This window comes from Kineococcus xinjiangensis (assembly GCF_002934625.1).
Lineage (GTDB): Bacteria > Actinomycetota > Actinomycetes > Actinomycetales > Kineococcaceae > Kineococcus_A > Kineococcus_A xinjiangensis.
Window position 1 is genome coordinate 114,073 of record NZ_PTJD01000009.1, and the last position, 56,642, is coordinate 170,714.

56 protein-coding genes and 1 tRNA gene (2 of these 57 only partly in view) are annotated in these 56,642 nt (G+C 74.6%); 31 read left to right on the forward strand and 26 right to left on the reverse strand.

The features are described from left to right. Together CLV92_RS13425 and CLV92_RS13430 are read right to left on the reverse strand one after the other, a co-directional pair. Positions 1 to 199, reverse strand: partial view of a zinc-dependent alcohol dehydrogenase gene (locus CLV92_RS13425; protein ID WP_104433387.1) — the 5' portion only. Its footprint begins 977 nt before the window's first position; the window shows 199 of its 1,176 coding nt (coding positions 1-199); its start codon is at positions 197 to 199; the stop codon falls past the left edge of the window. 119 nt (positions 200 to 318) lie between these two features. Beyond that, positions 319 to 1,197, reverse strand: coding sequence for a manganese catalase (locus CLV92_RS13430; RefSeq protein WP_104433389.1), 879 nt, complete (start codon positions 1,195 to 1,197; stop codon positions 319 to 321). 232 nt (positions 1,198 to 1,429) lie between these two features. Here CLV92_RS13430 and CLV92_RS13435 point away from each other — a divergent pair, with 232 nt between their 5' ends. The 3 genes from CLV92_RS13435 (at position 1,430) to CLV92_RS13445 (ending at position 4,419) form a co-directional block, all read left to right on the forward strand. Further along, on the forward strand, positions 1,430 to 2,494 hold the full coding sequence (locus CLV92_RS13435) for an agmatine deiminase family protein (protein WP_104433391.1): 1,065 nt from the start codon (positions 1,430 to 1,432) through the stop codon (positions 2,492 to 2,494). A gap of 75 nt (positions 2,495 to 2,569) precedes the next feature. Further along, entirely contained in the window at positions 2,570 to 3,148 is a 579-nt protein-coding gene (locus CLV92_RS13440) for an ArsR/SmtB family transcription factor (RefSeq protein WP_211291116.1), read from the forward strand. After that, entirely contained in the window at positions 3,145 to 4,419 is a 1,275-nt protein-coding gene (locus CLV92_RS13445) for an MFS transporter (RefSeq protein WP_245886790.1), read from the forward strand. The genes CLV92_RS13440 and CLV92_RS13445 overlap by 4 nt, the downstream gene beginning before the upstream one ends. 67 nt (positions 4,420 to 4,486) lie before the next feature. Here CLV92_RS13445 and CLV92_RS13450 read toward each other — a convergent pair whose 3' ends face one another. Further along, positions 4,487 to 5,938, reverse strand: a complete 1,452-nt coding sequence (locus tag CLV92_RS13450) for a CCA tRNA nucleotidyltransferase (protein WP_425433579.1) — start codon at positions 5,936 to 5,938, stop codon at positions 4,487 to 4,489. A 158-nt stretch (positions 5,939 to 6,096) separates the two neighbouring features. On the opposite strand from CLV92_RS13450, the gene CLV92_RS13455 reads away from it, so the two are divergent. The 3 genes from CLV92_RS13455 to CLV92_RS13465 all read left to right on the forward strand — a co-directional run bounded on the left by CLV92_RS13455 (position 6,097) and on the right by CLV92_RS13465 (position 9,575). Continuing rightward, positions 6,097 to 6,573 (forward strand): NUDIX hydrolase, encoded by a 477-nt coding sequence (locus CLV92_RS13455; RefSeq protein ID WP_104433393.1) that lies wholly within the window; start codon positions 6,097 to 6,099, stop codon positions 6,571 to 6,573. A gap of 25 nt (positions 6,574 to 6,598) precedes the next feature. Then, entirely contained in the window at positions 6,599 to 8,884 is a 2,286-nt protein-coding gene (locus CLV92_RS13460; RefSeq protein ID WP_104433395.1) for a DUF6049 family protein, read from the forward strand. 157 nt (positions 8,885 to 9,041) lie between these two features. Beyond that, positions 9,042 to 9,575 (forward strand): GAF domain-containing protein, encoded by a 534-nt coding sequence (locus tag CLV92_RS13465; RefSeq protein ID WP_104433397.1) that lies wholly within the window; start codon positions 9,042 to 9,044, stop codon positions 9,573 to 9,575. A 64-nt stretch (positions 9,576 to 9,639) separates the two neighbouring features. Here CLV92_RS13465 and murJ read toward each other — a convergent pair whose 3' ends face one another. Beyond that, positions 9,640 to 11,385, reverse strand: a complete 1,746-nt coding sequence (gene murJ, locus CLV92_RS13470; protein WP_211291117.1) for a murein biosynthesis integral membrane protein MurJ — start codon at positions 11,383 to 11,385, stop codon at positions 9,640 to 9,642. A gap of 229 nt (positions 11,386 to 11,614) precedes the next feature. On the opposite strand from murJ, the gene CLV92_RS13475 reads away from it, so the two are divergent. From CLV92_RS13475 to trxA, 5 genes are all read left to right on the forward strand, one after another. Then, the gene (locus CLV92_RS13475; protein WP_104433401.1) at positions 11,615 to 13,207 is read left to right on the forward strand and encodes a protein kinase family protein; all 1,593 of its coding nucleotides are present in this window, start codon (positions 11,615 to 11,617) and stop codon (positions 13,205 to 13,207) included. A 4-nt stretch (positions 13,208 to 13,211) separates the two neighbouring features. After that, positions 13,212 to 13,832, forward strand: coding sequence for an RNA polymerase sigma factor SigM (gene sigM / locus CLV92_RS13480; RefSeq protein WP_281256934.1), 621 nt, complete (start codon positions 13,212 to 13,214; stop codon positions 13,830 to 13,832). 139 nt (positions 13,833 to 13,971) lie between these two features. Further along, on the forward strand, positions 13,972 to 14,931 hold the full coding sequence (locus tag CLV92_RS13485; protein ID WP_104433403.1) for a hypothetical protein: 960 nt from the start codon (positions 13,972 to 13,974) through the stop codon (positions 14,929 to 14,931). A gap of 136 nt (positions 14,932 to 15,067) precedes the next feature. After that, positions 15,068 to 16,096 carry a thioredoxin-disulfide reductase gene (trxB, locus tag CLV92_RS13490; RefSeq protein WP_104433405.1) on the forward strand — a complete coding sequence of 343 codons (1,029 nt, stop codon included), beginning with the start codon at positions 15,068 to 15,070 and terminating at the stop codon, positions 16,094 to 16,096. Positions 16,097 to 16,167: 71 nt separating this feature from the next. Further along, positions 16,168 to 16,494, forward strand: coding sequence for a thioredoxin (gene trxA / locus CLV92_RS13495; RefSeq protein ID WP_104433407.1), 327 nt, complete (start codon positions 16,168 to 16,170; stop codon positions 16,492 to 16,494). Between the two features lie 134 nt (positions 16,495 to 16,628). Here trxA and CLV92_RS13500 read toward each other — a convergent pair whose 3' ends face one another. Further along, on the reverse strand, positions 16,629 to 17,300 hold the full coding sequence (locus CLV92_RS13500) for a GNAT family N-acetyltransferase (RefSeq protein WP_104433409.1): 672 nt from the start codon (positions 17,298 to 17,300) through the stop codon (positions 16,629 to 16,631). Between the two features lie 219 nt (positions 17,301 to 17,519). Between CLV92_RS13500 and CLV92_RS13505 the strand changes: the two genes are divergently transcribed. Both CLV92_RS13505 and CLV92_RS13510 read left to right on the forward strand, forming a co-directional pair. Beyond that, entirely contained in the window at positions 17,520 to 18,926 is a 1,407-nt protein-coding gene (locus CLV92_RS13505) for an aminotransferase-like domain-containing protein (protein WP_104433411.1), read from the forward strand. Beyond that, entirely contained in the window at positions 18,923 to 19,915 is a 993-nt protein-coding gene (locus tag CLV92_RS13510) for a D-alanine--D-alanine ligase family protein (RefSeq protein WP_104433413.1), read from the forward strand. Before CLV92_RS13505 ends, CLV92_RS13510 begins: the two co-directional genes overlap by 4 nt. 242 nt (positions 19,916 to 20,157) lie before the next feature. Here the strand turns inward: CLV92_RS13510 and CLV92_RS13515 are convergent, their stop codons facing one another. From CLV92_RS13515 to rpmH, 8 genes are all read right to left on the reverse strand, one after another. Continuing rightward, complete coding sequence (locus CLV92_RS13515) at positions 20,158 to 21,552, reverse strand: ParB/RepB/Spo0J family partition protein (protein WP_245886792.1); 1,395 nt, start codon at positions 21,550 to 21,552, stop codon at positions 20,158 to 20,160. Continuing rightward, the gene (locus CLV92_RS13520; RefSeq protein WP_342762340.1) at positions 21,549 to 22,760 is read right to left on the reverse strand and encodes a ParA family protein; all 1,212 of its coding nucleotides are present in this window, start codon (positions 22,758 to 22,760) and stop codon (positions 21,549 to 21,551) included. The genes CLV92_RS13515 and CLV92_RS13520 overlap by 4 nt, the downstream gene beginning before the upstream one ends. A gap of 763 nt (positions 22,761 to 23,523) precedes the next feature. Next, positions 23,524 to 24,252: a 16S rRNA (guanine(527)-N(7))-methyltransferase RsmG gene (rsmG, locus tag CLV92_RS13525; RefSeq protein ID WP_245886794.1), complete on the reverse strand. Its 729-nt coding sequence runs from the start codon at positions 24,250 to 24,252 to the stop codon at positions 23,524 to 23,526. Positions 24,253 to 24,410: 158 nt separating this feature from the next. Next, positions 24,411 to 24,995 (reverse strand): Jag family protein, encoded by a 585-nt coding sequence (locus CLV92_RS13530; protein ID WP_104433417.1) that lies wholly within the window; start codon positions 24,993 to 24,995, stop codon positions 24,411 to 24,413. 116 nt (positions 24,996 to 25,111) lie between these two features. Beyond that, positions 25,112 to 26,125, reverse strand: coding sequence for a membrane protein insertase YidC (gene yidC / locus CLV92_RS13535; protein ID WP_104433418.1), 1,014 nt, complete (start codon positions 26,123 to 26,125; stop codon positions 25,112 to 25,114). A gap of 117 nt (positions 26,126 to 26,242) precedes the next feature. After that, entirely contained in the window at positions 26,243 to 26,518 is a 276-nt protein-coding gene (gene yidD / locus CLV92_RS13540) for a membrane protein insertion efficiency factor YidD (RefSeq protein WP_245886796.1), read from the reverse strand. 3 nt (positions 26,519 to 26,521) lie between these two features. Beyond that, the gene (gene rnpA, locus CLV92_RS13545; protein ID WP_104433420.1) at positions 26,522 to 26,875 is read right to left on the reverse strand and encodes a ribonuclease P protein component; all 354 of its coding nucleotides are present in this window, start codon (positions 26,873 to 26,875) and stop codon (positions 26,522 to 26,524) included. A gap of 25 nt (positions 26,876 to 26,900) precedes the next feature. After that, positions 26,901 to 27,038, reverse strand: a complete 138-nt coding sequence (gene rpmH / locus CLV92_RS13550) for a 50S ribosomal protein L34 (RefSeq protein WP_104433422.1) — start codon at positions 27,036 to 27,038, stop codon at positions 26,901 to 26,903. Positions 27,039 to 27,463: 425 nt separating this feature from the next. On the opposite strand from rpmH, the gene dnaA reads away from it, so the two are divergent. The 5 genes from dnaA (at position 27,464) to CLV92_RS13575 (ending at position 33,648) form a co-directional block, all read left to right on the forward strand. Next, positions 27,464 to 29,020 carry a chromosomal replication initiator protein DnaA gene (dnaA, locus tag CLV92_RS13555; RefSeq protein WP_104433424.1) on the forward strand — a complete coding sequence of 519 codons (1,557 nt, stop codon included), beginning with the start codon at positions 27,464 to 27,466 and terminating at the stop codon, positions 29,018 to 29,020. 669 nt (positions 29,021 to 29,689) lie between these two features. Further along, positions 29,690 to 30,817, forward strand: coding sequence for a DNA polymerase III subunit beta (gene dnaN, locus CLV92_RS13560; RefSeq protein WP_104433426.1), 1,128 nt, complete (start codon positions 29,690 to 29,692; stop codon positions 30,815 to 30,817). A 72-nt stretch (positions 30,818 to 30,889) separates the two neighbouring features. Then, a complete protein-coding gene (gene gnd / locus CLV92_RS13565; protein ID WP_104433428.1) occupies positions 30,890 to 31,801 on the forward strand; it encodes a phosphogluconate dehydrogenase (NAD(+)-dependent, decarboxylating) in 912 nt (303 codons plus the stop codon). A 16-nt stretch (positions 31,802 to 31,817) separates the two neighbouring features. Then, entirely contained in the window at positions 31,818 to 33,008 is a 1,191-nt protein-coding gene (gene recF / locus CLV92_RS13570) for a DNA replication/repair protein RecF (protein ID WP_104433430.1), read from the forward strand. After that, on the forward strand, positions 32,998 to 33,648 hold the full coding sequence (locus tag CLV92_RS13575) for a DciA family protein (RefSeq protein WP_211291118.1): 651 nt from the start codon (positions 32,998 to 33,000) through the stop codon (positions 33,646 to 33,648). Before recF ends, CLV92_RS13575 begins: the two co-directional genes overlap by 11 nt. Positions 33,649 to 33,720: 72 nt before the next feature. On the opposite strand, the gene CLV92_RS13580 is transcribed toward CLV92_RS13575, so the two are convergent. Then, positions 33,721 to 34,248: a hypothetical protein gene (locus CLV92_RS13580; RefSeq protein WP_104433432.1), complete on the reverse strand. Its 528-nt coding sequence runs from the start codon at positions 34,246 to 34,248 to the stop codon at positions 33,721 to 33,723. Positions 34,249 to 34,995: 747 nt separating this feature from the next. Between CLV92_RS13580 and gyrB the strand changes: the two genes are divergently transcribed. The 5 genes from gyrB to CLV92_RS13605 all read left to right on the forward strand — a co-directional run bounded on the left by gyrB (position 34,996) and on the right by CLV92_RS13605 (position 42,255). Beyond that, complete coding sequence (gene gyrB, locus CLV92_RS13585; RefSeq protein WP_104433573.1) at positions 34,996 to 37,005, forward strand: DNA topoisomerase (ATP-hydrolyzing) subunit B; 2,010 nt, start codon at positions 34,996 to 34,998, stop codon at positions 37,003 to 37,005. Positions 37,006 to 37,060: 55 nt separating this feature from the next. Then, entirely contained in the window at positions 37,061 to 39,775 is a 2,715-nt protein-coding gene (gene gyrA, locus CLV92_RS13590; RefSeq protein ID WP_104433434.1) for a DNA gyrase subunit A, read from the forward strand. Continuing rightward, positions 39,772 to 40,257 (forward strand): DUF3566 domain-containing protein, encoded by a 486-nt coding sequence (locus tag CLV92_RS13595; protein WP_104433436.1) that lies wholly within the window; start codon positions 39,772 to 39,774, stop codon positions 40,255 to 40,257. The genes gyrA and CLV92_RS13595 overlap by 4 nt, the downstream gene beginning before the upstream one ends. An 84-nt stretch (positions 40,258 to 40,341) precedes the next feature. Then, positions 40,342 to 40,415: transfer RNA gene (locus tag CLV92_RS13600), tRNA-Ile, on the forward strand. 244 nt (positions 40,416 to 40,659) lie between these two features. Beyond that, positions 40,660 to 42,255 (forward strand): methyl-accepting chemotaxis protein, encoded by a 1,596-nt coding sequence (locus CLV92_RS13605; RefSeq protein WP_146099531.1) that lies wholly within the window; start codon positions 40,660 to 40,662, stop codon positions 42,253 to 42,255. 249 nt (positions 42,256 to 42,504) lie between these two features. Here the strand turns inward: CLV92_RS13605 and CLV92_RS13610 are convergent, their stop codons facing one another. Further along, on the reverse strand, positions 42,505 to 42,684 hold the full coding sequence (locus tag CLV92_RS13610; RefSeq protein ID WP_104433440.1) for a hypothetical protein: 180 nt from the start codon (positions 42,682 to 42,684) through the stop codon (positions 42,505 to 42,507). Positions 42,685 to 42,843: 159 nt separating this feature from the next. Between CLV92_RS13610 and CLV92_RS13615 the strand changes: the two genes are divergently transcribed. After that, positions 42,844 to 44,403 (forward strand): putative bifunctional diguanylate cyclase/phosphodiesterase, encoded by a 1,560-nt coding sequence (locus CLV92_RS13615; RefSeq protein WP_104433442.1) that lies wholly within the window; start codon positions 42,844 to 42,846, stop codon positions 44,401 to 44,403. A gap of 17 nt (positions 44,404 to 44,420) precedes the next feature. Here the strand turns inward: CLV92_RS13615 and CLV92_RS21970 are convergent, their stop codons facing one another. After that, positions 44,421 to 45,731, reverse strand: coding sequence for a methyl-accepting chemotaxis protein (locus CLV92_RS21970; RefSeq protein WP_281256935.1), 1,311 nt, complete (start codon positions 45,729 to 45,731; stop codon positions 44,421 to 44,423). 368 nt (positions 45,732 to 46,099) lie between these two features. Here CLV92_RS21970 and CLV92_RS13625 point away from each other — a divergent pair, with 368 nt between their 5' ends. Next, positions 46,100 to 47,239 carry a GGDEF domain-containing protein gene (locus CLV92_RS13625; protein ID WP_146099532.1) on the forward strand — a complete coding sequence of 380 codons (1,140 nt, stop codon included), beginning with the start codon at positions 46,100 to 46,102 and terminating at the stop codon, positions 47,237 to 47,239. Between the two features lie 94 nt (positions 47,240 to 47,333). On the opposite strand, the gene CLV92_RS13630 is transcribed toward CLV92_RS13625, so the two are convergent. From CLV92_RS13630 to rpmB, 6 genes are all read right to left on the reverse strand, one after another. After that, positions 47,334 to 47,666, reverse strand: a complete 333-nt coding sequence (locus CLV92_RS13630) for a hypothetical protein (RefSeq protein ID WP_104433448.1) — start codon at positions 47,664 to 47,666, stop codon at positions 47,334 to 47,336. Beyond that, entirely contained in the window at positions 47,663 to 47,785 is a 123-nt protein-coding gene (gene ykgO, locus CLV92_RS13635; protein ID WP_104433450.1) for a type B 50S ribosomal protein L36, read from the reverse strand. The genes CLV92_RS13630 and ykgO overlap by 4 nt, the downstream gene beginning before the upstream one ends. Before the next feature lie 67 nt (positions 47,786 to 47,852). Then, positions 47,853 to 48,140: an HU family DNA-binding protein gene (locus CLV92_RS13640; protein WP_104433452.1), complete on the reverse strand. Its 288-nt coding sequence runs from the start codon at positions 48,138 to 48,140 to the stop codon at positions 47,853 to 47,855. 54 nt (positions 48,141 to 48,194) lie between these two features. Further along, positions 48,195 to 48,500 carry a 30S ribosomal protein S14 gene (gene rpsN / locus CLV92_RS13645; protein WP_104433454.1) on the reverse strand — a complete coding sequence of 102 codons (306 nt, stop codon included), beginning with the start codon at positions 48,498 to 48,500 and terminating at the stop codon, positions 48,195 to 48,197. Positions 48,501 to 48,502: 2 nt separating this feature from the next. Continuing rightward, complete coding sequence (rpmG, locus tag CLV92_RS13650; protein ID WP_104433456.1) at positions 48,503 to 48,670, reverse strand: 50S ribosomal protein L33; 168 nt, start codon at positions 48,668 to 48,670, stop codon at positions 48,503 to 48,505. Further along, positions 48,670 to 48,906 carry a 50S ribosomal protein L28 gene (rpmB, locus tag CLV92_RS13655; protein ID WP_104433458.1) on the reverse strand — a complete coding sequence of 79 codons (237 nt, stop codon included), beginning with the start codon at positions 48,904 to 48,906 and terminating at the stop codon, positions 48,670 to 48,672. Before rpmB ends, rpmG begins: the two co-directional genes overlap by 1 nt. A 73-nt stretch (positions 48,907 to 48,979) precedes the next feature. On the opposite strand from rpmB, the gene CLV92_RS13660 reads away from it, so the two are divergent. Together CLV92_RS13660 and CLV92_RS13665 are read left to right on the forward strand one after the other, a co-directional pair. Further along, positions 48,980 to 49,246 carry a type B 50S ribosomal protein L31 gene (locus CLV92_RS13660; RefSeq protein ID WP_104433460.1) on the forward strand — a complete coding sequence of 89 codons (267 nt, stop codon included), beginning with the start codon at positions 48,980 to 48,982 and terminating at the stop codon, positions 49,244 to 49,246. Further along, positions 49,243 to 50,376, forward strand: a complete 1,134-nt coding sequence (locus CLV92_RS13665) for a GTP-binding protein (protein WP_104433462.1) — start codon at positions 49,243 to 49,245, stop codon at positions 50,374 to 50,376. The genes CLV92_RS13660 and CLV92_RS13665 overlap by 4 nt, the downstream gene beginning before the upstream one ends. Positions 50,377 to 50,415: 39 nt before the next feature. Here the strand turns inward: CLV92_RS13665 and CLV92_RS13670 are convergent, their stop codons facing one another. Together CLV92_RS13670 and CLV92_RS13675 are read right to left on the reverse strand one after the other, a co-directional pair. Further along, positions 50,416 to 51,588: a S8 family peptidase gene (locus CLV92_RS13670; RefSeq protein ID WP_104433464.1), complete on the reverse strand. Its 1,173-nt coding sequence runs from the start codon at positions 51,586 to 51,588 to the stop codon at positions 50,416 to 50,418. Positions 51,589 to 51,784: 196 nt separating this feature from the next. Next, on the reverse strand, positions 51,785 to 52,150 hold the full coding sequence (locus tag CLV92_RS13675) for a hypothetical protein (RefSeq protein ID WP_146099533.1): 366 nt from the start codon (positions 52,148 to 52,150) through the stop codon (positions 51,785 to 51,787). Positions 52,151 to 52,291: 141 nt separating this feature from the next. Here CLV92_RS13675 and CLV92_RS22450 point away from each other — a divergent pair, with 141 nt between their 5' ends. Next, positions 52,292 to 53,413: a cell wall-binding repeat-containing protein gene (locus tag CLV92_RS22450; protein ID WP_104433468.1), complete on the forward strand. Its 1,122-nt coding sequence runs from the start codon at positions 52,292 to 52,294 to the stop codon at positions 53,411 to 53,413. Between the two features lie 34 nt (positions 53,414 to 53,447). Here the strand turns inward: CLV92_RS22450 and rfbD are convergent, their stop codons facing one another. Continuing rightward, positions 53,448 to 54,317: a dTDP-4-dehydrorhamnose reductase gene (gene rfbD, locus CLV92_RS13685; RefSeq protein ID WP_104433470.1), complete on the reverse strand. Its 870-nt coding sequence runs from the start codon at positions 54,315 to 54,317 to the stop codon at positions 53,448 to 53,450. 40 nt (positions 54,318 to 54,357) lie between these two features. Between rfbD and CLV92_RS13690 the strand changes: the two genes are divergently transcribed. The 3 genes from CLV92_RS13690 (at position 54,358) to CLV92_RS21490 (ending at position 55,966) form a co-directional block, all read left to right on the forward strand. Further along, entirely contained in the window at positions 54,358 to 54,981 is a 624-nt protein-coding gene (locus CLV92_RS13690; RefSeq protein WP_104433472.1) for a dTDP-4-dehydrorhamnose 3,5-epimerase family protein, read from the forward strand. Between the two features lie 128 nt (positions 54,982 to 55,109). Continuing rightward, positions 55,110 to 55,379, forward strand: a complete 270-nt coding sequence (locus tag CLV92_RS21485) for a hypothetical protein (RefSeq protein ID WP_158257242.1) — start codon at positions 55,110 to 55,112, stop codon at positions 55,377 to 55,379. Between the two features lie 59 nt (positions 55,380 to 55,438). Beyond that, entirely contained in the window at positions 55,439 to 55,966 is a 528-nt protein-coding gene (locus CLV92_RS21490; protein WP_158257243.1) for a MarR family winged helix-turn-helix transcriptional regulator, read from the forward strand. Between the two features lie 213 nt (positions 55,967 to 56,179). Here the strand turns inward: CLV92_RS21490 and CLV92_RS13700 are convergent, their stop codons facing one another. Beyond that, a protein-coding gene (locus CLV92_RS13700; RefSeq protein ID WP_104433476.1) for a methyl-accepting chemotaxis protein crosses the window boundary here: on the reverse strand, positions 56,180 to 56,642 show its end. The gene runs 1,256 nt beyond the window's last position; the window shows 463 of its 1,719 coding nt (coding positions 1,257-1,719); the start codon falls outside the window, past its right edge — the gene reads right to left on this strand; it ends in the stop codon at positions 56,180 to 56,182.

The window sequence follows — 56,642 nt, forward strand, 5'->3', positions numbered from 1 at the left end:
CCACGACGCCCATCGGCTCGTGGCCGACGACGTCGCCCTTCGTCATGAAGGGGCCGAGGACCTCGTAGAGGTGCAGGTCCGACCCGCAGATCGCCGTGGACGTGATGCGGACGATCGCGTCCGTCGGCTCCTGCAGGACGGGATCGGGCACCTCCTGCACGCTCATCGAACGGGTGCCCTGCCACGTGACGGCCTTCATCGTTCCTCCAGGTCGGTGCCGGATGGGTCGCTGCCGGATGGGTCGCTGCCGGGCGGGTCACCGCCGCGGCCGGGTCGGCGCCGGGCGGGTGGACCGCCCGGCGCCGCGCAGGTCGGGGCTCAGCCGCGGTGCAGGGCGTCCTTCACCGTGCCCGCCACCTTCTCCACCAGGTTGGGCTCGTCCGTCGTCCCGTAGAAGCGCTCGTCCGGGCGGGTCACGTCGCCCAGCGGCACACCGGGCGGCGGCTGCGGCACGTAGACGAACTGCTCGCCGTCCGGAGTGGTGCCGCGCGCCCACGAGCCCTCGCCCGCGTGCTCGCCGTCGGAGAAGTTGATGTACTGCCGGCCCGCGTCGAGGTACTTCTTCGGGCGCGGGAACTTCGACGGCACCGGCAGGTTCTCCAGCTGCTCGGCGCGCAGCTCGGCGGCGGCGGCCTCCCACTGGCGCTGGTGCATGGTGTCGCGCTCGATCATGAAGGCGAGCATGTCCCGCACGCCGGGGTCGTCGGTCATGTGGTAGAGCCGGGCGACCTGGACGCGGCCCTGCATCTCGGCGGCCGCGTTGGCGGTGAAGTCGGCCAGCAGGTTGCCGCTGGCGGTGATGTAGCTGCCGCTCCAGGGGTTTCCGTTGGAGTCGACCGGACGCGCACCGGCCCCTGCCACGATCGCGGCCTGCACGTCCATCCCGCCCACGACCGCGGCCACCGTCGGGTCGTCCTGGATCGCACCCTCGGTGATGCCGATCGGGGCCTTCTCCAGGAGCCGGGCGATCATCGTCGCCAGCATCTCCACGTGGCCGAACTCCTCCGCGGCGATGCCGAACAGCAGGTCGCGGTACTTGCCGGGGATGTGGCAGTTCCACGCCTGGAACGAGTACTGCATGGCGACGGTGATCTCGCCGTACTGCCCGCCCAGGACCTCCTGGAGCTTGCGGGCGTAGATGGCGTCGGGCTTCTCGGGCTTCGCCTCGTGCTGCAGCTCTTGCCTGTGGAAGAACACACGAACCTCCAGTCGTCGGCCGCGGTGGGCCTCGTCGGTGCTGGGCTGGTCGGGTCTGGCCGGTCTGGTCGGGGTCGCGGAGCGGGGGCGCTGCTGCGACCGGTCGCGGCGGGCACCCGCCGCGCCGCTCATCGACGACCTACCCGGCGTGCCGGGCTTCACACGTGCAAGTTCGCACGAGCAACCGTGCAGGTGCTCCCGGCGGGCCGCGGCCACCTGGTTGACTGCGGCCATGCCCGTCGACGTCGCCGGCTCCGCCACTGCGCCCCCGCACCGCCTGATGCCGCCCGAGTGGGCGCCGCACGTGCGGACCTGGCTGGCCTGGCCCACCGCCAACGACACGTTCGGCCCCGAGGGCGGCGAGCGACTGGCCCGGGCCCGGCAGGCGTGGGGTGCCGTGGCCTGCGCCGTCGCCCACCACGAACCGGTCACCGTGGTCGCCAACCCCGGCGACCGCGCCAGCGCCGAGCAGGGGGTGCACTGCCGGGCGCAGGTGGTGGAACTGCCCCTGGACGACGCCTGGATCCGCGACTCCGGCCCGACGTTCGTGCACGAGCCCGACGGGGGCACGGCCGTCGTGAACTGGGTGTTCAACGGCTGGGGGCAGCAGGAGTGGGCGGCGTGGGGGCACGACCGGGACCTCGCGCGCCGCGTCGGGGAGCTGGCGGGCGTCCCGGTCGTCGACTCGCCCCTGGTGCTGGAGGGCGGCGGTGTCCACGTCGACGGGCAGGGCACCGCGCTGGTGACCGAGACCGTCCTGCTCGACCCCCAGCGCAACCCCGGCCTGTCGAAGGAGGACGCCGAGGCGGAACTGCGCCGCACCCTCGGGGTGGAGCGGACGGTGTGGCTGCCGCGGGGGCTGACCGCCGACTACGGCACCTACGGGACCCGCGGGCACGTCGACCTGGTCGCCGCCTTCGCGCGGCCCGGGGTGGTGCTGGCGCACGTGCAGCCGGATCCCGCCCACCCCGACCACGACGTGTGCGCGGAGAACCTGCGGCTGCTGCGCGCGGCGACCGACGCCCGCGGCCGCCGGCTGGAGGTCGTGGAGGTCCCCGCCCCCACGGTGGCGGAGGTCGACGGGGAGCTCGTGGACTACAGCTACGTGAACTTCTACCTCGCCAACGGCGGGGTGGTGCTGTGCGGGTTCGACGACCCCCGCGACGAGGAGGTGGCGGCGCTGTTCCGGCGGGTGTTCCCCGAGCGCGCGGTGGACCTCGTGGACGCGCGGGAGATCTTCGCCAACGGCGGGGGCATCCACTGCATCACCCAGCAGCAGCCGGCGGCGCGCGGCTGAGGGGGACGCCCCGCCGGGGCCCGACATTACACAAGGGATGTTGTGCAACACCTCTTGTGCATCTACCGTGGGGCCGTGCCCGACAGCCCGCGCCCGGTCGCCCGCATCGACGACCCCACCACCATGCGCGCCCTCGCCCACCCCGTCCGCCTCCGGCTGCTCGGCGAGCTGCGCACCCACGGCCCCCGCACCGTCGGCGGGCTCTGCGACCTCCTCGACGAGGCACCCGGCTCCGTCAGTTACCACGTCGGCAGGCTCGCCGCCGCCGGCCTCGTCGAGGAGGCGCCCGAACTCGCCCGCGACCGCCGCCAGCGCTGGTGGCGCGCCGCCCACGCCCAGTCCTCCTGGGACCCCGCCGAGGCGCTCGCCGGCCCGGAGCGCGCCGCCGCCTACCGCGCACTGCAGGACAGCGTCCGCGCCGGCCTCGCCCACGAGCAGCAGCGCTACCTCGACGTCGAGCCGACCCTGCCCCGCGAGTGGGTCACCGCCGCCGTCTCCGGCGACGCCGTGGTGCACCTCACCGCCCCCGAACTGGCCGAGCTGAGCGCCGAGCTGGAGGCGCTCGCCGAGCGCTGGCAGCAGCGCAGCGACCCCGCCCGCGAGGGCGCCGCACCGGCCTGGCTGATCTACTCCACGTTCCGGAAGCCGGAGTGAGCGCCACCGCGGCCCCCGTCCGCGACCGCCTGCCGCTGACCGGGCTCCTCCTCGGCCACGGCACCTCCACCGCGGGCAACGCCATCACCCTCGTCGCCGTCCCCCTCCACGTCCTGCAGACCACCGGTTCCGCCGCCCTGACCGGCCTCGCCGGCTTCTGCGCCACCGCACCCGTCGTCCTCGGCGGCACCCTCGGCGGGGTGGTCGCCGACCGCATCGGGCACCGCCGCGCCAGCGTCGTCGCCGACCTGGCCAGCGCGGCCGCGATCGGCCTCGCCCCCCTCCTGCACGTCAGCGTCGGCCTGCCCCTGTGGGCGCTCCTGACGCTCGTCGCGCTCGCCGGTGCCCTCGACGTGCCGGGGCAGAGCTCCCGCTACGCGCTGCTGCCTCCCCTCGCGGCGCTGGCCAGGACACCGCTGGAGCGCGCCACGGCCGTGATGTCCGGCTCCGAGCGCGGCGCCGCCATGCTGGGCGCGCCGCTCGGGGGGCTGCTCGTCGTGTGGCTCGGCGGTCCGGCCGCGCTGGCCGTGGACGCCGCGACCTTCCTGCTCTCCGCGGCGCTGGTGGCCCGGTGCGTCCCGCCGGCCGCCCGGGGGGAGTCCGACGAGGAGCCCGCGAGCTACCGTCGCGACCTGCGCGAGGGCCTGCAGCTGGTGCTGCGCCAGCCCCTGCTCCGCGGCCTCATCCTGATGATCTTCATCACGAACGTCCTGGACGTGGCGCTGCTCAGCGTCCTCCTGCCCGTGCACAGCGCGCGGGTGCTGGGGGATCCGGCCGCCTTCGGCCTGCTGCTCGGCGTCTTCGGCGGCGGGGCCCTGGCCGGCTGCCTGCTGTGGGGGGCGCTCGGCCCGCGCCTGCCGCGGCGGGCCGCCTTCGTCGCCGGCTTCCTGCTCGCCGGTTCCCCGCCCTTCGCCGCGCTCGCGCTGGAGCTGTCCCTGCCCCGGCTGCTCGTGGTGTTCGCCCTGGCGGGTCTGGCCGCCGGTTCCCTCAACCCGATCATCGACGCGGTGCTGCTGGAGCGGACCCCGGAGCAGGCCCGCGCCCGGGTGATGGGGCTGGTCTCCGCCCTGACCTGGGTGGGCACCCCGACGGGCCCGCTGCTGGCGGGGGTGGCCGTCGAGGGCATCGGCCTGGGTGCCGCGCTGATCGTCGCGGGCGGCGCCTACCTGCTGGTGACGCTGGCCCCGCTGCGCGGCGGGCCGTGGCGGGAGCTGGGGCGCCGGGCACCCGCGGACGTGGGCGAGCGGCAGCCGGCCCCCCGGGGAGGGTGAGGGGGCGGGCGCCCCGTTCCACGTGGAACGCCGTTCCGGGCCGCCCCCGGACACGGCGGCCGGGCCGTCAGCCCTGCGCCTCCGGCTGCCCCGCCCACCACCGCCGCAGCTCCTCGCGTGCCGCGTCCTCACCCAGCGGGCCGTGCTCCATCCGCAGCGCCAGCAGGTGCTTGTACGCCCGCCCCACCACCGGTCCCGGCCGCACCCCGAGCTGCTCCATGATCTGCGTGCCGTCCAGGTCCGGGCGGACCGCGTCCAGCTCCTCCTCGTGCCGCAGCCGCACGATGCGCTGCTCCAGGTCGTCGTAGGCGGAGGCCAGCCGCTGCGCCTTGCGCTGGTTGCGGGTGGTGCAGTCGCTGCGGGTCAGCCGGTGCAGCCGCTCCAGCAGCGGGCCCGCGTCCGTGACGTAGCGGCGCACCGCGGAGTCCGTCCAGTCCCCGTCGCCGTAGCCGTGGAAGCGCAGGTGCAGCTCCGTCAGCCGCGCCACCGCCTTCGTCGTGTCCTTGTCGAAGCGCAGCGCCTTCAGCCGCTTCGCGACCAGCTTCGCCCCGACCACCTCGTGGTGGTGGAAGCTGACCCCGCCGCCCGCCTCGAAGCGGCGCGTGGCGGGCTTGCCGATGTCGTGCAGCAGCGCCGCCAGCCGCAGCACCAGGTCCGGCCCCGGCACCGGCCCGTCCGAGCCGGTCTCCCGGTCGATGGCCTGCTGGAGCACCGTCAGGGAGTGCTCGTAGACGTCCTTGTGGCGGTGGTGCTCGTCGATCTCCAGGCGCAGCGCGGGCAGCTCCGGCAGGACGTGCTGCGCCAGGCCCGCGTCCACCATCAGTCGCAGTCCCGGCACCGGGTCCGGCGCCAGGAGCAGCTTCTCCAGCTCGGTGCGCACCCGCTCCGCGGAGACGATCGCGATGCGCTCGGCCATCCCCGTCATCGCCGCCACCACCTCCGGCGCGACCCGCAGCCCGAGCTGGGCGGCGAAGCGGGCCGCCCGCATCATCCGCAGCGGGTCGTCGGAGAAGGACTGCTCCGGGGCACCCGGCGTGCGCAGCACACCGGCCGCCAGGTCCCGCAGCCCGTCGTGGGGGTCGGCGAAGTCCAGCGACGGCAGGCGCAGCGCCATCGCGTTCACCGTGAAGTCCCGCCGCGACAGGTCGCCCACCAGCTCGCTGCCGTAGGAGACCTCCGGCTTGCGGGAGGAGGCGTCGTAGCTCTCCGAGCGGTACGTCGTCACCTCCACCACCACGTCGAGGTCCCCGAGGCGCTTGCGCGCGCCGATGGTCCCGAAGTCACGGCCGATCTCCCAGTGCGCGTCGCCCCACCTCGCCAGCAGCGGCGCGGTGACGTCCGGGTGGGCGTCGGTCGTGAAGTCCAGGTCCGCCGAGGCCCGCCCGAGGAACGCGTCGCGCACCGGGCCGCCCACCAGCGCCAGCTCGTGACCGGCGTCGCGGAAGACCCGCCCGAGGCTGGTGAGCACCGGCATCACCGGGGTCAGCGCCTCCACCGCGCGGCGGCGGGCGTCCTCCAGGGCCGCGTCGAGGGCGTCTGAGGGGCCCGGCGCGGCGGGCTGCTGCGGGGCCCGCCGCCCGGCTCGCTCGTCGGGACGCTCGTCGGGTCGCTCGTCGGGTCGGGGCACGGGGTCCAAGGGTGCCAGAGACGTGGACCCGCCCTGGCTACAGTGAGCCGATGGTCAAGCCTGCCCGGGAGCCGCGGCGACGGCTGCCCACCGTGCAGGAGACGTCCGCCGGTGGGCTCGTCGTCGACGTCGAGTCCGCCGTGCCGCGGGCCGCGGTGATCTGCCGCCTCAACCGCGCCGGCCGCCTGGAGTGGTGCCTGCCCAAGGGGCACCTGGAGGGGACGGAGACCCCCGAGGAGGCCGCCGTCCGCGAGATCGAGGAGGAGACCGGCATCCGGGGGCGGGTCATCGACTCCCTCGGGCACATCGACTACTGGTTCTCCGCCGAGGGCCGCCGGATCCACAAGGTCGTCCACCTGTACCTGCTCATCGCCACGGGCGGCACCCTCACCGTGGAGGGCGACCCCGACCACGAGGCCGTGGACGTGGCGTGGGTGCCGCTGCCGGAGCTGAGCAGCCGCCTGGCCTTCCCCAACGAGCGCCGGATGGCCGAGACAGCCGCCTCCCGCCTCGCCGCCAGCGCGTGAGCCCGGCCCCCCGGTGAACCCCGCCATGCCGACCGCTCCCCGCAGCAGCCGGGCCCGGGCGGCGGCCGCGCTCGCCCTGGCCGGCCTCCTCGCCGGCGCCCCGGTGCTGGCGCCCGCCCCGGCCGCCGGCAGCACCCGCACGCCCAGCCCCACCCGCACCGCCACCGGCAGCTTCCCGGTGGACGTCCGGCTCACCTCCGTCACCCCCGCCGCCTACTCCCGGCCCGCCGGGGACGCCGCACCCGGGAGCCCCGGGACCGGGAGCGTGACCGTCCGCGGCGTCCTCCGCAACGAGGGGACGAAGGCCCTCGAGGACGTCACCGTGCACCTCTACGTGCAGCGCTCGGCCCTGCGCACCCGCGGGGCCGTCGAGCGGTGGGCGAGCGCGGAGGCGAGCGCCGGCATTCCCGGCAGCTTCCCCACCGTCGCCGAGGCCGTGCTCGGCGTGCCCGCGGACGGCGCCGAGCCCCTGGTGTCCGCCGCCCGGCTGGAGCCGGGGGCCGAGGTGCCCTTCACCCTGGCCGTCGACGCCGCCGCCCTCGGTGCCGCAGCGGGCGCGCACGCCACCGCCGTCGAGGTCCGCTCCGGCGTCGCGCGCGTCGGCGTCGAGCGCACCTTCCTCACGGCCGCCCCCCAGGGCAGGGTGCAACCCACCGGCATCACCCTGCTCGCGCCGCTCGTGGCCTCCCGCCCCCTCGACCGGGAACCCCTCGACGGGGTCCCCGACCGCGAGGCGCTCGCCGAGCAGGTCACCGACGGCTCCCTGGGCCGCGTGCTCGCCTCGACGCAGGACCCCCGCATCGCCTGGGTGCTGGACCCGGCACTGCTGCCCGCCGCCGAGACCGCGCAGGCCGCGCAGGCCGCGGCGGCCGCCGAGGGCACCACGGGCGGCGGCCCTGGGCCCGACGCGGCCGTCGCCACCTGGCTGGACCGCGTCCGCGACGGCGCCGTCGGCCGCGACGTCCTCGCGCTGCCCTTCGCCGACCCCGACCTGTCCGCCCTGGCCCGCACCCGCGACGGGGACGTGCTGCTGGCCGCCGCGGACGACGTCGGCGCCCAGGCCTCCGCCCTGCTCGGCAGCCCGGTGGTCGACGACGTGGCGTGGCCCGCGGGCGGTGCGGCCGACCCGCGCACCAGCGCCTTCATCGCCGCCGGTGAGGACACCGCCGTCATCCTCGACGAGGCCTCCGCACCCGCCGACCCGGACCTGACGTACACCCCCACGAGCCGCGCCGACCTCCGCACGGGCACCGGCGCGCTCACCGGGCTGGTGGCCGACCCCGAGCTGTCCGCCGCCCTCGCGGGAACCGCCGACGAGGACGAGGCCGCCAGCCACGTCCAGCGCTTCCTCGCGGAGGCCGCCACCACCACCCTGCAGCGCCCCAACGACTCCCGCGACCTCCTCGCCGTCGCGCCCCGCGGCTGGGAACCCTCACCCGCTGCGGTGGCCGCCCTCCTGACGGCCCTGGACTCCTCCCCGTGGGCGCAGGTGCAGCCGCTGGACGCGCTGCTGCGGGAGGAGACCCCCGAGGACGCCCGCACCACGCCTCCCGCGACGGTCGAGAAGGGCGCCCGCAGGCTCCCCACCCCCCACGTGCTGGCCCTGCTGTCCGCCCGCGACCGCCTCGACGACCTGGCGGCCGCCGTGGACGGCCCCGCCCCCCGGGTGCAGGAGCTGCAGCAGGCGGCGCTGGGCCTGGCGTCGGTGGCCTGGCGCGGCCGCGACGCCCAGCGCGACGAGGCCCGCGGTGAGCTGCAGGCGGCGGTGCAGGAGCTGCTGGGCGGTGTGCGGATCGCCCCCGGCAGCGACCGCAACCTCGCCGCGACCCGCTCCGAGCTGCCCCTCACGGTGATCAACGAGATGGACGTGCCCATCACGGTGGACCTCACCCTGCAGCCGCGCACGCCCCGGCTGCGGCTGGAGCGCTCCACCACGCTGACCCTGCCGGCGCGCAGCCAGCAGCGGGTGGGGGTGCCGGTGGAGGCGGTGGCGAACGGGCGCGTCGTCGTGGACGCGCAGCTGCGCACGCCGGAGGGCACGCCGCTGGGGGCACCGGCGGCCGTGACCGTCAACATCAGCATGGGCCTGGAGAGCTGGCTGGTGGGTGGGCTGGCGGCCGCCGCCGGGCTGCTGCTCGTGTCGGGTCTCGTGCGGGCGGTGCACCGCGGCCGGCGGCGCATGGACGAGGCGGAGATCGTCGTCCCCGCCGCGGAGGACCCCGCCGCCGGGGGCGCCGGCCCAGAGGACCCCGCCACCGGCGACACCGCGGCGGGCGCCCCGCACGACGCTCCCGGCGGCGTCCGCGGCTGACGCACCGGAGACGCACTGCGCCGAGCGGTGGACGCGCCCACGCCGGCCGAGTGAAGGCAACAGGCGTTGCTTCAGTCCTCGGAGCCCGGCCCCGACGGTGGGATCAGTCCACGAAGAGGTGCTCGGGTCGAGGTCGACGGGAAGCGGGTCACGAAACGTGCGGGAACTGCTCGCGCAGGAGCTGGCGCTGGTCGAGGGGTGGAACCGGCTGCAGGCCGTGTACGCCCTCGACCTGGGGAACGGGCGCCTGCAGGCGCGGATGGACGAGCTCAGCGCGCACCTGGCCGCCGCGGCGGGGCTGCCGATCGCGGTGATCACGGTGCTGGACCAGTCCGCGGCGTCCTTCGCCGGCTCCTACGGCGTCACCGGGTGGCTGGCCCGCGTCGGCGCCGTGCCGGTGGAGCTCGCCCCCTGCGTGCGGGTCGTGACCACCGCGGCGCCGGTCGTGATCGGGGACCTGCGCGCCGACGCGGTGCACCGGCACAACCCCCTGGTGACCCGCTGCGGCCTCGCCGCCTACGCCGGCGCCCCGATCCTCCACGCGAGCGGTCAGGTCCTCGGCGCCGCCTGCGTCTTCGGCACGCAGGTGCTCGCCTTCACGGCCGAGACCCTCGCCGCCGTGGCGGCCGCAGCCGCCGACGCCGGCGCCGCCCTCCACGAGCACGCGCAGCACGGCCGCGCGGCGTCGTGAGCCCGGCGGGCCTTCCCGGGCAGCACGCAGCCGTCCCGGGCCACGGGCCCGCGACGGACCCGCCTCAGCGGCGGACGCGGCGCACCAGCGGGCCCACCAGGTCCGTCAGCTCCGTCACCCGCATCAGCCGGCACAGCCCCGCGTAGACGGCGAGCAGCAGCAGCCCGCACGCGGCCGTGACCACGACGGCCAGGAGCTTCGGCGTCAGCACGTCGCCCAGCAGCGCCACCAGCCCGCGGGCGGCCGCCCAGGCCAGCGCCCCGGACACCGCGCTGATGATCGCCAGGCGCACGGCGGTGCGCAGGATGCGGTGCCCGTCCAGGCCCCGCCCGTCCAGGGAGCGCAGCCGGCGGCGCAGCAGCACCAGCGCGAGCGCGCACCCCACGACGTAGGAGGCCGTCATCGACCAGCCCACGCCGACGACCTGCCACTGCGGCTCCAGCAGCACCCACACCGCGACGTTGCCCGCCGCCATCACCGCGGCCACCACCACCTGCACCACGAACGGGGTGCGGGCGTCCTCGTAGGCGTAGAAGACGCGCTGCACCAGGTACATCACCCCGAACGGCACCAGGCCCAGCGCCATCGCCGAGACGACCTGCCCGATGAACAGCCCGTCCGGCGCGCGGAACAGCGCCAGCCCGATCGCCGGGCCCAGCACCAGCAGGGCGACGGAGGCCAGCGCACCCGCCGCGGCCACCGTGCGGGCGCCGGAGGAGAAGTCGCGGCGCACCGCCCGCACGTCCCCCGCCACCGCGGAGCCGCTGATGCGGGTGAAGAGGGCCGTCACCAGCGACACCGCGACGATCGAGTGCGGCAGCATGAACAGCAGGTAGGCGTTCAGGTACGACGGCTGGGCCGCGCCCGCCTCCTCCATCTTCGTGAGCACCGCACCCGCGGCGCTGGTCACGTTCGTGGTGAGGACGTACACGAGCTGCCCGACGAGGATCCCGGCGAACGTCCAGCCGGCCACCCGCCCCGCGCTGCCCAGCCCCATGCCGCGGAAGCCCCAGCGCGGGCGGTAGCGGAACCCGGCCCGGCGCAGCGGCACCAGCAGCACGAGCGCCTGCGCGACGATCCCGAGGGTCGTGGTGCCCGCGAGCAGCGCCACCATCCACGGCGTCCACTCCCGCGCCGTGAGGAACTCCGCGCCGGGGAAGAGCACCAGCAGGGCGACGACGCCGAGGATGGCGACCACGTTCGCCAGCGCCGGCGCCCACATGTACGCCCCGAACCGGCCCTGGGCGTTGAGCACCTGCCCCAGCACCGTGTAGAGGCCGTAGAAGAACACCTGCGGCAGGCACCACAGCGCCATCGCCGTCCCCAGGACCAGCCACTCCCGCGGCCACTCCTCGGGGGCGTAGAGGCGGATCACCAGGGACGCGGCGGCGGTCAGCAGCACCGTGACCACCAGCATCACCGCCAGCGCCAGGGTCAGCAGCCGGTCGACGAAGTCCTGCCCCCCGTCGGGGCGCTTCGACGCCTTCACGATCTGCGGCACCAGCACGGCGTTGAGGACCCCGCCGGCCAGCAGCATGTAGAACGCGTTGGGCAGGGTGTTCGCCACGCCGAAGACCTGCGCCCCCACGTGGGGGGCCGCGGCGCCGATGGCGAAGGTCAGCAGCCACGCCCGGCCGAAGCCGAGGACCCGCGAGACCAGCGTGCCGCTCGCCATCACCGCGCTGGAACGGGCCAGCGACGCCTTCGACTCGTGCTCGTCCTGCTCGCCGGGGGCGGCGGTGCCGTCCCGGGAGGGTCCCTGGGCCGGGCGGGGGCCGGTGCCGGGGCGGGGGGTTCGCGCGCTGCTCACGCCCCGATGGTCGCCGATCCCGCGCGGGCCGCGCGCCGCCCCTCCCCCGGACGGTGCCCGCGTCCCTCGTCGAGGCCTCCGGAACCGGACGGCGCGCGGGGGCGCGGGCTCCCGGCTGCGGTCCGGCGGCGCGCATAGCATGGGCCTGCCCGCGCGCCCGGTCGTGCGGAGGCCGCCCCCACCGGGGAGCGGCCGGGAGGAGCGAGCTCGGGGGGCAGTCCTGGACGGCGTGGCCCGCGGCAGCGTGGCGGACCGCTACCTGCTCCGGCAGCGGCTGCCGCTGGAGAGCTCCAGCCAGATGTGGGACGCCCACGACGCCACCCTCGACCGGCGGGTCACCGTGCGGACGCTGCCCGCCGCCGACCCGCGCGCGGAGGACTTCCTCGACGCCGCCCGCCGCGCCGCCCTCGTGAGCGAGCAGCGCCTGCCGCGGGTGCTCGACGCAGGCACCGACGAGGACCTCGCCTACGTCGTCGAGGAGCACGTCGACGGCGTCTCCCTGGGCGAGCTGCTGGCGGAGGGCCCGCTGGAGCCCGCGGCGGTGCGCGCGCTCGTCGGAGAGGCCGCGGCCGCCCTCGACGCCGCCGCCCGCCGGGGCCTGCACCACGCGCGCCTGACGCCCGAGTCGGTCCTGCTCTGCGTCGACGGGCAGGTCCGGGTCCTCGGAACGGCGATGGAGGGGGCGCTGGAGCTGGACCCGCCGCACGTCTCCCCGGTGCGGGCGGCCACCCTCGCCAACCGCCGCGACGCCCTGGGGCTGGTGGCGCTGGTCTACGCGGGCCTGACGGGGCGGTGGCCGGCGGCGGAGGACGTCGAGCCGTACCCCAGCCTGCCGCCGGCGCCGGTGGACGGGGCCCACGGTGCGCCGATCCCGCCGAAGGACCTGCGCCCGGAGGTCCCCAACGACCTGGACACCCTCTGCGCGGTGACGTTCGGCCCGCACGAGGACGGCCCCCGCGACCCCGGTGAGCTGAGCCTGCAGCTGGCGCCGTGGTCGATGGCGCCGTGGGCGGGCACCCTGCGCCGGCTGCGCGGGGAGCACGCGGAGCGGGAGGTGCGGGAGCGCCTCCCGAGCCGGGAGGAGGTGCCGGAGGCCGAGCCGCCGGCACCGTTCACCGCGCCGGAGCCCACGTCCAGCCCGCCCCGGGAGCAGTCGCGGTTCGTCCTCGGGGTCGTGGGGGCGTGCCTGGCGGTGGGCGCCGTGCTGGCGGTGTGGTCGCTGAGCGGGGTCCTCCCCGACCGGGAGACCCTGACGCCGGCGCGGTCGGAGACGAGCGCCTCCGCTGCCCCCGCGACCGGCGAGGCCGCCCCGTCCGCCCCGGAGCCGGCGGAACCGGAGCCCGCGCCGGAGCCCGCACCCCCCGCCCCGGTGCTGCTGCCGGTGACCGCCTCGGCGATGGACCCGCTCGGCGACGACGACGAGAACGGTGCGCAGGCCGCGGCCGTCGTCGACGGCGACCCCGCCACGTCGTGGCAGTCGGAGGCGTACTCCTCGCCGGCCTTCGGCGGGCTGAAGGACGGCCTCGGCCTCCTGCTGGACCTCGGCGCCGAGCACGACGTGACGTCGGTGGACGTGACCGCGGCCGGCGACGGCGGGCGCCTGGAGCTTCGCACCGCCCCGGGGCCGGGGCTGGACGGCAGCGTGCCGGTGGCGGAGTCCGCCGCCGGCGGCGAGCTTCGCCTGGCGCCCGAGCAGCCGGTGCGCGCCCGCTACCTGGTGCTGTGGTTCACGGAGCTGCCGCAGGCCGGCGGTGACAACCGGGCCGACGTGGCGGAGGTGCGCGTCACCGGCACCCCGGCCGCGGCGGTGGCCGGGGGCTGACGCGGTGGTGCCGCCCGCGCCGCGCTCCCCCGCTCCCGGGGACGGGGCGACCGCGGACCCGCGCACGGACGCCGAGCTGGTCGCCGCGCACGTCGCGGGGGACGCGCAGGCGTTCGGCGAGGTGGTGCGCCGCCACCGCGACCGGCTGTGGGCGGTGGCGCTGCGCACGTGCGGGGACCCCGAGGAGGCCGCGGACGCCGTGCAGGACGCGCTGGTCTCGGCGCTGCGGGCGGCGGACCGCTTCCGGGGGGACGCGGCGGTGACGACGTGGCTGCACCGCATCGTCGTCAACGCCTGCCTGGACCGGGCGCGGCGGCGGGCGGTGCGCCCGACCACACCGCTGGAGGAGGGGACCTCCGCCGGGGAGGAGGACGGGCCGCGGCGGGGCGCCGTCGTGGTGGCCGCGCCGGACCGGACGGGGTCGGTGGAGGCGAGGCTGGACGTCACCGCCGCGCTGGAGCGGCTGCCGGAGGCGCAGCGGGCGGCGCTGGTGCTGGTGGACATGTACGACGTGCCGGTCGGGGAGGCAGCGGAGATCCTCGGCGTGGCGGTCGGCACGGTGAAGTCGCGCTGCTCCCGGGGGCGGGCGCTGCTGGCGCAGCTCCTCGGGGAGGGGGCGCGGTGAGCCGGGTGGGCGATGTTCGCCGCGGAGGGAACCGGGACGGCCGCGGGACCGTCGGAGCAGGGGTGCGGCCGTGCCGGGTCTGCGGGACGGGTGCCCGCGCGACGGACGCGAGCGGCCGGACGGGCGGAGGGGGGCGAGGGTGACGGACGGATCCGGGGCTGTCGGCCCGCGCGACGAGCCCGCCGAGGACGCGCCGGACGGGGACGTGGAGCCGCCCGAGCTCGACGCGGCGGGCACCGAGCGCATCCGGGCGCTGCTGCGCGCCGCGGCGCCCGTGGGCCCGATGCCGGCCGAGGTGGCCACGCGTGTCGACGCGGCCCTGGCGCGGGCCACGGCGGAGGTCCGGGCCCCGGACGTGGCGAGCCCGGGCGTGGCCGGCGAGGACGAGGCCGGCGAGGACGTCGGGGCGGAGCGGCGCGCCGCCGTGGTCTCCCTGACCGAGCGCCGGCTGGCGCGGTCCCGCCGGTGGCGGCGGGTGCTCTCGACCGCGGCGGCGGTGCTCGTCGTGGGCGGAGCGGGCGCGGCGGTGACCCAGCTCGGCCCCCTGACGGGCGGTGGCGCGATGGAGGCCGGGTCCGCGCCCGCCAGCGGCGGGAACGTGCCCGAGAGCTACGCGGGAGGGGCCGGGGCAGCCGACACGGCGCTCGTCCCGGGGAGCGCCGTGGTCACGCGCAGCGGCACGGAGTACACGCGGGCCGAGGCGGCCGCGCAGGTCGCCGCCCTCCTCGCCCCGACGGCGACGACGGCTGAGCAGGAGTCGGCGGCCGAGGAGACGCAGGACCGCAACTCCCTCAGCCAGGACGCCACGGGGGCGGAGGGCGCCGGGCCGGACGCCGCCTCCAGCGCCCCGGGACCCGAGACGGGGCCGCAGAGCAGCGTGCAGGAGGACGCCGACCTCGCCGCCCGCGCCCTGGGGTGCGCGGAGTCGCTGGGGGCGCCGACGGAGGCCGCCCTGGCCGTCGACGTGGCCTCCTGGCAGGGGGCACCGGCCGTCGTCGTCGTCCTGCCCGGGCAGGGGGGGACGGCCGAGGCGGTCGTGGTGGCGCAGCAGTGCGAGCCCGGGCAGCCACCCCTGGCCCGCTTCGACGTGCCGCTGTGAACTCACCCACCGGGACGCCGGAGCGGTCCTGCCGGGAACAGCAGCCGCCTAGGATCCGTTGTCGCGCGTGAGCGGCACCCCGGACAGGGGCGCCGCAGCGGCCGGCCCGACCGCCCCAGGCAGAGGAGTTCTCTTCGTGAACGACGTCCGCAACGTGATCGTCATCGGCTCCGGCCCTGCGGGCTACACGGCGGCCCTCTACGCGGCCCGGGCCGACCTGAAGCCCCTGGTCTTCGAGGGCTCGGTGACGGCGGGCGGCGCGCTCATGAACACCACCGAGGTCGAGAACTTCCCCGGCTTCCGCGACGGGATCATGGGCCCGGACCTGATGGACGCCATGCGCGCCCAGGCGGAGCGCTTCGGCGCGGACCTGGTGACCGACGACGTCGTGGAGGTCCGCCTCGACGGTGACGTCAAGGAGGTCGTGACCGGCGGCGGGGAGACCCATCGGGCGCGGGCCGTGATCCTCGCGATGGGCTCGGCGTACCGCGAGCTCGGCCTGCCGGACGAGAAGCGCCTCTCGGGGCGCGGCGTGAGCTGGTGCGCGACCTGCGACGGCTTCTTCTTCCGCGACCAGGACATCGTGGTGGTCGGCGGGGGTGACTCCGCGATGGAGGAGGCCACGTTCCTGACGAAGTTCGCGCGCTCGGTGACGATCGTGCACCGCCGCTCGGAGCTGCGCGCCTCGCGGATCATGCAGCACCGGGCGCAGAGCAACGACAAGATCCGGTTCGAGCTGAACACGGAGGTCTCGGCGATCCTCGGGCAGGACAAGGTCACGGGGCTGCGCCTGCGCGACACCGTCACCGGGGAGGAGCGGGAGGTCCCCGCGACCGGCCTGTTCGTCGCCATCGGCCACGACCCGCGCAGCGAGCTGGTGCGCGGGCAGGTCGAGGTCGACGCGGAGGGCTTCATCGAGGTCGCGGGCCGCAGCTCCCGCACCAACCTCGACGGCGTCTTCGCCTGCGGTGACGTCATCGACCACGACTACATGCAGGCGATCACCGCCGCGGGCTCCGGCTGCGCGGCGGCCCTGGACGCCGAGCGCTACCTGGCCCACCTGGACCAGGTCTCCTGGGCCCAGCAGCCCCCGCGCGAGGAGGTCGTCGACCCGGTGGCGGCGTCCGGCGGCACCGTGCCCCGCCCGCAGCCGCTCAGCCTCTGATCCTCCCGGCCGGCGCCCGCACCGGGCCGCCGCCCACCCGACCCGAACACCCGACCACACAGGAGGCCCCCGTGGGCGCGACCCAGCCCGTCACCGACGACACGTTCGACAGCGTCGTCCTGCAGTCCGACAAGCCGGTCCTGGTGGACTTCTGGGCTCCCTGGTGCGGCCCGTGCCGCCAGGTGGCGCCGATCCTGGACGAGATCGCCGGCGAGCACGGCGAGAAGATCCAGGTCGTGAAGATCAACACGGACGAGAACCCGCAGGTCGCGGCCCGCTACGGGGTCACGTCCATCCCGACGCTGAACGTGTACTCCGGCGGCGAGGTCGTGAAGTCGATCATCGGCGCCCGGCCGAAGCCGGCGCTGCTGCGTGAGCTGGCCGACTACATCGGCTGATCTTCGTCAGGAGCGCCTGACGCTGGCGAACGGCGCCGTCCTCCCCGGGCGGCGCCGTTCGCCGTACCCGGGGTCCACGGCCCGCCTGCGCCTCCCCCGCGCCCCCGGTGCCCCTGAGCGCCTCCCGGTGCCCCTCAGTGCGCCGGTGGAGCCCCCAGCCCGCTCAGGGCCGGCATCCGCACCGCCCCCAGGAGGCGCTCCAGGGCCTGCTCGACGTCCTCCCGCCAGGCGAGCGCGGAACGCAGCTCCAGCCGCAGCCGGGGGTAGCGGTGGTGCGGGCGCACCGTCGTGAACCCGACCGCCAGCAGCAGGTCCGCGGGCAGCAGGCAGTCGCCCTCGTGCCCGCCGGGCGTGCGCGCCACCTCCCGGTCGGACTCCGGCGGCGCCGCCACCCCGAACGCCTCGATCGCCTTGAACCCCCGCTTCGTGAGGTCCTTCGCCACCCCCTGCACGAGCATCCGCGCCAGCCCGCCGCCGCGGTGCCGCGGATCCACCCACCCCGTCATGAGCAGGACCGCGTCCCCGCTGACCGGGGAGGTGGGGAAGCCCGCGGCCCGCGGGGAGAACACGGGCGGGGCGTAGGTCACGAACCCGGCCAGCTCGTCGTCGACGTAGAGCAGCCGGCCGCAGGAGCCCCACTGCAGGAGGACGGTGGAGAACCAGACCTCCTTCTCGAAGTCCGGGTAGCCGGCGTCCGCAGCCTGCTTCGCCGCCACGGCGTCCAGCTCCCAGAACACGCAGCGGCGGCTCGACAGCGGCAGGTCGGACAGCGACTCCAGCGTGAGCGGGACCATCCGCCGGCCCATCGACGAGCTCCTCCCGCGTTGCGCCAGGGCAGTTCCACCGGAGCCCGCCGACCCCGGCCCGAGGGGCCGCAGGGGCGACACGGGGCACGGCCGTGCGCGGACCGCGGCGGCACAGGCATCCTAGACAGGGGGCGGCGAGCACGCAGGAACGCCACCGGAGGTGTCCCGCTCCGCCCCCAGCCGTTCCGGCGGTCAGCGCCGGCGAGTACAGGAGGACCGATGAGCCAGTCGCAGCGTCCCGCGAACCCGAGCGCAGCCGAGGCCGCTGCCGCCGCCGGGGCCGTGGCCGCTGCCGCCGCCGGCGCCCCCCTCGGCGCGGGCCGGGCGGCCGTGGGCACGCGGCTCGACCCGTGGCTGTCCTCCTACGCCGAGCGGACCCGGTCCATGACGGCCTCGGAGATCCGCGCCCTGTTCGCGGTCGCCAACCGCCCCGAGGTCGTCTCGCTGGCCGGTGGCATGCCGTACCTGCCGGCACTGCCCCTCGACGTCATCGCCGGAATCGCGCAGCGCCTGATCGCCGAGCGCGGCGCGGTCGCGCTGCAGTACGGCTCCGGCCAGGGCGAGGAGGTGCTGCGGGAGCAGATCGTGCAGGTCATGCGGGAGCAGCAGATCCACGCCTCCCCGGAGGACGTGGTGGTCACCACGGGCTCCCAGCAGGCCCTCGACCTCGTGGCACGGGTGTTCCTCGACCCCGGCGACGTGGTGGTGGCCGAGGCTCCCAGCTACGTCGGGGCGCTGAACGTGTTCCGCTCCTACCAGGCGGACGTGGTGCACGTGCCGCTGGACGCCGACGGGCTGCAGCCGCAGGCGCTGGAGGAGGCGCTGGTCGCGCTGGAGGCGGCGGGCAGGCGGGCGAAGTTCCTCTACACGGTCCCCAACCACCACAACCCGGCCGGGGTGACGCTCTCCGCCGCGCGCCGGCCGCAGGTGCTGGAGGTGGCGCGCCGCCACGGGCTGCTCGTGCTGGAGGACGACCCGTACGCGCTGCTGGGCTTCGACGGCGACCCGCTGCCGGCGATGCGCTCGCTGGACGCCGACGGGGTCATCCACCTGGGCTCGTTCTCCAAGACGTTGGCTCCGGGCTTCCGCCTCGGCTGGGCGGTCGCGCCGCACGCGGTGCGGGAGAAGCTGGTGATGGCGGCGGAGGCGTCGGTGCTGTGCCCGACGTCGTTCGGGCAGTTGGCCGTCGCCGAGTACCTCAGCACCTACGACTGGAAGGGCCAGGTGAAGACCTTCCGCGAGCTGTACCGGGAGCGCCGCGACGCCACCCTGCAGGCGCTGGCGACGCACCTGCCGATGACGACGTGGACGCAGCCCAAGGGCGGCTTCTACGTGTGGGTGACGCTGCCGGAGGGCCTGGACGCGACGGCGATGCTGCCGAGGGCGGTGACGGCCCGGGTGGCGTACGTGCCGGGGACGGCCTTCTACGCCGACGACCAGGGCCGCCAGCACCTGCGGCTGTCGTACTGCTTCCCGACGGCGGAGCGGATCCAGGAGGGCGTGCGGCGCCTCGCGGGCGTCGTCCAGGCGGAGTTGGAGACTCAGGCCATGTTCGGAACACCACTGCACGGTCATCCACACCTGCACCACGGCAGCGGCGACGCGCCCGGGCCGGAGCTCGCATGAGCCCCCGGGTGGCCGTCCTCGCCGGCGGCATCAGCCACGAGCGGGACGTGTCGCGGCGCTCGGGACGCCGGGTGGCGGACGCACTGCGCGAGGCCGGGTGCGAGGTGGTCGTCCTCGACGTCGACGCGGGCCTCATCCCGTCCCTGCGGGCGGAGGCCCCGGACGTGGTGTGGCCGGTGCTGCACGGCGCGGTGGGCGAGGACGGCTCGATCCGCGACGTCCTGGAGCTGCTGGGCCTGCCCTACGTCGGCACCCGCCCCACGGCGTGCCGCAGGGCGTGGGACAAGCCGGTGGCCGCGGCGACGGTGGAGCAGGCGGGGCTGGCGGTGCCGCCGGGCATCGCGCTGCCGCACGCGCTGTTCCGCGACCTCGGGGCACCGGTGGTGCTGGAGGCGGCGCTGGAGCGCTTCGGCCTGCCGCTGGTGGTGAAGCCGTCCCGCGGTGGCTCCGCCCTGGGCATGAGCATCGTGCGGGAGGCGGGCGACCTGGCCCGGGCGGTCGTGGAGTGCTTCGCGTACGGCGAGACGGCGGTGCTGCAGCACTTCGTCGCGGGGACGGAGGTGGCGGTGTCGGTGCTGGACCTGGACGGCTCGCCCCGTGCGCTGCCCGCGGTGGAGATCGTGGCGGACGGCGGTTCGTACGACTACACGGCCCGCTACACCGCCGGGGCGGTGGAGTTCTTCTCACCGGCCCGGCTGGACGAGGCCACGGCGGACCGCCTGGCGCGGGCGGCTGAGCGGGCGCACGAGGCGCTGGGGTTGCGGCACCTGTCGCGCATCGACTTCATCGTCGGCGAGGACGGCACGCCGTGGTTCCTGGAGGCGAACGTGGCGCCGGGGATGACGGAGACGTCGCTGCTGCCGCAGGGTGCGGTGGCAGCCGGCCTGGACCTGGAGGACCTGTACCGGCGCGTGGTGGACGCTGCCCTCAGCCCCGTCGTGGCTGGTGTGGCTGATGTGACTGAAGTGGCGGCTGTGGCAGCTTCCTGAGTCTTGCACGACGGCAGAGGGCGCTCACCCTTCGGTGAGCGCCCTCTCGTGTCCCCACCGGTCTGCGGCCGCACGGGGTGACCGCCGGGGACGGGGCCGGACGAGAGTCTCCTGAGGCACCGGCCCGAGCCGTCGACCATCGGGCACCCGCCGGCCCGCCGACCGCGTGCCGGCGGCGCGGGTTTCCGCGCGGAAGGGGCGTGGGCGGGAGCCCGTCAGGAGGGGGCGTGGGCGGGAGTCCGTCAGGAGGTGGCGGGACGGGAGTCCGGCGTTCCGGCGAGCACCGCGAGGATGCGGTCGAGGTCCTCGGCCCCGGCGAAGTCGATGGTCAGTCGGCCCTTCGAGCGCCCCATCGTGATCTTCACCCGGGTGTCGAGCCGGTCGGCCAACTGGGAGGCGCGGCTCTCCAGCTCCGGCGGTGGCGCCGAGGCCGAGCGCTGGGTCCGCGAGGGCGGCAGGCCCCCACCCAGGGTCACGATCTCCTCCACTGCGCGCACGGAGAGGCCCTCGGCCACGACGCGCTGCGCCAGCCGCTCCATGGCTGCGCCGTCGTCGAGCGCCAGCAGGGCGCGAGCGTGCCCTGCAGACAGGACGCCCGCCGCGACGCGCCGCTGCACCAGCGGTGGCAGCCGCAGCAAGCGCAGCGTGTTGCTGATCTGCGGCCGGGAACGGCCGATGCGCCCGGCCAGCTCCTCGTGGGTGCAGCCGAAGTCCTCCAGGAGCTGCGCGTACGCGGCGGCCTCCTCCAGCGGGTTCAGCTGGCTGCGGTGGAGGTTCTCCAGAAGCGCGTCGCGGAGGAGGTCGTCATCGGTGGTGTCACGCACGATGGCCGGCACGACGCCCAGCCCGGCCTCGGTGGCGGCGCGCCACCGGCGCTCACCCATGACGAGTTCGTAGGTCGCCTCGCCGGTGCGCCGCTCGTCCTCGGGAAGGGGACGCACGACGACGGGCTGCAGGACCCCGACGGTCGCGACGGACTGGACGAGTTCACGCAGCTCGTCCTCGTCGAACACGGTGCGCGGCTGGCGCGCGTTCGGGACGATCGCGGTGACGGGAAGCTCGAGGAAGCGGGCACCGGGAACGGGAACCAGACCCTCGGGATCGGTCTGCGCCGCGAGGGGCGCCTCCGGCTCCGGACCAGCACCGACGGTCGCCTCCTCGGCCTCCTGCGCCGGCTCGCCGTCCGCGCGTTCGGTGGCACCGTGGGAGGTGGCGTCGGCCTGGGGGGTGGCGTCGGCCTGGGGGGTGGCGTCGGCCCCGGAGGGGGCGGACGGCTCCTCCGCGGGGGCCGGGACAGGGCTCGGCACGAGGTCGACGGGGGCGGCCTCGCCGGGCGTGGGGGCGCTCATCTCGTCCAGCGTCTGCTGCTCGTCCCGTGGTTCCACGTGAAACGACGCCCGTTCCGGTGCCCGACGGACCGCTCCGGCGCCGGTCCGGGCCATGAACACGGAGCGCCCGGCGCCCTCGGGGCCGCGAGCCTCCTCCTGCTCCACGTCCGGCACGTCGAGGCGCTGGTCGAAGAAGACGTCCACGGGTCGGGGCTGGGAGGCCCGCTCGGGCGCGGACCGCGGCGCCACCGGGGCGTTGGGGATGAGCGCCCCCAATCCCCGGCCCAGACCTCGACGCTTCTCGCTCACGCTGTTCCTTCCCTGTGGCCACCCGTCCCGCGACGGCCCGCCGTGCCTTCGGTCCACCGCGACCAGGGGTCGGGGGCCGTCCTCGCTGCCGGGCCCACCTCAGCATGGAGGGAGCTCGCATCGCCAGCCGCCACACCGTCGAGGTCGTCCGGTCGGGTGGCGCCCCGCTCCGCGAGCTCCCGTGCTGCCTCGAGGTAGGCGAGTGCGCCGCTGGAGTTCGGGTCGTAGGCCATGACCGACTTGCCGTGGCTGGGGGCCTCGGAGATGCGCACCGACCGCGGGACGAGCGCGCCGAGCACCTGCTCCCCGAAGTGGCTGCGCACCTCCTCGACCACCTGGGCCGCCAGCCGCGTCCGCCCGTCGTACATCGTCAGGAGGATCGTCGAGACGTGCAGGTCCGGATTGAGGTGCTGCCGGATGAGGTCGATGTTGCTCAGCAGCTGGGTGAGACCCTCGAGCGCGTAGTACTCGCACTGGATCGGGATGAGCACCTCGGGCGCCGCCACGAAGGCGTTGATGGTGAGGAGACCCAGGCTCGGCGGACAGTCGATGAGGACGTAGTCGATGCGACCGGCACCGGAGCGCTCGACCTGCCGCAGGTAGGCGGTGAGCGCGCGGGACAGTCGCGACTCCCGCGCCACCATGGAGACGAGCTCGATCTCGGCGCCGGCGAGGTCGATGGTGGCGGGGGCGCACCAGAGGTCCCCTGGCTCCTCGCAGCGCTGCACGACCTCGGCGAGCGGCTTGCCCTCCACCAGCACCTCGTAGACGCCGGGCACCTCCTCGTGGTGCTCGATGCCGAGCGCCGTGGAGGCGTTGCCCTGCGGGTCCACATCGAGGACGAGGACCTTGAGGCCGGCAGCCGCGAGTGCCGCGGCGAGGTTCACGGCGGTGGTGGTCTTGCCCACGCCGCCCTTCTGGTTGGCGATCGTGATGATGCGCGTCTCGTCCGGGCGGGGGAAGTGCTCGGCGGCTGAGGGTCCGGCGTCGTCCACGGGGCGCACGTCGGCGGCGGGCTCCTCCATCGGCGGGTGCGGCTCCTCGGTGTCGGTCTCGCGCGCCCGGAGCTTCGCCGTGCGCAGCACGGAGGCCAGCGCCTCAGCCTGCTCCGCGACCTCAGCCGCCTCCGACGGCCCGGCCGATTCATCCACGAGGACGGGCAGCTCTGCCTCGACGCGACCGTGGTCGTCGCGCGGGGGCGGGAGCATCTCGGCCTCCGCGATGAGGCTTTCTTCGGTGACGGGTGCGCCGGCGCTTGCCCCAGAGACACCTTCCGGGGTCGCCTCACGGGCAGCGCCAGGCGGCACGGCGGTGGCAGTCGTGCTCTCGTCGTCGAACAGGAAGGCGCTCTGGGTCGCGGGCCCCGCGATCAGACCCGACCCCGTTTCACGTGGAACGGCGAGTTCCACGGGTGCCGCTGCACCGCTCGCGAGTGAAGCCGACACCTCGGGGCGCGACAAGGTCGTCGGCCGCGCGACAGCCGACTCTGACGTCGTAGTGGCGCCCGGTAGCGTTTCACGTGAAACGGCCACGCCTGCCACACCCCCTGGCGTCGTCGCCGCCGAGGTGCCCTCGAGGACCAGCCCCGGGGTCGACGTCGCTTCCGGGACGGATCCCTCACTCGGTCCCGTTTCACGTGATACGGCCGACTCCGCGTCGCGGCCTGGCGTCGCCGAGGGAGCAAGGGGCGCGGCACCCACAGGCGCCCCCGTCTCCCCCGCAGGGCCCTCCTCCAGCTTTGTTTCACGTGAAACGGCGTCCGGGCGGGCCGCCCCCGCCGCGTCGGCGTCCCGCCCCTCCCGAGTCAGTCGAGCACGTGCGTCACTCACGTCCGCCTGAGCGGTCGGTCGGTCGGTTTCACGTGAAACGAGCCCCCGCCAACCGACGGGCTCCGGGCTCGTGCCCGAACCGTGCGCGAGCCCCTGCCAGCCGACGGGGCTGAGGCGCACCTCGTTGCTGGTTCCGCCGATGTCAGCGACCACGACCTGCTCCACTTCCCCTTCCACGACCACTGCCGGGCTCCGCTGCGCGGCGCCCGGACTTCTTGCCGCCCGACGATGCGGGTCGCTGCTTGCCGCCCGCCGTGGGCAGGCGCAGCGCGCCCGTCCCCCGTTCCACGCGCACGACGGTCAGGTCTTCATCGGGAACCCCCGTCTCGCACGTCACGACGGTGGGCACCGCGGGGACGCCCCAGCGCTGGAGTGCGGGCCACGCCTGCTCGACCTCCTCGTCGGCCGACCGCCCCTTGATGGCGAGCACCACCCCGCTGGTGGTGGTCAGCGGCAAGGCCCAGCCCGCCAGCTTCTCGAGGGGTGCGACGGCCCGGGCGGTCAGGACCTGCGCCGCCAGTTCGCCCCGCACGTCCTCCGCTCGTCCTCGCACCACCCGGCAGCGGTCCCCCAGCTGCAGCTCCGAGACGACCTCGCGCAAGAAGTGGTAGCGGCGCTCCAGTGGCTCGAGGAGCGTCACCATCAGGTCCGGCCGTGCGAGGGTCAGGGGGATGCCGGGCAGGCCTGCGCCGGATCCGATGTCGAGCACGGACGCGCCCTCGGGAACGACCTCGCGCAGTCCGGCGCAGTTGAGGATGTGGCGCTCCCACAGCCGGGGCACCTCGCGGGGGCCGATGAGCCCTCGGGTGACACCGTCGGTGGCGAGGAGGTCCGCGTAGCGCTGCGCGAGCTCGGCGGCCTCCCCGAACACGCGCGGAACGACGGACGGAACGACAACGGGGGGTGCTTCCGTTTCACGTGAAACGGAAGCACCCCCCGTGTCTGCCGGGTGGTCAGGGGAGTCGGGGCCGAGCACCCCCGGAGCCTACCGAGAGCGGGCGGTGCTGCCCGCCACGGCTCACCGCTCCGTCAGTCCCCGCTGGTCGGCGCCAGGATGACGACGTAGCGCTTGGGCTCTTCGCCCTCTGATTCGCTCTCGAGCCCGGCCGCGGCCACGGCGTCGTGGACCACCTTGCGCTCGAAGGCGGGCATGGGCTCCAGGCGGGTGTCGGTGCCGGAGGCCTTGACCCGCTCGCAGGCCTCAGTGGCGAGGGCGGTGAGCGATGCTCGCCGCTCTGCCCGGTACCCGGCGACGTCCAGCAGGAGGCGGGTGCGGTCCCCCGTCTGGGCCTGCACGGCCAGGCGGGTCAGCTCCTGCAGCGCCTCGAGCACGTCTCCGCCCTCGCCGACGAGGCGCTGGAGCCTGCGGTGCGAGTTCCCCTCGGCGACGACGGCGACCGAGGCGCGCCCGTTCTCGATGTCGATGTCGATGTCGCCGTCCAGGTCGGCGATGTCCAGCAGTTCCTCGAGGTAGTCGGCTGCGATGTCGCCCTCCTCCTCGAGCTTCGAGATGCTGCCCGAGCGCCGCCCCTTCGAGCCGTTCGTGGTGGCGTCCGCCGCGGGCGCTCCACCCTCGACCGTGGGCTCCGCCGCCTCAGCAGTGGTCTCCTCCATGTGCTCCTCCTCACGAGCTCCCTCGCGGAAGCCCTCACAGGCACCGGCCGTCACCGGTGCCACGTCGTGCGGGGCGCCCCGGAAGTGGGACGCCCCGCGTGGTTCGTGGGTCGCGGTCAGCGCGTGGATCCGCCGCTGGCCGGCGGGGTGCCGGGGCGCGGGCGGCGGTTGCGCTCGGCGCGCTTGGGCTGGTGGCGCTGACCGCTCTTGCGCGGGGGCGGCACGGCCTCCGCTCCGCTGACGGCCTCAGGGGCGACGTCGGACTTGGTCATCTCCAGCGGCTTGCCGCGGCGGGCGGCCTTGCGGGCCTTCCGCTGCTCCAGCTCCTTCTCCGCGAGGGAGCCGGGGCTCGGCATGCGCCGGATGACGTAGAACTGCTGGCCCATGGACCAGAAGTTGGTGGTGAGCCAGTAGAGCAGCACACCGATCGGGAAGTGCACGCCGGAGACGGCGAAGATGACCGGCAGCAGGTACAGCATCATCTTCTGCTGCTGCGCGAAGGGGTTGTTCTCGTCCATGGCGCTGGAGGTGTTCTTCGCCATGAGCTGCTTCTGGGTGATGAACTGCGACAGCGACATCAGCACGATCATGGTGACCGTGAGGAGCACCGTCGGCAGGTCGCTCATGTTCGCCCAGAAGGTGGCGGACAGCGGAGCTCCGAACAGGGTCGCGTCGCGCGCCTGCTCCGCCAGGGTGTCGGTGAGCGCCCCGATGCCCTCGCCGTTCTTGATGCCGTTGAGCGTCCAGAAGAGCGCCAGGAAGATCGGCATCTGCAGCAGGATCGGCAGGCACGAGGCCATCGGGTTGGTCCCCGACTCCCGGTACAGCGCCATCATCTCCTGCTGCATGGCCTGCCGGCTGGCGGTGTCCGTCTTCCCCTTGTACTTCTGCTGGATCTTCCGCATCTCCGGCTGGATGAGCTGCATGCCGCGCATCGCCTTGATCTGCTTGACGAAGAGCGGGATGAGCACGATCCGGACGACGATGACGAGACCGACGATGGACAGCGCCCACGCCGGACCGCCCGCCGGGTCCATGCCCAGGGCGGTGAAGAGGTCGTGGAACCTCACCATGATCCAGGCGACGACCGACTGAATCGGTCTGATGAGGCTGAAGAAGAAGTCGATCATCCGGGGCGAGTCCTCCAGTTTCCTCGGTGCCGGGGGCTCCGGCCGATCGCGCCGATCCCGGGACCGGGAGGTGGGCGACGTGCAGGGGAGGGGACCGGCTGGTGCGCCGGTGCCCGCTCAGTGGTGCGAGGGGCGACCCCTCGGCGGAACGGGGTCCACCCCTCCAGGGTTCCACGGATGGCAGCGCGACAGGCGGCGCACGGTCAGCCAGGTGCCCATCAGGGCGCCGCGGGTGCGCAGCGCCTCGACCGCGTACGCGGAGCAGGAGGGGTAGAAGCGGCACGTCGGGCCGAGCATCGGTGACAGGAGGAGCTGGTAGGCGCGCACGAGGACGACGAGCCCGAGGCTGGGCCAGCGGAGGGGGTGCCACAGTGGGCGGGGGGCGTCAGCCACGGTTCACTGCCCCACCACGGCTGCCAGCCCCAGGCGCCGGAGGCCCTTGTCGAGGTCCGCCCCCAGTTCGGCGGAGGTGCTGCCGGCCGCGGCGGGCAGGGCCCGCACCACCAGCAGAGCCCCGTCGGGCAGGAGTGGCAGGCGGTCGGCGCAGAGGTGGCGCAGCTGCCGCTGGGTGCGGTGGCGCTGCACCGAACCACCCACGGCCTTGGAGACCACGAACCCCACCCGCGCGGGCCCCTGCTCTCCGGTGTCGGCGTAGTGCAGCACGACGCGCCGTGCCCCCACGCGGCGCCCGCTCCGCAGGACGAGGGTGAAGTCGTCCCGACGGTGCAGGCGGCGCGCTAGCGGGAGCACGGCGCGTACGGAGGGAGGAGGAAGGTCAGGCCGAGAGCTCGGCGCGGCCCTTGGCGCGCCGAGCCGAGAGGATGGCGCGGCCGGCGCGCGTGCGCATCCGCAGCCGGAAGCCGTGGGTCTTGGCCCGACGGCGGTTGTTCGGCTGGAAGGTCCGCTTGCTCACGTCAGGTCTCCAGGATCGATCGGAACGGGGCTGGGGTGCTGGCCGCCGCGATCAGACCGGCCCCAGGGGACCGGTGCAGAACTCCGAGACAGCGCAGAACACAATCTCGGTCAGGGTACGACCCGAGGGCAGGTGGGGTCAAAGCGCGTCCGTGACCGCGACCCGGGACGGCGTGTCGGATGCACAGCGCGACGGGCTCCGTCTAGCGTTCACCCGTCCGGGCCAGCGCAACCGGGTGCCGGTGAGGGCCACTTGAACGGCTCGGGTCCCGGTTGTTACCGTCCGGCTCGACTGCTGGCGTCCACGCCCGATCCAGTGGCGGATCGAGGGGGCGCACATCACCGCACCCACCGTCATGCACAGTATGTGGACAGGGGTGTGGACAACCGCCCTCCCCACAGCGCGGCGGGACAGGAGTGGCTTCAGTGGATGCCGAGGGCGAGACGTTCTCCCAGGCCTGGACGCGCGCGATCGCGCAGCTCGAGAGCTCGGGGGCCACGCACCAGCAGCGCGCCTTCGTCCGCCTGACCAAGCCCCTGGGCCTGCTCGACGGCACCGCCCTGCTCGCCGTGCCGAACGACCTGACCAAGGAGTTCATCGAGCAGAAGATGCGCGAGCCCCTGGCTCGTGCGCTCAGCGACGCCCTCGGGCGCGGGGTGCGCATCGCCGTCACCGTCGACAGCTCCATCTCCGACGAGCGCTCCGGTGACGGGCACGCGGAGATGTCGGCCGACGGCGGCGCTGCGCAGGAGGCGCCCCCCGAGGAGCGCACCCGGTGGGACGACCAGCCGTCGTCCCGCTCGGCCCACGACGGCATCCCGCTGGACGACTCCGACCCGGACCTGCTCTTCACGGGCTTCCAGGTGGACCGCGGGCCCGGTACGGGCCGGCAGGCGGGGCGCCCGGCGAACCGGGGCAGCGCGTCGCGGGCCGGGGCCAAGGGCGAGACGGCGCGGCTGAACCCGAAGTACATCTTCGAGACCTTCGTCATCGGCGCCAGCAACCGCTTCGCCCACGCCGCGGCGGTGGCGGTGGCCGAGGCGCCGGCCAAGGCGTACAACCCGCTCTTCATCTACGGCGAGTCCGGCCTGGGCAAGACGCACCTGCTGCACGCGATCGGGCACTACGCGCAGAACCTGTACCCCGGGGTGCAGGTGCGCTACGTGAACTCGGAGGAGTTCACCAACGACTTCATCAACTCCATCCGCGACGACAAGGCGCAGGCGTTCCAGCGCCGCTACCGCGACGTCGACGTGCTCCTGATCGACGACATCCAGTTCCTGTCGAACAAGGTGCAGACGCAGGAGGAGTTCTTCCACACGTTCAACACGCTGCACAACAGCAGCAAGCAGGTCGTGATCACCTCCGACCTGCCGCCGAAGCAGCTCTCCGGCTTCGAGGAGCGGATGCGCAGCCGCTTCGAGTGGGGCCTGATCACGGACGTGCAGCCGCCGGACCTGGAGACGCGCATCGCGATCCTCCGCAAGAAGGCGATCGGGGAGCGGCTCGAGGCTCCCGACGAGGTGCTGGAGTACATCGCCTCGAAGATCAGCAGCAACATCCGCGAGCTCGAGGGCGCGCTGATCCGCGTCACGGCGTTCGCCAGCCTCAACCGGCAGCTCGTCGACACCCAGCTCGCCGAGATCGTCCTGCGCGACCTGATCCCCAACGACACGACGCCGGAGATCACCGCATCGACGATCATGGGGCAGACGGCGTCCTACTTCAGCGTGACGCTGGAGGACCTGTGCGGCACCTCGCGCTCGCGCACGCTGGTGACCGCCCGGCAGATCGCGATGTACCTGTGCCGGGAGCTCACGGAGCTGTCGCTGCCGAAGATCGGCCAGCAGTTCGGCGGCCGCGACCACACGACCGTCATGCACGCCGAGCGCAAGATCAAGCAGCAGATGGCGGAGCGGCGCAGCACCTACAACCAGGTCACCGAGCTCACGAACCGCATCAAGAAGCAGGCCGGCGCCTGATCGAGGTGTGACGCACGGCGCCCCGTCGCCGTCCCCAGGCCCCCTCCACGGCCCCCGTTCCCGGCAGACGCCCGGGCGGGGGCCGTGGCCGTGTCCACGGATCCGTCCCGGCGCCGTCCCCAGCAGGGGCGACCAGCCTGTGCACTTCCCTCCACAGACTGGGGACAACCCTGTGGACGAAGGCCGCGAAAGCCGTGGACAACCCGGTGGACCGCCGGTGCACGCTCGCAGCACGAGCGGTGGACGCCTGTGCACAGCGGTCCGGGCCGCCTCGCGCCTGTGGACGACGACGCGTCGCGCTCCGCAGCGGCTCCACAGGCCCGGATGGCCCCTACAGGCCTCTGACCTGCGAAGACACTGGTTCATCCCCAGGTTCCACAAGGGCTATGACGATGATGATTCCCCCAGGAGAGAGGGTCGTCAGCCCACATCTACCGGTGGACGTGGATGCGGAGGGCTGGGGAGGAGAGCTGGGGAGAACGGCCCGCTGCGCGGGCCCGCTCCCCGGTTCACCGGTGTCGGTCGACTCGCGTAATGTCGGGAGCCGCTCCCCGCACCGGTGGAGGACTGTGGACACCCGCGGTGGATCCGAGGGCCCTCCCGGGCACGGGTGCACCAGACGAACGGGTACGCCGGGCAGGGGCCCGGCACGGAGGAAGGCGGTGGCCCGTGAAGCTCCAGGTCGAGCGGGACGTGCTCGCGGAGGCCGTGGCCTGGGCTGCGCGCGCTCTGCCGAGCCGGCCGCCGGTGCCCGTCCTCGCCGGCGTCCTCCTGGAGGCGGACGCCCAGGGCACCGTGACGCTGTCGAGCTTCGACTACGAGGTCTCCGCCCGGGTCGAGGTGCCGGCACGGGTCGACGAGCCCGGACGGGCCCTGGTCTCCGGCCGGCTGCTCGCCGACATCAGCCGCAGCCTCCCGGCACGCCCCGTGGAGCTGGTCACCGAGGGGACGAAGGTCACGCTCAGCTGCGGGGCGAGCCGCTTCAACCTGCTCACGATGCCCGTGGAGGAGTACCCGAGCCTGCCCGCGATGCCGAGCGGGTCGGGCACGCTGCCGGGGGACACCTTCACCGAGGCGGTGGCCCAGGTGACGATCGCCGCCAGCCGCGACGAGACCCTGCCGATCCTCACGGGCGTGCGCATGGAGATCGAGGGCAACCGGCTCACCCTCATGGCCACGGACCGCTACCGGCTCGCGATGCGGGAGCTGGAGTGGCAGCCGGACGCGCCCGAGACCTCCGCCATCGCCCTCGTGCGGGCGCGGACCCTGTCGGAGGTCGCCCGCTCCATGGGGGCCACCGGCAGCATCACGATGGCCTTGGGCCAGGGCGGCGCCGACCTGATCGGCTTCGAGGCCGGGGGCCGGCACGCGACGTCCCTCCTCGTCGACGGGGAGTACCCGAAGGTGCGAGCCCTCTTCCCGGCGGAGTCCCCGATCCACGCGGTCGTCGAGCGTGCGCCGCTCATGGAGGCCGTCAAGCGCGTGGCGCTGGTCGCCGAGCGCAACACCCCCGTGCGGCTGCGCTTCGAGGACGGCGTCCTCGCGCTCGAGGCCGGCCAGGGGGAGGACGCGCAGGCCTCGGAGTCCCTGGACGCGACGCTGACCGGGGAGTCCATCTCCATCGCCTTCAACCCGCAGTTCCTGCTCGACGGGCTCGGTGCCCTCTCGACCACCTACGCGCGCCTGTCCTTCACCCAGGCCACCCGTCCCGCGGTGCTCACGGGCCAGCGGGAGGCCGAGGGGGACGACGACGAGAGCTACCGCTACCTGCTGATGCCGGTCCGCCTGGCCACCTGAGCCGGCTGCGGTCGCCCGACCACCCACACGACGCACGGACCCGGGGGACCGGGTCAGGGAGGAAGCATCCAGATGCACATCGGACTGGTCGGTCTCGGGAAGATGGGCGGCAACATGCGCGCCCGGCTGCGGGAGAAGGGCGTGGAGGTCACCGGGTACGACCCGAACCCCGACGTCACGGACGTCGCCAGCCTCGAGGACCTCGTCGCTGCGCTGCCCAGCCCCAAGGTCGTGTGGGTGATGGTGCCGTCCGGGCAGATCACCCGCGACACCGTGGCCTCCCTCGCGCCGCTCCTCGGCGAGGGCGACCTCGTCATCGAGGGCGGCAACTCCAAGTGGACCGACGACGAGAAGAACGCCGCCCTGCTGGCCGAGCGCGGCACCGGCTACGTCGACTGCGGCGTCTCCGGCGGCGTCTGGGGCCGCGAGAACGGCTACGGCCTCATGGCCGGTGGCGACTCCGCGAACATCGACCTGGCCATGCCGGTCTTCGACGCGCTGCGCCCGGAGGGGCCGCGCGAGGAGGGCTTCGCGCACGCCGGCGAGGTCGGCGCCGGCCACTACGCGAAGATGGTCCACAACGGCATCGAGTACGGCCTGATGCACGCCTACGCCGAGGGCTACGAGCTCCTCGAGGCGAAGGGGATCATCACCGACGTGCCGGCGGTCTTCAAGGCGTGGACCCGCGGCACCGTCGTGCGCTCGTGGCTGCTGGACCTGCTGGTGCACGCCCTGGAGGAGGACCCGAAGCTGGCCAAGCTGCGCGGCTACGCCTCCGACTCGGGTGAGGGCCGCTGGACGCTGGAGCAGGCGATCGAGAACGCCGTCCCGATGCCGGTCCTCGCCGCGGCGCTGTTCGCCCGCTTCGCCTCCCGCCAGGAGGACTCCCCGTCGATCAAGGCGGTCGCGGCGCTGCGCAACCAGTTCGGCGGGCACGCCGTGACCGAGGCCGGACCGACCTCCGGCACCGGCTCCGTCAGCTGACCGAGCTGCGGTCTGCGTGTACGTCGCCCACCTGTCGCTGGCGGACTTCCGCTCGTACCCGCAGCTGGAGCTGTCCCTCTCGCCGGGGGTGACGACCCTGCTCGGGCGCAACGGGCAGGGGAAGACCAACCTCGTCGAGGCCATCGGGTACGTGGCGTCGCTGTCCAGCCACCGGGTGAGCACGGACGCCCCCCTGGTCCGCCAGGGGGCTCCTCGGGCGGTGGTGCGTGCCGACGTCGTGCGGCACGACCCCGCCCGGGGGGAGCGGCACACCCTCGTGGAGCTGGAGATCACTCCCGGCCGGGCGAACCGGGCGCGGGTGAACCGCTCACCGGTGCGCCGGCCGCGGGAGGTCCTGGGGGCGCTGCGCACGGTCCTGTTCGCCCCGGAGGACCTGGCGCTCGTCAAGGGTGACCCGGACGGGCGGCGCCGCTACCTCGACGAGCTGCTGGTCTCCCGCTGGCCGCGGCTGGCGGGCGTGCGCAGCGACTACGACCGGGTGGTGCGCCAGCGCACCGCGCTGCTGAAGTCGGCGGGGGCGGCGATGCGCTCCGGCCGCGCGGACGTGCGGACCCTGGACGTGTGGGACGAGCAGCTCGCCACGACGGGGGCGGAGCTCCTCGTGGCGCGCCTCGCCCTGCTGCGGCAGCTGCGCCGCCCCGCGGCCGAGGCGTACCAGGTGCTGAGCGGAGGCCAGGGGGACCTCGGCTTGTGGTACCGGTCGAACCTCAAGGCCCTGCAGGGCTCCGTCGCCACGGAGGCCTACGGCGAGGTGCCCACCGTCGCGGACGTTCGGGAGGCGCTCCTCGCCGACGCGCAGGAGCAGCGCCGGTCGGAGCTGGACCGCGGTGTCACCCTCGTCGGGCCGCACCGCGACGACCTGCAGCTGGACCTGTCGGGGATGCCGGCGAAGGGCTACGCGAGCCACGGGGAGTCCTGGTCGGTGGCGCTGGGGCTGCGCCTGGCCAGCTACCGGCTGCTGCTGGGCGACGCCGAGGGCGACCCGGGCGGCGCGCCGGTGCTGGTGCTGGACGACGTGTTCGCCGAGCTGGACACGGGACGGCGGGAGCGGCTGGCGGAGGTGGTGGCCGGGGCCGAGCAGGTCCTGGTGACCGCGGCGGTGCCGGAGGACGTGCCCCCTGCCCTGCAGGGCGCCGGGACCCACCGGGTGGACGTCGTCTCGGGGAGCGCCGTCCGTGCCGGGTGAGAACGAGCCCGGTCAGGACGAGCCGGAGCCGCTGCTGCCGCCACCGGGCGTGGACCTGCGGACGGAGCCCGAGGATCCCGCCGCCGGCACCGCCGATGCGGTGCGGGCGGCCCTGGGACGGGCGCGGGCGGCCGCCACGGCCCGCGGGCTGACCCCGACGGCGCGCACCCGGGGCGGGGGCTTCGAGGCGCCCCGCACGGCTGCGGACCGGGCCGCGGACCGCGCTGCCGAGCGCGACCGCCGCCGCAGCGCCGCGGCCCGCTCGGGTGCCTGGCCGGACGCGCGCGACCCGCAGCCCCTGAAGTCGCTGGTGGACCGGCTGGTGGGGGAGCGCGGCTGGCGCGAGCCGGTGTCGGTGGGTGGGGTCTTCGGCCGCTGGGACGCCGTCGTGGGGTCGGAGGTGGCGCAGCACTGCCGCCCGGAGACGTTCGACGAAGGCAAGCTCACCGTGCGGGCGGAGTCGACGGCGTGGGCGACGCAGGTGCGCCTCCTGGTGCCGGACGTGCTGCGCCGCCTCGACGAGGAGCTGGGCAGCGGGGTGGTCACGGCGGTCGTCGTGCGGGGACCGCAGGGACCGTCGTGGCGCAAGGGGGGCCGCAGCGCCCCCGGAGCGCGGGGTCCGCGCGACACGTACGGCTGAGCCGGCCGGGAGTCCGCACCGCCCCGGCCGGGGCATCGGAGGCCCGGGCAGCAGGCCCTGCCGAGTCGCGGCTCAGGCGCCCGTGCGGGCCGCCCGCCAGCGCTCGGCCTGGTCGGCGGTGAGCCGGTAGCACGCCTCAGCCGGGTTGCGCGGGTCCAGCGTGGGACCCCAGGCGCGGGAGAGCATCCAGCCCCGACCCTCGTAGTGGACCCGCAGGTGCCGGGTGAGCGCGGAGAACGCGCCGCGCAGGCTGCCGCGGGAGATGCCGGTCGCCTCCTCCAGGTCGCTGGTGGCGAAGTACTGGCCGGGGTCGTCGGCGAGGACGTCGAGGACGGCGCAGAGGGTCGTGTTCATCGCGTGCGGGGTCCGGGCGAAGCGCTGCAGGTCCTCCCGCTCCCACGGGACCGCGGCGACGTGCGCCGCGTCGTCCGCCGGAGCGGGCACTGCCGGAGCGGGCACTGCCGGAGCGGCGGGGGTCGCCACCTCCGCCTGCTCGTCGGGCGGCAGGGCTCCGTCCCGCTGCGCGATGAGGGCGTACACGGCCGTGAGGTGCTTGCGCGGCACGAGCACCTGCACGAGCTCGTCCTCCTGGGTGTTCATGGACCGCTGATCTCCCTCCCCGGATGGCTCATCGAGACTCCAGGCGCTCGGCATCGTTCCGGGAGCACCCCGCGAACGGTCCGGAGCGTACTGGAGTGTTGTGGAGCACTTCTGCCTCCGGCATGGTGTCCCCCGGTGTGTCCGGCACCTGCTCAGGACCGGACCCTCGGCGGCCGGCTCGCCCGGACCGACCGGTCCCTGCGGCGCCGAGGCCCGCTGAACGACCACCCCGGTCCGCGCCTCCACCGCCGTCCCCGGCTCGCCGCGGGACCACCCGGAGGACCACCCGGACGCCGCTGCGGGGACCAGCGGAAGGGCATTGGGCGGGCGGTGGCGCACCGGCGCCCGGACCCAGCAGGGAAGCGGCCGCAGGTGCGCGGCAGGGCCGTTCTGCTCCCGGGGAACGTGGGGGCCCTCGCCCGGGGGGCGGAAAGGCCGTCTGAGGGCGACACAGGGCCGTTTCTGGCGGCCTGGCGTCCCGGCCGGCGCCCTCCCTCGGGGTAGACTGGGGCGTCCAGGCGGCCGCCTGGCCACGGAGCCGCTCGGAGCCGTGTCCGTCCCCGCCCACGCGGGAGCGGGTTCCGCGCGGCCGCCGTCCTCCGGAGGGGAGAGCACAGACCCGTGCCCAGCGACGACGCGCGCCCGGCCGAGAACCCCCAGCAGGGGCCCGACGGGGCGGCAGCCGCTCCGCACGGGCAGCACCCCGGTCCGGAGGGGGCCGACGGCACGGTCCCGTCGCTGGCCGACGTGCTACCCGCCGACGCCGCCGTCACCCCGCTCACGCGCGAGGAGATCGACGGCGAGTACGGCGCCAGCGCCATCACGGTGCTGGAGGGCCTGGAGGCGGTCCGCAAGCGCCCCGGCATGTACATCGGTTCCACCGGTGAGCGCGGCCTGCACCACCTCGTCTACGAGGTGGTCGACAACTCCGTCGACGAGGCGCTGGCCGGTCACTGCGACACGATCCGGGTCGTCCTGCTGCCCGACGGCGGCGTGCGCGTCTCCGACAACGGCCGCGGCATCCCCGTCGACCTGCACCCGGTGGAGAACCGCCCCGCGGTGGAGGTCGTGCTGACCGTCCTGCACGCCGGCGGCAAGTTCGGTGGCGGCGGCTACTCCGTCTCCGGCGGCCTGCACGGCGTCGGCGTCTCCGTCGTCAACGCCCTCTCCGTCCGCCTCGACGTCGAGGTGCGCCGGCAGGGGTTCGTGTGGCGGCAGTCCTACGCCCACGGCGTGCCCCAGGCCCCGCTGGCCAAGGGCGAGGAGACGGTCGAGACGGGCACCACCGTCACGTTCTGGCCCAGCGAGGAGACCTTCGAGACCACCCACTTCGACTTCGAGACCCTGCGGACCCGCTTCCAGCAGATGGCGTTCCTCAACAAGGGGCTGACGCTGACGCTGGTCGACGAGCGCCTGCCGGAGACCGAGGACGACGCGGAGGACACCGAGATCGCCCCCCGCGAGGTGACGTACCGCTACGACGGCGGCCTCGTGGACTACGTGCGCCACATCAACGCGCAGAAGAAGAACGACCCGCTGCACGAGACGGTGGTGTCGTTCGAGAGCGAGGACACCGACCGGCAGATCTCCGTCGAGGTCGCCCTGCAGTGGACGACGTCCTACTCGGAGTCGGTGTTCACCTTCGCCAACACCATCAACACCAGCGAGGGCGGCACCCACGAGGCGGGCTTCCGCACCGCGCTGACGAACCTCGTCGTCGGCTACGCCCGCGAGCAGAAGCTGCTGAAGGAGAAGGAGAACCTCGAGGGCTCCGACATCCGCGAGGGCCTCACCGCGATCATCTCGGTGAAGCTGTCGGAGCCGCAGTTCGAGGGGCAGACGAAGACGAAGCTCGGCAACACCGTCGCGCGCACGTTCGTGCAGCAGCAGGTGGCCGAGCACCTCGGGCACTGGTTCGCCAGCAACCCGGCGGAGGCCAAGACCATCGCGCGCAAGGCGGTGGCGGCGTCGGTGGCGCGCAACGCGGCCCGCAAGGCGCGCGAGGCCAGCCGCAAGGGCCTGATGGAGCGCAACTCCCTGCCCGGCAAGCTGAAGGACTGCCAGTCCAACGACCCCGCCGAGTGCGAGGTCTTCATCGTCGAGGGCGACTCCGCGGGCGGTTCGGCGGTGCGCGGTCGCGACCCGCGCACCCAGGCGATCCTCCCGATCCGCGGCAAGATCCTGAACGTGGAGAAGGCGCGGCTGGACCGGGCGCTGGGCAACCAGGAGGTCCAGGCCCTCATCACGGCGTTCGGCACGGGCATCGGCGAGGAGCTCAACCTCGACAAGCTCCGGTACCACAAGGTCATCATCATGGCCGACGCCGACGTCGACGGTAAGCACATCTGCACGCTGCTGCTGACGCTGCTGTTCCGCTACATGCGCCCCCTCGTGGAGGCCGGGCACGTCTACCTCGCGCAGCCGCCGCTGTACCGGCTGAAGTGGCAGAACAACGTGCCGCACGAGTTCGCCTACTCCGACCGCGAGCGCGACGCCCTCATCAAGGCGGGGCAGGAGGCTGGCAAGCGGCTGCCCAAGGAGAACGCGGTGCAGCGCTACAAGGGTCTCGGGGAGATGAACTGGGACGAGCTCGCCGAGACGACGATGGACCGGGAGCACCGCACGCTGCTGCAGGTGACCCTCGAGGACGCCGCGGCCGCCGACGAGATCTTCTCGGTGCTGATGGGGGAGGACGTGGACTCGCGCCGGTCCTTCATCCAGCGCAACGCCCGCGACGTCCGCTTCCTCGACGTCTGACGCGCCCCGCGCCCGACCGACTCCCCGACCGCACCGGCCGCAGAGGACCCCACCCGTGACCGACACCACCGAGCAGCACCCCGGCGACCGCGTCGAGCAGGTCGACCTGCAGCTGGAGATGCAGCGTTCGTACCTCGACTACGCGATGAGCGTCATCGTGTCGCGGGCGCTGCCCGACGTGCGCGACGGCCTGAAGCCGGTGCACCGCAGGGTGCTGTACGCGATGTACGACGGCGGGTACCGCCCCGACCGCTCCTACTCCAAGTGCGCCCGCGTCGTCGGTGACGTCATGGGTCACTACCACCCCCACGGCGACGCCTCGATCTACGACGCCCTGGTGCGACTGGCGCAGGACTGGTCGCTGCGCTACCCGCTCGTCGCCGGGCAGGGCAACTTCGGCTCCCCCGGCAACGACCCGGCCGCGGCGCCGCGCTACACCGAGTGCCGCATGGCGCCGCTGGCCATGGAGATGGTCCGCGACATCGACGAGGAGACCGTCGACTTCGTCGACAACTACGACGGCCGCAACCAGGAGCCGTCCGTCCTGCCGAGCCGGTTCCCCAACCTGCTCGTCAACGGCTCGGCCGGTATCGCGGTCGGCATGGCGACCAACATCCCCCCGCACAACCTGCGCGAGGTCGCCGCGGGCGTGGAGTGGCTGCTGGAGAACCCCGAGGCGAGCGACGAGGAGCAGCTCGCCGCCCTGATGCAGCGCGTCAAGGGCCCGGACTTCCCCACGGGAGCGCAGATCCTCGGCCACCGCGGCATCGCCGACGCCTACCGCACCGGCCGCGGCTCCGTGACGATGCGCGCCGTCGTGGAGATCGAGGAGATCCAGAACCGGACCTGCCTCGTCATCACCGAGCTGCCCTACCAGGTCAACCCGGACAACCTCGCGGAGAACATCGCCTCGCTGGCCAACCAGGGCCGCATCGCGGGCATCGCCGACGTGCGCGACGAGACCTCCGGCAAGACGGGCCAGCGCCTCGTCGTGGTGCTGCGCCGCGACGCCGTCGCCAAGGTCGTGCTGAACAACCTGTACAAGCACACCCAGCTGCAGCAGACGTTCGGCGCGAACATGCTGGCCCTCGTCGACGGGGTGCCCCGTACCCTGCCGCTCAACGCCTTCCTCAAGCACTGGATCACCCACCAGGTCGAGGTCATCCAGCGGCGCACCCGGTTCAGGCTGCGCAAGGCCGAGGAGCGCGCCCACATCCTGCGGGCCCTGCTCAAGGCGCTCGACGCGATGGACGAGGTCATCGCCCTCATCCGCGCCTCCGCGACCGTCGACGACGCCCGCGCCGGGCTGATGGACCTGCTCGAGATCGACGACGTGCAAGCGCGCGCGATCCTCACGATGCAGCTGCGCCAGCTCGCGGCCCTGGAGCGGCAGCGCCTCACCGACGAGTTCGACGAGCTGGCCCGCCGCATCGCCGACTACAACGACATCCTCGCCCGCCCGGAGCGGCAGCGGCAGATCGTCGGCACCGAGCTGAGCGAGCTCGTCGACAAGTACGGCGACGAGCGCAAGACGCAGATCCTCCCGTTCGAGGGGGACATGAGCGTCGAGGACCTCATCCCCGTCGAGGACGTCGTCGTCACCGTCACCCGCACCGGTTACGCCAAGCGCACCCGCACCGACCTGTACCGGGCGCAGCGCCGCGGCGGGAAGGGCGTGCGGGGGGCGCAGCTGCGCGAGGACGACGTGGTGGAGCACTTCTTCACCACGACGACCCACCACTGGCTGCTGTTCTTCACCAACCTGGGCCGCGTCTACCGCGCCAAGGCGTACGAGCTGCCGGAGGGCGGCCGCGACGGGCGCGGTCAGCACGTCGCGAACCTGCTGGCGTTCCAGCCGGGCGAGAAGATCGTCGCCGTCCTCGACATCGAGGACTACGAGCAGGCTCCGTTCCTCGTCCTCGGCACCCGCGGCGGGCTGGTGAAGAAGACCCGCCTGTCCGAGTACGACTCCAACCGCTCCGGCGGCCTGATCGCCATCAACCTGCGCGAGCGGGAGGACGGCACGCCCGACGAGCTGTTCGCCGCGTCCCTGGTGGACTCCAGCGACGACCTCTTCCTCGTCTCCCGCAAGGGCATGTCGGTGCGCTTCACCGCCGACGACTCCGCGCTGCGCCCGATGGGGCGGGCGACCTCGGGCGTGACGGGCATGAAGTTCCGCAGCGACGACGAGCTGCTCGCCCTGGCCGTGGCCCGCGAGGGGCAGGACGTCTTCGTCGTCACCGAGGCCGGCTTCGCCAAGCGCACCCCCATCGACCAGTACCGCAGGCAGGGCCGCGGCGGCCTCGGGATCAAGGTCGCGAAGCTCGCCGAGGCGCGCGGTGACCTGGTCGGTGCGCTGACCGTGGAGGAGAGCGACGAGGTCCTCGTCGTCATGGCCGGCGGCAAGGTGGTGCGCTCCCGCGTCGACGAGGTGCCCGCGAAGGGCCGCGACACGATGGGCGTCACGTTCGCCAAGCCGGATGCGGGCGACCACATCATCGCCGTCGCCCGCAACGCCGAGCGGGCCCTGGCGGAGGAGGTCGCGGCGGTGGAGGACGCCGGTGGCAGCGCCGAGGTGCGCGCCGCCGAGCAGTCGCCGGTGGACGTGCCGGACGAGGCCGGGCCGGGTGACGACCTGGCCGCCGGCGACGGCGGTGTGGGTGGAGCGGGTGAGGGTGCCGTGGATGCCGGTGCCGAGGGGCCTGTGGATGGCGTACCGTCTGACGACCCGTCAACTCTTCCGACGGACGACGCAGGAGGCACGGAGTGACCCCGGTGGAACGCACCTACGGCCAGGGCGCTCCCGCGTCCGGCAAGGCCCAGTCGGGCACGGCGACCCCCAGCCGGCCGGCCGCCCGGCCCGGTGGCCCGGCCGTCTCGCACGACGGGGTGCCCCGCCGGGTGCGCCTGACGCTGGCGCGGGTGGACCCCTGGACGGTGACGAAGCTGTCCTTCCTGCTGTCGGTGGCGATCGGCATGGCGCTGGTCGTGGCGACCGGTGTGGTGTGGGTCGTCCTGAACGGCATGGGCGTCTTCAGCGACGTCAACGGGGTGCTGCGCGACATCGTGGGCCCGAACGCCGGCGTGGACGTCTTCGAGTACGTCGGCTTCGGCAAGGTCATCTCGCTGGCGACGGTGGTGGCGGTCGTGGACGTCGTGCTCCTGACCGCCCTGGCGACGCTCGTGGCGTTCCTCTACAACGTCTCCGCCGCCCTCGTCGGCGGCCTGCGGGTCACCCTGTCCGACGACTGAGCCGCCGGTGCGCTCCCGGGCCGGTACCCGGTGAGCGCACCTCCACGGGTGCGGTAGAGTCGTGTACCGCTGCCACGGCGGCACGGGCCTATAGCTCAGACGGTTAGAGCGCTTCCCTGATAAGGAAGAGGTCACAGGTTCAAGTCCTGTTAGGCCCACAGCATCACCGCAGGCCAGAGGCCCGCACCCCCTCGGGGGTGCGGGCCTCTGGCGTTGGGCGGGGGCACCCGGGGCGGTCGCATCCGCCGCCTGCGAGGGGTCCGCCGGGAGCCGGGGTGACGCAGAGTCCTCAAGGCCGCGAGCGGATCCTCCGATGGGGGTTCAACGCCCCTGGTGGTCGCCCCGCGTGACGGGTCGACCCCAGACATCGCGCCGAACCCCCTTGAATCGAGATGGAGCACCGTGGCGGCTGTCCAGTTCTTCCGTGACCTGCCCACTGCCGGGAAGCTGCAGGCGGTGAGCCTGCTGGTGCTGGCCTCGACGGTGACGGTGGGCGTGGTGGGCATCGACCGCCTCAGCCAGGCCGAGCACCACATGCACACGATGGCCACCCGCGACGTCGCGGCGGTCTCCGACGTGTCCACGGTGCGGGCCTCCTTCGAGCGCAGCCGCTTCCTCGTCGCCGAGCTCGCGCTGGCGCAGGACCCGGCCGACCACCCCAAGACCGAGGAGAAGATCGCCAAGGTCGACGCGGCCCTCGACGAGGCGTGGAAGCACTACACCGCGCTGGAGTTCTCCGAGACCGCGAAGCAGGCCGATGCCTTCGCCGCCGCGCTGGGCTCCTGGCGCAGCATCCGCGACGAGAAGATGCTGCCCCTGGCCGAGGCGAAGGACTACGCCGGGTTCGAGCGGGTCCGCGTGGAGGAGGGCTTCGCCCACGTCGAGGCCGCCCGCGCCGCACTGGAGGAGATCGTCGCGGCCGCCAACGCCGAGGCCGCCGCCGAGGCCGCCGCCACGTCGGCGGACTCCCGCAGCGCCCGCACCCTGATCATCGCCCTGCTGGTGGCGGCCGCGCTGGCCGGGCTGGCCCTGACCGTCCTGGTCGGCCGCATGATCAGCGTGCCGCTGCGGCGCACCGTCGAGGTCCTGCAGGGCGTGGCCGAGGGGCGCCTGGACCAGCGGCTGCCCGTGGACTCCCGCGACGAGGTGGGGCAGATGGCCGCCGCTCTCAACGGCGCGCTGGACTCCGTCGCCGGCACGCTGCGCGCGGTCGACGGCAACGCCCGGGAGCTGGCCGCGGCCTCGGGTGAGCTGACGCAGACCTCGGGTCGCATGAGCAGCTCCGCGCAGGCGTCGGCGCAGCAGGCCAGCAGCGTCTCCGCGGCGGCCGACGAGGTCTCGGCCAACGTGCAGACGGTGGCCGCGGGGGTGGAGGAGATGGGTGCCTCCATCCGCGAGATCGCCGCCGGCACCTCCACCGCCGCCGAGGTCGCCATCCAGGCCGTCGCCATCGCGGAGCGGACCAGCGCCACCGTCGGCAAGCTGGGGGAGTCCTCCGCCGAGATCGGCAACGTCGTCAAGAGCATCACCACGATCGCGGAGCAGACCAACCTGCTCGCGCTCAACGCCACCATCGAGGCGGCCCGGGCCGGGGAGATGGGCAAGGGCTTCGCGGTCGTGGCCGGTGAGGTGAAGGAACTGGCGCAGCAGACCGCCCGCGCCACCGAGGACATCACCCGCCGGGTGGAGGTCATCCAGCAGGACACCGCCGGTGCGGTCGCGGCGATCGCGCAGATCACCGAGGTCATCCACTCCATGAGCGACGCCCAGGCCTCCACCGCCTCGGCGGTGGAGGAGCAGACCGCCACGACCGCGGAGATGGCGCGCAGCGTCGCCGAGACGGCAGCCGGGGCCGGGGACATCGCCGGCAGCATCACCACCGTGGCCCGCGCCGCCAGCCAGACCACCGGTGACGCCGAGAGCACGGCGCACTCCGCCGCCGACCTGGCCCGGATGGCCGCCGACCTGCAGCAGCTCGTCAGCCGCTTCCGCTACTGACGGGCGCAGCCCCTGGTCGCCCGGCGTCAGCGGGGCCATGCTGGGAGCAGTCCTTCCTTCGTGGTGCAGCGGTTGGCGCCTGGGTGGATCGACGTCGTCAAGTCCAGGAGGTCCCGTGGCCGCGCAGGAGGTCCGTGCGAGCACACCGCGGCTGCGACGGCGTTCCTCCCGGGACGCGGTGCCCGACCAGCTGCTGGCGGCGGCGCTGCTGGGCACGGCGGCGATCCAGGTCGCAGTGGTGCTCAACCCCTACGTCCACTGGAACGCGCCGATGGTGGTTCCGGAGGCGGCGGGCTTCGCGCTGCGGGTGCTGGCCGGGGTCTGGCTGCTGTCCACCGCCGGCCGCCCCCGTCGTCCCTGGACGTGGCTGGCGATCGTGCTGGCGGACGTCGCGCTGCTGACGTGGAGCTTCGCGGTGATCGGCGTCACCCAGGTCGGGATCCTCATCTCGCTGCTGGGGCGGTTGCCGTTCGTCTGCTCGGTCCTGCGCGGGCGGCAGCTGTGGGCGGCGGTCGCGGCGCTGCTCCTGCCGCCTGCCGTGGTGCTCGCCCACCGGGTGCAGTTCGTGGGGGGGGGTGGGAGCTGGGGGTGTTGTGGCTGTACTGGGTCGCGGCACTCGTCATCGGGGGCAGCACGCTGCGGGTCACCCGGGCGCTGGCCGCCGCGCAGACCCACGCGCAGGCCCTGGCCGCCCAGGCGCAGGCGTCGGAGGCGCAGGCCAGGGTCTCCGCGGCGCAGGCCCGGGATCTGGCCGGGCAGGCGCAGGAGCTGGCCGCGCGGGCGCAGGAACTGGCCGCGCGGCGGGAGTACGACGCGATGCACGACGCCCTGACGGGCCTGCCCAACCGCGTCCTCTACGCCGACCGCCTCGCCACCGCCGCCGCCCACGCCCAGCGCTGCGGGGCGGACGTGGCGGTGCTGCTCATCGACGTGGACCGCTTCAAGCTGGTCAACGACTCCCGCGGCCACCAGTGCGGCGACGAACTGCTCATCGCCCTGACCCGGCGCCTGACCCGGGCGGTGCGCGCCAGCGACACCCTGGCCCGCCTGGGCGGGGACGAGTTCGCCGTCATCGTCCAGGACGTCCACACCCCCGCCGACGCCCTCGCCGCGGCGGCCCACCTGCGTGCGGCGCTGCGCGAGCCCTTCCCTCTCGACGGCACCGGCACGGCAGGCCCGCAGTCGGTCTACGTCACCGCCTCCACCGGCATCGCCTTCGCCCGCGGGCGCGGGGAGGGGGAGCTCGAGGTGGTGCTGCGGGAGGCGGATGCCGCGATGTACCTGGCCAAGGCCCGCGGGCGCGGGGAGGTGGAGGTCTTCGACGAGTCCATGGGCGAGGTCGCCCAGCGCCGCCTGCACCTGGAGAACCAGTTGCGCCACGACGTCGAGACCGGCTCCGACGCCCTCTCCGTCGCCTTCCAGCCGTTGGTCGACCCCCGGGACGGGCGCGTCCTGGGGGTGGAGGCCCTGGCCCGCTGGAACAGCACGCCCTACGGGGTGATCGGGCCGGACGAGTTCATCGCCATCGCCGAGGACTGCGAGCTGATCCACGACCTGGGCCGCTCCGTGCTGCACACCACCCTCGAGCACGCCGCCTGGTGGCACAGCCTGCATCCCGAGCTGGAGATCGCGGTCAACGTCTCCCCCGTCCAGCTGCGCCGGCCCGACTTCGCCCAGCAGGTCAGCGCCGCCCTGGCCCGGGCCCGGGTGGTGCCGCAGCGGCTGTGCCTGGAGATCACCGAGAGCGTGCTGCTGGACACCGAGGGAGCCACCGTCGCCAACCTGCAGGCCCTGGACGAGGACGGCATCGCGCTGGCCGTGGACGACTTCGGCTCCGGCTGCTCCTCCCTGGGCCAGTTGCGCCGCTTCGCCATCTCCAAGCTGAAGGCGGACCGCTCCTTCGTCGACGATCCCGCCCTGCTGCGTGCCGTCGCCGACCTCGCCGCCGCCCTGGGCGCCTCCGCCCTGGCCGAGGGGGTGGAGACCCCGGAGCAGCAGCAGAGCCTCGTCCGGCTCGGCTACCGCCAGGCCCAGGGCTACCTCTGGGCGCGGCCTCAGCCCGCCACCGCCATCACCGACCTGCTCGGCCCCCGACGGGAGACGCACGCGACGGTGACGCCACCGCCACCGCGTCGAACCGGCGGCTGACGCCCTCCAGCCGCCGCTCAGGTGAGCAGCGTGATGCCCTCGAGGCTGCGCGACATGCGCTGCGCGTCGGTCGCGGCCTCGGCGATGGTGGAGCGCACTCCGGCCGTCGCGCTGCTCTGCTCCGCCACGGCGGAGGCGATGGTGCCCTGCGCCTCCACGACCCCGCGCATGACGTCCTGGATGGCGCCGAGGGAGGTCGCCGCCTCCTGCACGTCCCCGCGCACGGCGTCGACGACGCGGCGGATGCGCTCGGTGGCCTGCGCCGTCTCGGAGGCCAGGTCCTTGACCTCCCCGGCGACCACCGCGAACCCCTTGCCCAGCTCTCCCGCCCGCGCGGCCTCGATGGTGGCGTTCAGCGCGAGCAGGTTCGTCTGGTCCGCGATGCCGGAGATGCTCGTGGCGATCGCGTCGATCTCCGTCATCGTGCCGGCGAGCCGCTCGATCGTCACCGCGCTGGCCCGGGAGCGCGTGTCGGCGTCCTGGGCGGTACCGCTGGCCCGGTCCGCCACCGCGGCGATCCTCGAGAACGCCTCACTGAGCCCGGAGATGACCTCGTCGGCGGAGGCCACGTTGTCGGTGAGACGCGCACCGGAGCTCTGCAGCTGCGCCAGCGCGCCCGCCAGTTCGGCGGCGCGGGCCTCGCGCTCCTGCAGGCGCCGGGTGGCCTCCTCCGCGGCGGCCGCCCGCTCGGCGGCCAGCGCCTCCTGCGCCGCGACCTGGGCCCGCTGCTGCGCGGCTGCGCGCTGCTGCTCCTGGCGGCGGGCCCGGTCGGCCTGCTCGGTGAACTTCCAGCCGTAGGCGAGGGCGGTGGCCTCCGCGAGCAGGAACGCGGCGTGCAGTGCGGCGAACGGGATCGGGTCGGCCTGGGCGCGGGGGTCGGAGAAGACGGCGTGCGGGTCGAGGAGGGTCAGCGCGACGTGGTGCACCGCGACGAAGGCCACGGCGAGCAGGAACGGCGCCCATGCCTGGTAGAGGGAGATCATCGCGAGGAGCACGTAGAACCAGATGTGCAGGTCCGTCAGCCCACCGCCGACGTGGACGAGGACGTCGGCGCACACCATCAGGCCGAGGCCCACGGCGCTCGCCCGCCCGGCCTGGGAGGTCAGGACGTTCCCCAGGACCGCCGCGACGGCCACGGCGGCGAGCTGGCCCCACAGCGCCGGGCCGGTCTGACCCTGCCAGACGCCGAGCACGGCCAGGACCGGGACGTGCAGCACGAGCAGGGCCAGGAGGAGGCGGTGCCGGGCGCGGAAGGCCTGCTCGTCGAGCAGCACCCCGCGCGGGAGCCACCTGGCCGGTTCGGCCCGAACGTCGTGGTCGATCTCCATGGAATCGATCCTCGGCAGCTGCGCCTTCCAGGTGGAGGGGTCCGGCGCGGTGACCTGGGCCATACCCGGAGCTTCCCCTGCCGCCGGCAGCCTGCCTCGGCCGTGCCCAGCGCCGTTCACCCTCGAACACCACCGCTGACCCCCACGGCTGCGCCACCCGGGGGGCGTGCTCTCCAGGAAGCCGGTTCCGGCGTCGATGGAGTCGAGCGACGAGTTCGCTCGATCGATGGGTTCGTCCGTCGAGGGGTTCGTCTGTCAACGGGGTCGGCCGGGGATCGGGAGCGCGCGTGCTGAGGTGGCGGGAGCGGTGGTCCACTGCGCGCGCCCTGTGGTCGTGGCTGGTGCGGATCGGGCACGAGGATCCCCGGGTGCGGCGTCGGGGGCGCGTCCTCGTCATCGTCGCCGCGAGCAGCATCGTGGCGCTCATCCCCACGATGTTCGCGCTGATGGCCGTGCTCCCGGACTGGTGGCTCTCCACGACGCTCATCACCGGGCTGTGCCTGGCCAACGCGGCGATGATCGCACTGGCCCGGGCCGGGCACGTCACGGTGTCCGCGGTCGCGCTGCTGGTCCTCAACTTCTCCGCGACGCTGGCCGGCGTCCTGGCCGAGGGGCACGCGTCGAACGCGCCGATCTTCCTGGTCTCACTGGTCCTGATCGCCGGCATCTCCCTGCCGACGCGCGCGCTGCCCTTCGCTCTGGTCGCGTCCTTCGCCGCGACGTTCTGCCTCCCGCTGGTCGTCGGCGGCCGCACCGAACCGGTCGCCTACGTGGAACTCCTCGCGCTCACCACGGTGGTGGCGACCTTCGCGACGCTGATGGCGGGGGTGAACAACTGGGTCATCGACCGCTCCTTCGCCGAGGCCGAGCGCCTGACCGCGGCCCTGCAGGAGGCCAACGCCGACCTGGAGGACCGGGTCGAGCAGCGCACCGCGGCGCTCACGGCCGCCCTGAGCCGGTCCGAGTCGCTGGCCGGCCAGCTCGCGGAGCTCTCCGCCCGCGACCCGCTGACCGGCCTGTACAACCGCCGTCGCCTCGACGAGGAGTTCGACCGCGTCGCCTCGGCCGCGCAGGAGGGGGAGTGCGTCTCCGTGGTCGTGGCGGACCTGGACGACTTCAAGCGGGTCAACGACACCCTCGGCCACCACGTCGGGGACGTCGTGCTCCAGCGCGTGGCCGGCGCGCTGCTCACCGGCAGCCGGGCGTCGGACGTGGTGGCTCGCACCGGCGGGGAGGAGTTCGTCCTGCTGATGCCCGACACCCGCTCGGAGGAGGCGGTGGCGTGCTGCGAGCGGCTGCGCGGTGTCGTCGCGGGCCTCTCCTTCGACGACGTGGCCCCCGGCCTGCGCATGACGGTCAGCATCGGGGTCGCCACCGGCGGCGCCGGCAGCGCGGCCGCGGAGATGCGCGAGATGCTGGTGCAGCAGGCCGACGAGATGCTCTACGCCGCCAAGCGGTCGGGGAAGGACAGGGTGCTGTCCTGCCTGTGGCAGGCGGCGCCGAGCTGAGGACCCCGGCGCGGGGCGCGGTCAGCGCATGGCGACGAGGACCCGACTGGTTCCGTTCTGCCACACCACTCCGGTGTCGCGGAGTCTCGGACCCTCACCGTTCCCGCGACCCGTCGGCGGCGGGGAGGAGCACGCGGTGCCGCAGCGCGAGGCAGGGGTGTTCCCGCCCTTCGCGGATCGCGGTGAGCAACTGCTCGACGTCGGCGGCGCTGAGCCCACCCAGCCAGGTGACGACGTCGAGGCAGAGCGCGCGGAAGGGCACCGGCGCGAGACCGACCTGCGCGCCGGGGCAGCCGGGCGGCGGGGTCTCCAGCCGGATGAGCACGGCGTCGGAGCGGTTGCGCACGACGGGGCGCAGCCGGTGCAGCAGTCCGACCTCGGCGGGGACGAGCAGGATGTGGAGCAGGGGTCGGTCGAGCCGCTTCACCCCTGGCGGGCCTTCCACCGGGGGTTGCGCTTGTTGAGGACGTAGACCTTGCCGTGGCGGCGGACGACGATCGAGCCCTCCTTGTTCTTGAGGGACTTCAGGGATGCGCGGACCTTCACGGGCGTTCCTCCTGCTGGGCGGCGGGACCGGATGCGGGTGGCCGGGGCGGTATCGGGCGGGGCGGTGTCAGGCGGGTGCGGAACTGCCGGCGGCAGCCTTGAGCCGGGTGCCGGGGCTGATGCGCACGCCGTATGCGGCGGCGATCTGCAGGGTCTCCCCGGTGCGGGGGTTTCGCCCGGTGCGGGCGGCCCGCTCGACCCGTTCGACGCTGAGCACACCGGGGAGCCGCACGTCGTCCCCCCCAGCGACGGCCTCGACGAGGACGTCGCCGAGCGCCGTCAGGAGCGCGTCGGCCTGCTCCTCGGGAACGCCACTGCGCTGGGCGAGGGCGACGGTGAGCTCACGACGGTTCACGGGTCCTCCGGGTGCTGCGAGGGTTCGAGGACGGCGCCGGGCGGGAGGCCGCGGTCACCAGCTGGACTTGGTGACGCCGGGCAGTTCCCCGGCGTGGGCCATCTCGCGCAACCGGATGCGGGAGAGGCCGAAGGCGCGCCAGACGCCGCGGGGGCGGCCGTCGACGACGTCGCGGTTGCGCAGCCGGGTGGGGCTGGCGTCGCGGGGGAGGCGCTGCAGCCCGAGGCGTGCGGCGGCGCGCTCCTCCTCGCTCGCGGTGGGGGAGACGGCCAGGCGCTTGAGTTCGGTGCGGCGGCCGGCGTAGCGGGCGACGACCTCGCGGCGCTGCTCGTTGCGGGCGATCTTGCTCTTCTTGGCCATGGTCAGCGCTCCTCGCGGAAGTCGACGTGGCGGCGCACGCGGGGGTCGAACTTGCGCAGCACGAGGCGGTCGGGGTCGTTGCGGCGGTTCTTGCGGGTCACGTACGTGTAGCCGGTGCCGGCGGTGGACTTGAGCTTCACGACCGGGCGGACGTCGGTGGTCTTCGCCATCAGAGCCGTTCTCCCTTGCCGAGGAGTTCGGTGACGACGGCGTCGATGCCGCGGCGGTCGATGGTGCGGATGCCGCGGGCGCTGACGGTGAGGACGACGTTGCGGCGCAGGCTCGGCACGAAGTAGGTGCGGCGCTGGACGTTCGGGTCCCAGCGGCGCTTGGTGCGCCGGTGGGAGTGGGAGACGGCGTGGCCGAAACCCGGGACGGCTCCGGTGACCTGGCAGCGGGCGGACACGGGGGTTCCTCTCGGTCGGGGCGGGTGCGCTACGGTAGTTAATCATAATCGTTCTCAGATAGAGAGGTCCGCTGTGCGCCCAGGAATCCACCCCGGCTACGGCCCCGTCGTCTTCCGCGACAAGTCCGCCGGCACCAGCTTCCTCACCCGTTCCACGCTGGCGACCGCCCCGGCGCGGGAGACGGTCCAGTGGGAGGACGGAGGCACCTACCCCGTCGTGGACGTCGACATCTCCTCCGCCAGCCACCCCTTCTGGACCGGCACCGCGCGGGTCGTCGACACCGAGGGCCGCATCGAGAAGTTCCGCCGCCGCTACGGCACCCCGGGGCAGCAGGCGTGAACGGACAGCGCGACCCCGACCCCCGCCTGCCCGTCACCGTGGTCGCGGCCATGGACGCGGTCCTGCGGGAGTCGCTCACCGCGGGTGCGCTCTGCGACGTCGGCGGCGTCGTCGTCCTCCGCTACGACCTCGGCCCGCGGCGCGCAGACGGCCTGCGCCGCACCGTCAGCGACGCGAGCGGCGTCGTCGAGGACGTCCACGTGCCGCTGGAGCACGCCTGCCTCGGGTGCGCGCTGCGCGAGGACGTCCTGCCCACCCTCGCCGCGATCGCCGCCAGCGGCCGCTGGGAGCACGCACTGCTGGCCCTGCCCGTCACCGCCGAACCCGTCGCCGCCGTCCAGGCCCTCGTCGCCGGCGAGGTGGGCGGCACGGTGATGGAGGAGGTCGTGCGGGTGGCGGGGGTCGTCGCCGTCGCCGACGCGGACACCCTGCTGGCGGACGCCTTCGGCGACGACCTCCTCGAGGAGCGCGGCCTCGCCCTCGCGCAGGACGACCGGCGCGCGGTGGGGGAGGCCCTCGTCCACCAGCTCGAGGAGGCGGACGTCGTCGTCCTCGACGGCGAGCCCTCTCCGGCCACGACCGCCGCGCTGCGCCACCTCTGCGTCCCCGCGCTCCACCTGCTGCGGCTGCACGAGGACACCGGGTCGCTGCTGCGGTCCTGGCGCGGCGCGGCCGGCCTCGACGGGCGCAGCGACCTGCGCCGGGCGGCCCCCAGCGGCGCCCCCGACGGCGACGGTGCCTGGACGCTCGAACTCTCCTCGCCGCGCCCCTTCCACCCGCAGCGCCTGCTGGACCGCCTCGAGGAGCTGGGCGCCGGCAGGCTGCGCGCCCGCGGCGTCTTCTGGCTGCCGGGCCGCCCCGACACCGTCTGCGCCTGGGACGGCGCCGGCGGTCAGCTCAGCATCGGCGACCTCGGCACCTGGGAACCTGGTGAGGAGCGCCGCACCCACCTCGTCGTCACCGGGCTGGACGCGCGGGACCGGGACCGGATCCGCGCCGCGTTCCCCTGCGTGCTGGCGACCCCGACCGAGCAGGCCGCGGTGGAGGGGATCCGCGGCGGCGACGGTTTCGAGGACTGGCTCGGGCCTGCGACGGCCGACGTCCTCACCGGGGCGCACGACGACGGGTGAGGCGCGCCGCCCGGGCGGCGCGCCTCGGCCCCGCGCCGCTCAGGCGGGAGTGCGCAGCAGCCGGTTGGGGCTCTTGGAGCCGGCGCCGGAGACGACGCTCGTGGTCGCCGACCTCACGAGGGCGTCGGCGACGGCCGCGGGGGTGAGCGCGGGCTGCGCGGAGAGCAGCAGTGCCGCGGCCCCGGCGACGTGCGGGGCGGCCATGGAGGTGCCCGACGAGGTCGCCGTGGCGGTGGTGGAGGTGTGCCAGGCGGAGAGGATCGAGGACCCGGGGGCGAACAGGTCCAGGCAGCTGCCGTAGTTGGAGTACGAGGCCCGGGCGTCGGTGGAGGTGGTGGCGCCGACCGTCAGCGCCGCGGCCACCCGTGCCGGGGAGGTTCGGCAGGCGTCTGCGCCGGAGTTGCCCGCGGCGACCGCCACCGAGACGCCGTCGCTGATGAGCGCCTTCACCGCGGCGTCCAGCGCGGAGCTGGCGGGTCCGCCCAGACTGATGTTCGCCACGGCGGGCACCCCGGCTAGGTGGTCCTTGGCGGCCCAGTCGAGCCCGGCGATGATCTGGGAGTAGCTGCCGGAGCCGTCGCAGGCCAGGACGCGCACGGGCACCAGCGTGGCCGCCTTCGCCACTCCGTGGGCGGACCCGGCGAGGGTGCCGGCGACGTGGGTGCCGTGACCGTTGCAGTCGGTGGTGCCCCGGCCGTCGGCGACGGTGGTGAAGCCGGCCCGCACCCTGCCGCCGAAGTCGGCGTGGTCGGCGCGGATGCCGGTGTCGAGGACGTAGGCGGTCACGCCGCTGCCGTCGCCGCTCCAGGTGAACGAGCCGCTGAGGGGCAGCTTGGCCTGGTCGACCCGGTCCAGGCCCCAGCTCGGCGTCGGCGTCTGGGTGCCCTGGACCCGCACCGTGGCGTCGGGCTCGACGGAGAGCACGCGCGGGTTGCGGCGCAGCGCCTCCACGGCCGGTGCCGGCAGCGTCGCGGCGAAGCCGACGAGGGCGGAGCCGTAGACGTGGCTGACCCGGCCGGAGGCGCCGGCCGACTGCCGGGCCAGGGCCGCGGCGTCCGTCCCGGGCTTGAGCTGGACGATCACCGCGGTGCGCTGGGCGGGGGCCGCGACGGCGGCGACGGGGGCGAGCGCGCCGGCGAGGACGGCCAGGGAGGTGGCCGCGGCCCAGGGCAGGGCGCGCGAGCGCCGGCGGGGTGCGGTTGCGGAGCTCATGCTGTCCACCTCGGTGATCGGTCGCGCGCGGCGACGTGCCGGAGCCGGCTGCGCAGGATGCGTGTTGGGAGCCGGTTCGGCTGCCGCACGGCCGAGGTGAAGGGCCGGGCGGGCGGCGTCACCCGTTCGCCACTCGGCGGGGGCCTCCCGCCGGCCCGGATGCGCGCGCTGCGACCATCCCGCAGGCGCAGGCGGCTCAGCGCCGGGCGATCAGCGGGGCCAGCGAGCGCGCCATGTCGCGGGCGCGGGTCAGGTCGTGCGCCGCGACGGGGCGGCGCACGGCGAGGACGCCCTCACGCGGGGCCGGATCGGTGACGTGGAGCAGCACGGCGCGCCCGTCGAGGAGCATGGCGTCCAGGAGGCGCTCGGCGTCGCGCACGGCGACGGCGACCCGCGAGCGCAGCAGGTGCCCGACGGCGGTGGTGCGTGCCAGGCGCAGCAGGAGCGCGTCGTCGTCGAGGTGGTTCAGCTCCGGGCGGCGCAGCAGCAACCGGGCCAGGTCGGCCACCTCGGTGGCGGGGGCGGTGGCGGGGTGGACGGTGCTGCGCGGGTGGTGGTGCACGGTGACTTCCTCGGGGTAGTGCTGGCCGCCAGTCCTTCAGGGCTGTTCCCCTTGGTTCTCGGCGCCGGGGGCGGGTGTCGCGATGGGCTGTCCGGGGGTGGGCCCGGGGGGGCTGCACGACCAGATCACGAGGGAGTCTTGATGAATCGTGTGATCACTGTCCGTCGTCGCGCTGCCGGTGCCGGTCTGGCCGCTCTGGTCGGTCTCGGTGTGGCGGGCTTCCTGCCCGCCGGTGCCCAGGCCGCCACCGACACCACCATCGAGCGCGTCGAGGGCGACTCCCGCTACGCCACCGCGGCCAACGCCTCCGCGAGCGCCTTCCCCGCCGGCGGTTCCAGGACCGTCGTCCTGGCCAGCGGCACCTCCACCGTCGACGCCCTCGCCGCGGCCTTCGTGGCCGGGGCCAACTCCGCCCCCGTGCTGCTGACCGCCCCCACCTCCCTGCCGGCGGAGACCGCGGCGGAGCTGCAGCGTCTGGGCGCCGAGCGCGTCGTCCTCGCCGGCGGCAACGCCGTGATCAGCCAGGCGGTGCAGGAGCAGCTGGCCGGGAGGTTCACGGTCCTGCGCGCCGAGGGCGCCAACCGCTACGACACCGCAGCCAAGCTGGCCGCACTGGTCCCCGGCGCCAAGCCGGCGGTCATCTTCGTCGCCTCCGGTGCGGCCGACGCCGTCGCGATCTCCCCGGTCTCCGCGGCCAAGGGCTGGCCGGTCCTGCTCACCGCACCCACCAGCGTGCCGACCGAGACCAGCGAGGTCCTGGCCGCCAACCCCGACGCCGAGGTCATCGTCCTCGGCGGTGAGGGTGCGGTCTCCGCCGAGACCGCGAAGGCGCTCGGCGCCGACGGCCGCCTCCACGGCGCCACCAGGTTCGAGACCGCCGCCCAGATCGCCGGCTTCGCCATCACGAGGGCCGGTTTCGAGGCCGCCAGCTTCGGCATCGCCCGCGGCGTCAACGGTGCCGGTGGCAACGACCTCGCCGACGCGCTGGCCGCCGGCCCGGTGCTGGCCCGCACCCAGTCGCCACTGCTGCTGGCCGCCGGCGCCACGGAGCTGGGCACCGTCACCGAGCGCTTCCTCAACGAGAACGCCGCTCACTTCACCCGGAACAGCGTCGTCTTCGGCGGCTCCAACGCCGTCGCCGCCCAGGTGCTGGAGCGCGTCGCCGCGGCCACCGGTGCCAAGGTGCCCGTCCCCGCGCCGCCGAGGCCCACCTCCCCGACGCCGACGCCGACCCCGACGCCGACGCCGACCCCGACGCCGTAGCGCCCGGCGCCGCCGGGGCGGCACCGAGGAGCGCTCAGGAGACGGCCGCGAGGACGGCCGGCGCCGCCTCGGACCAGCGTTCCTGCCACGGCCCCGGCGGGGCGACGCCCGCCGCGGCCGTCGCCGCGGTGGACAGCACGGAGAACGCGGGGCGTGGCGCCGGGCGCGGGAAGCCCGCCGTGTCCGTCGCGCGGATCCGCGCCTGATCCGCGCCCAGCGACACCGCCACGGTGCGGGCGAACTCCCACCACGACGCGCGCCCCGCACTGGTGGCCGCGTAGCAGCCGGCGGGGGCCTGCGCGTCCACCAGTGCCACCAGTTGCGCCGCCACGTCGGCCGTCCACGTCGGGGAGCCGACCTGGTCGTCCACCACTGCGATGGTCTCCCGCTCGGCGAGCAGCCGCGCGATCGTCTTCGGGAAGCATCCGCCGTGCTCGCCGTACAACCACGCCGTTCGCACCACGAGCGCGTCGGGGGCCAGCGCCTGCACGGCCCACTCTCCCGCGGCCTTGGTGCGCCCGTACGCCGAGCGCGGCGCCTGGGGCGCGTCCTCCGGGTACGGCTCCCGTGCCGTCCCGTCGAAGACGTAGTCGGTGGAGACGTGCACCAGCCGCGCACCCGCCGACGCGCACTCCCGCGCCACCACCGCGGCGCCTGTCGCGTTGACCGCGAACGCCTCCGCCTCCCGGGTCTCGGCGTCGTCGACCGCCGTCCAGGCCGCGCAGTTGACGACGACGCCCGCACCGGTCACCGCGCTGCGCACCTGCTCCGCGACCGTGACGTCCGCATCGCCGCGGAGCACGGCGCGCACCTCCGCACCTCGCCCGCGCAGGTGCGCCACCACGTCCTGCCCCAGCATCCCGCCCGCGCCCAGGACCACCCAGCTACTACGCACGGCGACCATCCTGCCGCTCTCCGTGTCGGCCGTCTCCTAGAGTGCGAGTGTGGACGTGGAGGAGCTCGGGATCGAGGGTGCGTGGGTCTTCCGCCCCCGGCTGCACGCCGACGAACGGGGGACGTTCGTCGAGCAGTACACGGCGCTGTCCCTCGCAGGCGTCGCCGGGCACCCCCTGCACGTCGCCCAGGTCAACGCCTCCGTGTCGGCCGCGGGCGTCGTGCGCGGTGTGCACTTCGCCGACGTCCCCCCGGGCCAGGCCAAGTACGTCACCTGCACGTCCGGTGCGATCCTCGACGTGGTCGTCGACCTGCGGGAGGGGTCCGCGACCTTCGGGGCGTGGCGGGCGGTGCTGCTCGACGACGTGGACCGGGCCGCGGTCTACCTGTCCGAGGGGCTCGGTCACGCCTTCTGCTCCCTCGACGACGACTCGACCGTCGTCTACCTGTGTTCCTCGGGCTACGCGCCGAGCCGGGAGCACGGCATCCACCCCCTCGACACGGACCTCGGCATCGACTGGCCCGCAGCCGACAGGCACGGGCATCCGCTGACGCTGCGGATGTCGCCCAAGGACGCCACAGCCCCGTCGCTCGCCCAGGCGCGGGCGCAGGAACTGCTGCCCGACGCCGCCGAGTGCGCCCGCTGGCGGCGCGAACTCGTCGGCCACGGCTGAGGAGCCTCGGCGACATCTGGTCCGGTCGGGCGGCAGACCCCCGTCGATCCGGGGCAGACTCGTGGTGGCCGGACCTTCGGGAGCCCGGGCGCCGAGGTGGCGCGCATCCGTCGTGGGAAGGGGAGACCGTGGCCGAGGACGGACGCCGGGCGCGCGACGACCGCGACGTCCCCTACTACTACCGGCGGCCGCGCTCCAGGCACCGCTGGGTCGACGCCGTCCTGGAGGCCTGGTTCGCCTTCGTGGGCCCCGCGCAGGGGGTCACCGACCGCACGCCCCAGCGCGGCCCGCGCACCCCCGAGGAGGCCGCCGCCGGGTACGGCGACTGGGAGCGCGTGACCGCCCCGGACGGCCGCACCTTCCTCGTGCCCCGCAGCGGGGACGCCCCGCGGGAGTGACCTCCGCGCTCCATCGGCCGAATCCTTCAGTTCCGCAAGCATCGGCCGATGGAGCACCTGTGACCCTCCTGCCGCCCACCGTCCTCCGCGCAGCCCTGCCCGGCGCCGCCTCCGAGGAGGAGGCCGTCGCGCTGGCCCCCTCCTCGGGCCTGGAGCTCGGCTACCTCACGATCCAGGCCGGTCTCGCCGTCGGGTCCGCCATCGACGCCGCCGCCGCCGAGCTCGGCGTGGTCGGCTCCGACCTGCGCGCCCTCTACGGCCTCGCCGTCCACGGCACCCTCCCCGCCGGTGCGCTGGCCCAGGTCCTCGCGCTGCAGCAGTCCACCGTCACGCTCATCTCCGATCGGCTGGAGAGCGGCGGGCTGCTGCTGCGGGAGCGCGACCCCGCCGACCGGCGGCGCGTCCTGCTGCGCCCCACCCCCGCCGGGGAGGCCCTCCTCGCGCAGGCGGCGGCGCGCGTCCGCGTCGAGCTGCAGGAGCTGTTCGCCCCGCTCTCGCCGGCCGCCGCCGCCAGCCTGGCCGCCCTGCTCGGCGAGGTCGTCGAGCCCTGGCTGCTCCAGCGCCTGCCCGGCCGCACCGCCGCCTGAACCACCGCCGAGCAGTCCGGCGCGAGCATCCGGGAGATCGCGTCCAGCTCCAGCGAGGCCGCCCGCGTTCCGTCGTGGACTCCCTCCACCACTGAGCGACCTCCGGCAGGGGGCCCGGCAGCCGGTGCCCCGGAGGTGCTCGCTCCGATCAGCGACAGACAGGCCCGCAGACGCACGGACGTGCGTCTGCGGGCCTGTCTGCGGGGTGGCCGGTCAGGGGCAGGTGGTCTGCTCGGGCAGGCGGAAGCGGGCCACGACGGACTGCAGCTCGGCGGCCATGTGGGCCAGTTCGGCGGTGGCCTGCTGGGCCTGGCCGACGCCCTCGGTGGTGACGCGGGCGGCGTCGGCGACACCGCCGATGCGGGAGGCGATCTGGTCCGCGCCGGTGGCGACGTCGCCCACGTTGCGGTTCATCTCCGAGGTGGTGGCGGTCTGCTCCTCCACCGCCGCGGCGATGGTGACCTGGTAGGCGTTGATGCGCTCGATGGTGTCGGTGATGCCGGCGATGGCGGCGACCGCACCTGTGGTGTCGGTCTGGATGGCCGCGACGCGGCGGGAGATGTCCTCCGTGGCGCGGGCGGTCTGCTGGGCCAGTTCCTTGACCTCGCCGGCCACCACGGCGAAGCCCTTGCCGGCCTCCCCGGCGCGGGCGGCCTCGATGGTGGCGTTGAGGGCG

Bases quoted from the DNA above. Each gene is read 5' to 3' on its own strand.
- CLV92_RS13435 (WP_104433391.1), top strand. From the start codon at position 1,430: ATGCCCGTCGACGTCGCCGGCTCCGCCACTGCGCCCCCGCACCGCCTG.
- CLV92_RS13455 (WP_104433393.1), top strand. From the start codon at position 6,097: ATGGTCAAGCCTGCCCGGGAGCCGCGGCGACGGCTGCCCACCGTGCAG.
- CLV92_RS13460 (WP_104433395.1), top strand. From the start codon at position 6,599: ATGCCGACCGCTCCCCGCAGCAGCCGGGCCCGGGCGGCGGCCGCGCTC.
- CLV92_RS13500 (WP_104433409.1), bottom strand. From the start codon at position 17,300: ATGGGCCGGCGGATGGTCCCGCTCACGCTGGAGTCGCTGTCCGACCTG.
- CLV92_RS13505 (WP_104433411.1), top strand. From the start codon at position 17,520: ATGAGCCAGTCGCAGCGTCCCGCGAACCCGAGCGCAGCCGAGGCCGCT.
- CLV92_RS13510 (WP_104433413.1), top strand. From the start codon at position 18,923: ATGAGCCCCCGGGTGGCCGTCCTCGCCGGCGGCATCAGCCACGAGCGG.
- CLV92_RS13520 (WP_342762340.1), bottom strand. From the start codon at position 22,760: ATGCTCCCGCCCCCGCGCGACGACCACGGTCGCGTCGAGGCAGAGCTG.
- CLV92_RS13530 (WP_104433417.1), bottom strand. From the start codon at position 24,995: ATGGAGGAGACCACTGCTGAGGCGGCGGAGCCCACGGTCGAGGGTGGA.
- yidC (WP_104433418.1), bottom strand. From the start codon at position 26,125: ATGATCGACTTCTTCTTCAGCCTCATCAGACCGATTCAGTCGGTCGTC.
- gnd (WP_104433428.1), top strand. From the start codon at position 30,890: ATGCACATCGGACTGGTCGGTCTCGGGAAGATGGGCGGCAACATGCGC.
- CLV92_RS13580 (WP_104433432.1), bottom strand. From the start codon at position 34,248: ATGAACACCCAGGAGGACGAGCTCGTGCAGGTGCTCGTGCCGCGCAAG.
- CLV92_RS21970 (WP_281256935.1), bottom strand. From the start codon at position 45,731: ATGGAGATCGACCACGACGTTCGGGCCGAACCGGCCAGGTGGCTCCCG.
- rpsN (WP_104433454.1), bottom strand. From the start codon at position 48,500: ATGGCCAAGAAGAGCAAGATCGCCCGCAACGAGCAGCGCCGCGAGGTC.
- rpmG (WP_104433456.1), bottom strand. From the start codon at position 48,670: ATGGCGAAGACCACCGACGTCCGCCCGGTCGTGAAGCTCAAGTCCACC.
- CLV92_RS13670 (WP_104433464.1), bottom strand. From the start codon at position 51,588: ATGAGCTCCGCAACCGCACCCCGCCGGCGCTCGCGCGCCCTGCCCTGG.
- CLV92_RS22450 (WP_104433468.1), top strand. From the start codon at position 52,292: ATGAATCGTGTGATCACTGTCCGTCGTCGCGCTGCCGGTGCCGGTCTG.
- rfbD (WP_104433470.1), bottom strand. From the start codon at position 54,317: ATGGTCGCCGTGCGTAGTAGCTGGGTGGTCCTGGGCGCGGGCGGGATG.